The organism is Amycolatopsis sp. NPDC021455 (genome assembly GCF_040640995.1).
Classification (GTDB): Bacteria; Actinomycetota; Actinomycetes; order Mycobacteriales; family Pseudonocardiaceae; genus Amycolatopsis.
The window spans coordinates 57,672-115,342 of record NZ_JBFACT010000019.1 but is presented as its reverse complement, the minus strand read 5'-3'; the positions used below and the strand labels follow the sequence as shown (position 1 = coordinate 115,342).

Below are 57,671 nucleotides of genomic sequence, written 5' to 3'. Positions count from 1 at the left end.
GCAGCCAGCTGAACAGGTCCTCCTCGTCGGCCGTCGTCCCGATGAGCAGCGGGACGTCGCGGACGCCGTCCAGCGGGCGCGAGGGCAGCAGCTCGTCGCCGACGACCACCCGGTAGGTCACCTTGGTGCCCGAGGTCGCCGAAACGCGTTGCTGCGCTTCGAGAATCCGCGTCACCGGCAGGGTCGCCAGGTCGTCCGGCGAGGTGTCCAGTTCCGCGAGGACCGCTTCCGCGACAGCCGCGCCTTCGGCCGGGGTGTGGACGACCGAGCCGACGCCGGTGCCGCTCTGCACGATCGCCTGGTGGACGAGCCCGCGTGTGGCGGGCACGGCCAGCAGCGTCCCGACCGTGCGGCCGCCGTTGGACTGCCCGGCCAGCGTCACCCGGCCCGGGTCGCCGCCGAACGCGCCGACGTTGTCCCGCACCCATTCCAAGGCGGCGACCTGGTCGCGCAGCGACAGGTTCGAGTCGGCGACGCCGGGCAGGTGCAGCATCCCGAGCACGCCGAGCCGGTAGGCGACGGTCACGACGACCACACCCCGCCGGGCGTACGCGGACGCGTCGAACTGGTGCGGCGCGCCGATCACGCCGCCTCCGCCGTGGATCCACACCAGCACGGGATACGAGCTGGGTTGCGCGGGCGCGTAGACGTTCAGGTACAGGCAGTCCTCATCGCCGGTGAAGCCGCGCCCGGTCAGCTCGGGCTGCGGGGCCCGCGCCGCCCACCGCGTGGCGTCGCGAACCCCGGACCAGGGCGCGACCGGCCGGGGCGAGCGGAACCGCAGTTCTCCCACCGGCGGCTCGGCGTAGGGCACGCCGAGGAAGGTCCTGACCCCGTCCCGTTCGGACCCGCGCAGGGCGCCGGCCGCGATCTCCACCGTCGTCACGCGACCCAGCCTACGAACTTGCCCTGGAGCGCGCTCCAGCGTGTTGACTACGAGCCATGAGCACAGCGGAGAACAAGCAGCTCCTGAAGACCGCGTTCGACGCCTGGGCGACCGGCGACATCCGGCCGCTCATCGCCGCCATGGCCGACGACGTCACGTGGACGGTGAGCGGGCACAACAGCTGGTCCGGCACCTTCCGCGGCAAGGACTCGGTCCGCCGCGACCTGCTCGGGCCGCTCGGCGCGCAGTTCGACGGCACCTACACGAGCACGGCGAGCCGGTTCGTCGCCGAGGACGACGTCGTCGTGGTCGAAACGCGGGGCAGCGTCGCCACGAAGTCCGGGGCGCGGTACGACAACAAGTACTGCTTCGTCTTCCGCGTCGAGGACGGCCGGATCCGCGAGATCACCGAGTACATGGACACCCAGCTGGTCGCGGAGGTGCTCCCCGAGCTGGCCAGGTGACACCCGCCACGGGGGGCGGGTAATGATTACCCCGTGCACATCGCGGCAGAGATAGTGGCGCTGGTCGTGACCGTCCTGGTCGTCAGCGCGGTGGCGCGGCGGCTGGACTGGTCCGCCCCGCTGTGCCTGATCGTCGTCGGCGTCGCCGGCTCGTACGTCCCCGGCGTGCCCGAGGTCCACCTCGACCCCGAGGTCGTGCTGCTCGGCCTGCTGCCCCCGCTGCTGTACTCGGCGGCCATCCAGACGTCGCTGGTCGACTTCCGGAAGAACCGCGGGGCGATCGGGCTGATGTCGGTCGGGCTGGTCGTGTTCACCGCGCTCGGCGTCGGCGTGGTCGCCTGGGCGGTGATCCCCGGGCTGCCGCTGGCCGGCGGCATCGCGCTCGGCGCCGTCGTCGCGCCGCCGGACGCGGTCGCCGCCAGCGTCGTCGCCCGCCGGGTCGGCATGCCCCGCAAGCTCATCCGGCTCCTGGAAGGCGAGAGCCTTTTCAACGACGCGGCCGCGCTGGTCGCCCTCCGCACGGCCATCGCCGCGTTGGCCGGCTCGGTCAGCCTCTGGCAGGTCGGCGCGGACTTCTTCCGCGCGGCCATCGGCGGGGCCGTCGTCGGCCTGGTCGTCGGGTTCGCGGCCGCGTTCGTCCGGGCCCGGCTGAACGAACCGGTGCTCGACACCGCGCTGTCGTTCGCCGTGCCGTTCATCGCCTACATCCCGGCCGAGGCGATCCACGGCTCCGGCGTGCTCGCGGTCGTGATCGCCGGGCTCATCCTCGGGCACAAGGCGCCGAAGATCCTCTCGGGTTCGACGCGGCTGGCGTCCCGGCTGAACTGGCAGACCATCCAGTTCCTGCTGGAGAACATGGTCTTCCTGCTGATCGGCCTGCAGCTGCGGCGGATCCTCGCCGAGGTCGGCGAGAGCGGGCTGTCGCTGGCCATGCTCACGTGGATCTGCGTCGCCGTGCTCGGCGCGACGATCCTCACCCGGGTGCTGTGGATGGCCGGGATCGGCAGCGTGAAGCGCGTGAAACGGCGCCTGCTGCCGAAGAAGGGGCTGCCGAAGATCTGGCCGTGGCGCTACTCGGCCGTCATCGCGTGGGCGGGCATGCGCGGGGTGGTGACGCTCGCGGCCGCGTTCGTGCTGCCCGCGGACACCCCGCAACGGGCCGTGCTGGTGCTCGCGGCGTTCGTCGTCGTGGCCGGCACCCTGGCCGTGCAGGGCATGACGCTGCCGCCGCTGATCCGGAAGCTGCGCCTGCCGCGGCCGGACCCCGCGGAGGACGCGCTGCAGGAGGCGGCCGTCCTGCACGACATGACCCGGGCGGCCCTGGCCAAGCTCGAGGAGATCCGGCAGCCCGACGACCCGCCGGAGATCATCCAGCGCCTCCGGGACCGGCTGCAGCACCGCGCCGACTCGGCGTGGGAGCAGCTCGGCCGGCAGAGCGCGCTGGCCGAGACGCCGAGCGACGCCTACCGCCGGCTGCGGCTGGAGCTCCTCGAAGTGGAGCGCGACCAGTTCCTCAAGGCGCGCGACAGCGGCAGCGCCGACGACGACGTCCTGCGCCGGGTCCTGGAACGCCTCGACATCGAGGAGTCCATGCTCGACCGCGACGAGGCGGAGCCCGACGTGGAGGGCCGCGAACTGCGCACCCCGGCCGCGACGGCGGGGTCGTGCAAGCACCTGGCCCACGAGTGGGTGGACAAGGACCCCAGCTCGCCCGACAGCTGCGCCGAGTGCGTCGCCGAGGGGATGACGTGGGTGCACCTGCGGATGTGCCTGAAGTGCGGAAACGTCGCCTGCTGCGACTCCTCGCCTGCCCGCCACGCGACCCGGCACTTCCACGAATCCCGCCATCCGGTCATGCGCAGCTTCGAGCCGGGCGAGACGTGGCGATGGTGCTTCGTGGACAAGCAACTCGGCTAGGGTCGGGTCATGAGCACGCCCGAGCAGGAGATCGAGTACCGCCAATTCCGCTTCAGCCCGCCCCCGGGCTCGACGGAGATCTTCCTGGTCCGGCACGGCGAGTCGGCTCCGGCCCGCGGCGACGCCCCGTTCGACCTCGTCGACGGCCAGGCCGACCCGGACCTCGCACCGGAGGGCCGTGACCACGCCCAGCGCGTCGGCGCCCGGCTCGCCGGGGAACGGATCGACGCGATCTACGTGACGACGCTGCGCCGCACGGTGCAGACCGCCGCGCCGCTGGCGGAGAAGCTCGGCCTGACCCCGGTCGTCGAGCCCGACCTGCGCGAGATCCACCTCGGCGACTGGGAGAACGGCCTGTTCCGGAAGTACACGACCGACGGCCACCCGATCGTCGACCGGCTGTGGACCGAGCAGCGCTGGGACGTCATCCCGGGCGCGGAGTCCGACGAGCGGTTCGGCGCCCGGCTGCGCGGCGCGCTGACCCGCATCGCGGCCGCGCACCCCGACCAGCGCGTCGCCGTGTTCACCCACGGCGGCGTGATCGGCGAGGTGTTCGCGCAGGCCACCCGCGCGGTGGAGCGGTTCGCGTTCCTCGGTGCCGACAACGGCTCGATCTCGCACCTGGTGCTGCACGGCGACCGCTGGATCGTGCGGCGCTTCAACGACACCGCGCACCTGGCTACGCCGCTCGGCTGAGCTTCCCGGCCGCGACGAACTGCACGGCCACCAGGATCGAGACGGCTTCCGCGGCCAGCAGCCCGATCAGCACGAGCACCTGCGTCATCCCGGCCTGCACCGGGCCGGCGCCGCCCAGCAGCACGCCGACGTACGCGCCCGGGAGCGTCACCAGGCCGACCGTGCGGGTCTGGTCCAGCGCCGGGATCAGCGCGTGCCCGGCCGACGGGCGGCAGATCTCCAGCGCGGCGGGGCGCGGCAGGAACCCCAGCGCCAGCGCGGCTTCGTACTCGCCGTGGCGGGACTTGAGCTCGTCGAGGGCGCGGCGGGCGGCCTGCGACGTCGCGGTCATGGCGCCGCCGATCACGATGCCGGCGATCGGCACGACGGCGATCGGCCGCGGCGGGACCACGCCGGCGCCGAGGACCAGCGCGAGCACGGGCACCACGCCGGCGGCGATGGCCAGCGCCGTCCACGGCAGGTTCCTGCGGGTGCCGACGCGCCGCGCCGACGTCACCGCGGCGATGCCGAACATCACCAGCACGAACAGGCCGGTCAGGGGTGCCGAGCGCAGGACGGCGACGATCACGAGCGACACGACGGCCAGCTGGGCGACCGCGCGGACGGCGGCGATCAGCACGGCTCGTCCCGGCCCGAGCCCGCCCACCTGGACGACGGCGGCACCCAAGACGGCGAGCAGGATGAGCACCGCCACCAAGGCGGGCCCGAAGGTGATCGCGGCGTCGTTCACGCCGCCGATCCTGCCGCAGACTCAGACGGCGCAGCTCACGAAGGACTCGTCTGCCACGGCCTTCTCGGCGACCACGACGTCGTCGACGACGATCCGGCAGCGCAGCTCGCCGGGGCCGGGGTTCCGGGCGGCGATGCTGCGGAACGGCGTGCGGCCGGCCGGGACGGACTCGCTGAACGACGCCGACCACGGCGTCGTCACCTCGGAGCGCTGGCTCAGGGCCGAACCCGCGCCGGCGTAGGTGACGTTGCGGGCGCCGTTCTCGCCCAGCAGTTCGTAGACGACGGTGTGGCTGACCTCGCGGGCCGCGGCCGGGACCACCGGCGCGGCCACGGGCTGTTCCTTGGCCGGCCCGCGGGTGGACTTGGGCACGATGGACGACGTGACCGCGAAGGCCGCGGCGAGCACCCCGAGGACGACGACGACGCTTCCGGCCGACCGGGCCCGGGCGGCGCGGTCGCGCTGGTCCTTCGCAGCGGGCCTGATCACGGTGGGAACACCCATGGAGAGGTCTTCTCTCGTCGCGCGCACTTCCGCCGAGTGCGTCGACCTATATCTCGCCGTGACCTAACTCCGCGTTAGCCGGTCTTCGCAAGAAGTCGCACATTCACCCAAACGGGGGGCTCGGCCGGTTTTGTCGGTCCCCCGGGGCATGATCGGGGTGTGTACGAGGAGGCGGCGCCGCCAGGGCCGTTGCGGGGCGTGGCGCGGTGCGTGTGGCGATCGGCTTCGGCGGAACCGAAGCGGATCGTCCCCGACGGCTGCGTGGACCTGGTCGCCGGGGACGGCGAGGTGTTCGTGGCGGGCCCGGACACGGCGGCGTGGTCATCGGTGACGCGGCCGGGAGCGGTGCTGACGGGAGTGCGGTTCATCCCGGGCCGCGCGGCGGCGGTGCTCGGGGTCGCCGCCGACGAGCTGCGCGACCGCCGGGTGCCGGTGGGCGAGCTGTGGGGAGAGGTGTTCGCCGAGCGGCTGCTGACGGGTGAGCTGTCGCCGGCGCAAGCGGTTGCGGCGAGGCTACGGGAGGCACCGCCACCCGACCCGGCGGTGGCGGCACTGATCGACCGGCTGGACGCGGGGGCGGCTCGGGTCGGCGAAGCGGTGGCGGGGTTGGCTGGGGCTCGGGCCGATGGGGAGGCTGCCGCCGCACTCGGCGGGTCCGGTGCAAGCGCGGCAGATATCGCCGCTGCACTGATCCAAGCCACCCAGCTCGACCCGGCCGCCATGGCCGCCGCACTCGGCCGGCCCGGCGCGAGCGCGGCGGAGATCGCCGCCGCACTGATCCAAGCCACTCAGCTCGACCCGAACGCCGCGCTCAGCCCCGCCAATCCGGAAACAGCACGAGCTACCGCCGCACTGATCCAAGCCGCCCAGCTCGACCCGGCCGCCATGGCCGTCGCACTCGGCGGGTCCGGTGCAAGCGCGGCGGATATCACCGCCGCACTCGCTCAGTCCGCCGCGCGCCGGGCGGCGGCCGCGGCCACTCGCGTCGAGGATCCCCTCGCGGTCGGTGAACGGCGGCTGCGGCGGCGGTTCGTCCAGGCCGTCGGCTATGGCCCCGCCACCTACCTCCGGGTCAGCCGGTTCCAGCGCGCCGTCGCGCTGGCGCCGCACCTTCCCACCCTGGCCGGGCTGGCCGCCGCCGCGGGGTATGCCGACCAGGCTCACCTCAGCCGGGACTGCCGGGCCCTCACCGGCCTGACGCCCCGCGCCTACTTCCGCCGACCCTCCACTGTGGACGCAACAGCACGTGACCGGCTCCGTTCGGCGTAACCCGCACGGACAACCGGAAGTGGCTCTTCGCCCGTTAAGGTAAGCGGACAGTAAACGACTACCAAGAGCGCTATTCTCCCCTCGACGAGTGATCAGGGAGGGCGTGTGGCCACCATCAGCGACGTCGCGGCGCGAGCCGGTGTCTCCACGGCGACCGTGTCGCGCGCGCTCAACGGCAAGTCCACTGTGGACCCCGCGCTGGCCGCGCGGGTCCAGGAGGCGGCCACCGAGCTCGGGTATCACCCGAACGGGTTGGCCCGGAACCTGCGCCGGCAGGAGACGGCCGTGCTCGCGCTCATCATCTCCGACGTCGAGAACCCCTTCTTCACCGCGATCGCGCGCGGCGTCGAAGACCTCGCGCAGCGGTCCGGGTACTCGGTGGTGCTCTGCAACTCCGACGAGAACGAGGACAAGGAGCGGCGCTACATCGAGGTCGCGCTGCAGGAACGGGTCGCCGGGGTGGTGCTGTCGCCCACCGGCCGGTCGACGAACGTCGAAGGCCTGCGCCGCCAGGGCACTCCCCTGGTCGCGGTCGACCGGCCGCTGCCCGCCGCGGCGGGCGACCAGGTGCTGGTCGACACGCGGCACGCCGCCGCGGAGGCCACGCGGCACCTGCTCGCCGGCGGCTACCGGCGCGTCGGCTGCCTGACCGGCCCCGCCGGCGTCCGCACCGCCGACGACCGCCTGGCCGGTTACGCCGACGTCGTCGGCGAAGCGAACGTCCTGTCGCGGCGGGCGGAGTACCGCGCCGAAGGAGCCCGGCTGGCCGCGCTGGAACTGCTCGACGAGCCGTCGCCGCCGGACGCCCTGCTCGTCGCGAACAGCACGATGGCGATCGGCGTGCTGGAGGCGCTGTCGTCGCGTGGCCTGCGTCCGGGACGGGACGTCGGCATCGTCTCGTTCGACGACGCGCCCTGGACGACGTTGATCGATCCGCCGCTCACCGTGGTCGCGCAGCCGGCCTACGAGGTCGGCCGCGTGGCGGCGCAGCTCCTGCTGGCCCGCATCACCGACAGCAGCCGCGACGCGACCACCACGACCCTCGAAGCCCGGCTGATCGAGCGGAAAAGCTCCCGCCGCTGACGCCGGAGGGTCGGCTCGCGCACTCAGAGGGTCGGCTCGCGCACTCAGAGGGTCGGAGCGACGTGCCCGGGGGGGCCGGCTCGTGCCGGGCCCCCCAGGCACGCCCCACCCCCTGTGTCCCCCATGACCGGCGCGTCGGCCGGATCCTGTGAGCACGGAGCGGAAATCGTTTTCTCCCCGGAACGTAGGTGTGCCGCGCCGTGGTGTCAAGCCGCGGAGGGTCTGGACAACCGCCGCCGATCCGGGGAAACTGACCGGAAGTTGCCTACTCAACGTGTTGATTGATGTGCCCAAAGTGTCGATCTGTGGTGAATTCACGCACAGACAGGGCAAGAAACCGCACGAACCCGCACAGGCGCGTTGTTTCGGGTTAACCTGAGCCACATGTCTGTAGCGCTGGAGAACATCCTCGCCAAGGCGGGCCTGAAGGTCGACGCGCACGAGTTCCTCACGCTCGTCGAAGACGCGGCGCGCAGACTGTCCCCACCGAATCCGGATCCCTCGCACTACTTCTCCGCCGACCAGCGGGCCGCGCTCACCGACGTCGGCCTGGACCTGTCGCCGCGCCGCGAGGACGAACCCGACTTCCGGGCCCGCACCGTGGCCGCCCACGCGGTGCTCGCCGAAGGCGCGCTCAGCGTCAACGAGGCGGCCAAGACCCTCGGCGTCGACGACAGCCGGATCCGGCACCGCCTCAAGGAAGGCAGGCTGACCGGCTGGAAGGACGGCGGCTGGCGGCTCCCGGCGTGGCAGTTCGCCGGCTCGGGCGTGCTGCCCGGCCTCGAGGTCGTGCTCAGGGCGCTGCCCGAAGACCAGCCCGCGCTCGTCGTCGCCGCCTTCATGAGCACCCCGCAACCGGACCTGCTGATCAACGACCACCCGGCGACGCCTCGCCAATGGCTGCTTTCCGGGGGTGACCCGGACCACGTCGCCCGCCTTATCGCCACGCTCGGCACACCGCTCTAGGCTGGACCACCCCGAGCAAGATCTCCGACAAGGACGGACTACCCCCGACGCATGGCCCGGCTCCCGTTGCCGCCCGCCCGATCCGTCCTGGTCCGGCAGCTGAACCGTGCCCATGACGTGGTGACGGTCCAGCCCACGACCAGGCTGGTGCGGATCTTCACCGCGCACGGCAACCACCCCCAGCAGTGGAACTCGTTCCGCTACACCGGCCCGCTCCCCCACGGCCGGTTCGACCAGCAGTCGCCCGGCCGCGGCGGCGTGCCGGTCACCGACCCCGCGAACGGGGTGCTCTACTTCGGCCTCACGGTGCGCACCTCGGTCGCCGAGGTCTTCCAGACCAGCTCGACGGTCGACCGCCGCACGCGCGGTCCCCGGCTGGTCGTCGTCCGCCCGACGCGCACGCTGCGCCTGCTCGACCTGACGGGCCTCTGGCCGACGCGGGTGGGCGCGTCCCAGGAGATTTCCAGTGGGCCCAAGAAGCTCACGCAGGCGTGGGCGCGCGCGATCCGCGGCGCGTTCAGCGACCTCGACGGCCTCTGGTACCGCTCCTCGATGGACTCCGGCGACCCGGCCCTCTGCCTGTGGGACCCGCCGGCGGGCGCCGCGCTGCCGATCGCGCCGGACGTGCTGCTGCCGCTCGACCACCCGGGCCTGGACGTCCCGCTCGGCCGCGTCTGTGAAGAGCTGAACTACACGCTGCTCAACTGAGCTTCGAGGATGGGGACGATCGCCCGCAGGTCGTCGCCGTCGACGACGTGGGTGGCGACGGCGCGGGCCGCCGGGGCGGCGTTGAACCCGATGCTCGTCCCCACCGCGGCGAAGAGCGGCAGGTCCGACCGGCTGTCGCCGACCGCGGCACACCGCTCCGGCGGGAAGCCTTGCGAAAGCGCGAAGTCGCGCTTGCCGTACTCGTCCAGGTGCTCGGCGACGCGGCCGGTGTAGCGCCCGCCCTCGGCCTCCGGCACCGGCCCGCAGTACGCCGCGAATCCGAACCGGCGAGCGAGCACGCGCCCCACCGGCGTCCACGCCAGCGTGGTGAGCACCGGGCGGAGACCGTGGTCGTGGCACCACGCCACCGTCTCGGCGATCCCGCCGACCAGCGGCAACGTCTCCAGCCGGGCCGCGATCTCCGCCTCGGTGTGGCCCGCCCAGCCGCGGGCGTCGATGACCGACGCTTCCTGGTTGGTCATCGAGCCCGCGGCGTAGGCCGCTTCGGCCGCGACGAGTTCGGCTTCGTGCCCCAGCGCGGCGGCCACCCACGCGCACGAACTCGTGCCGGGCACGAGCGTGCCGTCGACGTCGAAGCAGACCAAGCCGCGCGTCACAGGTGCCGCGCCCACCAGTCCAGGACCGCTTCGAAGCGCTGGACGCGGTGCCGCGGACGTCCCGAGCGGGTCAGCTCGTGGCCTTCGCCCGGGAACAGCAGGAACTCCGCGTCCGCTCCCGCTCGGCGCAGGGCCACGAACATCCGCTGCGCCTGCTCAAGCGGGCAGCGCCAGTCCTGCTCCGAATGCACCACGGCGAACGGGATGCGGATCTGCGCGGCGTACGTGAGCGGGCTGCGGTCGCGCAGCACCTCGGGTTCGGTGCCGATGTAGGCGTCGACGAACATGTAGCCGATGTCGGAGCTGCCGAGCATCGAGTCCCACGCGTTGACCGCGCGCTCGCTCCACGCCGCCTTGAAGCGGTCGCCGTGGTGGGCCGCCAGCCAGCTCGTCATGAAGCCGCCGTACGAGCCGCCCATGACGCCGACGCGGGAGGCGTCCAGGTCCGGGCGTTCGAGGGCCTTGTCCAGCAGCGCCAGGACGTCGTCGACGTCGACCGTGCCGAAGCCGTGGGTGATCGCGTGGCCGTGCTCGCGCCCGTAGCCCGCCGCGCCGCGCGGGTTGCCGAGCACCACCGCGTACCCCGCCGACGCGTAGACCTGCGCCTCGTCGAACAGGCCCCAGTCCTGCTGGAGGAACGGGCCGCCGTGCACCACGCGCAGCACCGGGTGCGGGCCGTCGCCCTCGGGCAGCACCAGCCAGCCGTGCACCGGGTAGCCGTCCGGGGCGGTGGTCTCCAGCTCGATCATCGGGCGGATGCCCTTGTCCCGCAACGGCTTCGAGTAATCCGTGAGCACCCGCGGGTCGCCGTCGCCGAGCAGCACGACGTCCCCCGCGGACTCGGGGGAAGCGACCACCGCCGCGATCACCGAGCCGTCGAGGGCGAACGACCGCACCGCGGTCCGGTCCGCGTACACCACCGGCAGGTCGCCCAGCGGGGCGTCGGCGGCGTCGACGGGGACCGCGCGCAGCTCCACCGCGCCGCGGTGGCGGACGGCCACGAGCACGTCGTCCCCGCGCGGCGCCGGCGGGCCCGCCACGGGCTCGCAGTCCACCGTCTCGGCGTCGGTGAGCCGCCGCGGCTTCACCGGGCCGGCGCCGAACTCGGGCACCGCCGCGTACAGCCCGGTCGGCGCGGCTTCGTGGTGGTCCTCGAAGGACTGCCCGTAGTAGAACAACGTGCCGTCGGGGCCGAACACCGGCTGCTCCGCGTAGCCCTCGCACCGCACGACGACTTCGGGGTCGCCGCCGTCGGCGGAGACCGCGCAGAGGTCGCGGTAGTCGCTTTCGGCGGCGTCCCAGTCCGGCGGCGCGGTGAAGACCACGCGGCGGCCGTCCGGCGTCCACACCGGGTCGGCCGCGTCGAACCCGTCCCCGGTCAGCGGCTCCGGGGACTCGGCCGGCTCGAGCGTGTCGAGGACGAACAGCCGCTGCGGCCGGTCCCGCAGGAACCCGACGTCGTCGATCCGGTAGTCCAGCCGCGTGATCCGGCGCGGGGCCTCGGCGGCCGGCTCACGGGTCTCGCCGTCGGCGCCTTCGGTGCCGTAGCGGCCGGCCTCGGGCACGCGGGCGGTGAAGGCGACCCGCCGCGAGTCCGGCGCCCACACCGGCTCCCCGATCCCGAGGTGCAGTGAGGTCAACCGGCGCGCTTCGCCGCCTCCGGACGGCATGACGTGCAGCTGCGGGCTGCCGTCCGCGCCCTTGCCCTCCCCGGCACGGAGGAACGCCACCCAGCGCCCGTCCGGGGAGATCGACGGCGAGGAATCGCGCGGACCGTGCGTCCACGCGGTCTCGCCGCCGTCGGGCGACACGCGCCGCAGCGCGCTGTGCGCGGCGTCGGTCTTCAGGTCGGGCCGCTTCAGCGCGGTGAGCAGCAGGTTCCCGCGCAGGGCGGGACGGCCGGGGACGACGAGGGCTTCGATGTCGGCAGGACGCACGTCCCCGACCGTACCGGAATTCCTTAGCGCTGCGAACGACTTACGCGGGGACTTGCTTCCGTTCGTCGCGCCGGGCCTTGGCCAGGCTGGCCACCGTCGTCACCGCGAGGACGACGACGATCACGCCGAGGGAGATCCAGTTGTTGATGTCCAGCCAGTCCGGCACGACGTGGTACTCGTGCAGCGCGTGCAGGAACAGCTTCGCCCCGATGAAGGCGAGGATCACCGCGAGGCCGTAGGTGAGGTAGACCAGCTTCGTCACCAGCCCGCCGAGCAGGAAGTACAGCTGCCGCAGGCCCATCAGGGCGAACGCGTTGGCGGTGAAGACGAGGAACGCCTCCTGCGTGATGCCGAAGATGGCCGGGATCGAGTCGACGGCGAAGAGCAGGTCCGCCGAGCCGATGGCCACGATGACCAGCAGCATCGGCGTGATCATCCGCTTGCCGTTGACCTTCACCGTGTACGCGTGGCCGTGGTAGTCGTCGGCCACCGGGGCGATCCTGCGGACCTGCCGGGTGACGGCGTTCTCGTGGTATTCCTCTTCCTCGCCCTTGCCGCGCAGCATGCTGACCGCCGTCCAGACGAGCACCGCGCCGAAGAGGAAGAAGACCCAGACGAACTGCTCGATCAGCGCGGCGCCGATGGCGATGAAGACGCTGCGCATGGCCAGCGCGAGCAGGATGCCGACCAGCAGCACGCGGTGCTGGTGGATGGCGGGCACCTTGAACGACGCCATGATGATCATGAAGATGAACAGGTTGTCGACGCTCAGCGAGTACTCGGTGATGTACCCGGTGAAGAACTCGACGCCCGGGTCGTGCCCGGCGAAGATCCACACGCCGATGCCGAAGACGATCGCGCAGGAGATGTAGAAGATCACCCAGCGGGCGGCTTCCCCCGTGGTCACTTCGTGCGGCTTGCGATCGACGATGACCAGGTCCAGCGCGATCAGCGCGAGCAGGCCACCGATCGTGGCGATCCACAGCCACAGGGGGACAGTCATGGAACTCGAACCTCCGGATAGTGCGCATGAGCAACTAACCGGAGGTCTCTTCCGCCGGTGGAAACCACCGGCCGACGGTGCCGGGGGCGCAGGGCCACCGTGCTGACGACACCGCCGCGAAGGAATACTCCCCTCACAGCGGGTCCAGTTTGCCGGTTCCCCCCACCCGAGCGCCAGCCGGGATCGCGCACGTCACCGGGTTGGTCCTGTAATTCTGGTCACTTCGGTCCACCAGGTGGTCCCCAGGTGTGTGATCACCGTGAGCCGGTGAGGACACTCTCAGGAAAGTTCACATACGGTCACTTCGTGCCCCGACTCCCGCTCCCGCGCACCCGCGGAGCCCGCCTCACCGCGCTCGCCGCCGTCGTCGTGGTCCTGGCCGCCGGCGCGGTCTTCTGGATCACGCATCCGGCGGCGGCCCCGCCGGTGCCCGCGCAGGACGCGCTGATCGACATGCCCGCCGGCCCCGGCTCGGCGGGCCAGGTCAAGATCGACACGACGACCTACCTCCCCGCGACCGTGCCCGCGCCCGCGGTGCTGCTCGCGCACGGCTTCGGCGGGGACAAGAACAGCGTCGCCGACGACGCCCGCGAGCTCGCGCGGAAGGGCTTCGTCGTCATGACGTGGTCCGCGCGCGGGTTCGGCAGGAGCACCGGCAAGATCGGTCTCAACGACCCCGGCGGCGAGGTCGCCGACGCGAGCCGCCTGATCGACCGGCTCGTCGCACAGCACCAGGTCACGCTCGACGCCAAGGGCGACCCCGAGGTCGCCGTCACCGGTGCCTCCTACGGCGGCGCGCTGTCGCTGCTCCTGGCCGGCACGGACAAGCGCGTCGACGCGGTCGCCCCGGTGATCACCTACAACGACCTCGCGCAGGGCCTGATCCCGAACGCGGCGACCCCGGCGTCCACGGCCCCGGGTACCCCGTCCGCCGGCGCGTTCGCCCCCGGCGGGGTGTTCAAGAAGAGCTGGGCGGGCATCTTCTTCTCGGCCGGTTCGGGCGCCGCGGCGAGCGGCTCGCCGTCCGCCGAAGCGCCGGAGGCCGGGCAGGCGACCGACACGGGTTCCACCGGCGCCACCGGGGCGGGTGCGGCGGCCGCCGTCCCGGCGGTACCGCCCGGCGCGGGTGGGCCGCGCAGCGGTCCGGCCGACCCGTGCGGCCGGTTCACCGCCGCGGTCTGCCGCGCCTACACCGAGCTGGGCACCACCGGCCAGGCGAGCCAGGCGAGCGTCGACCTGCTGCGCCGCGTCTCCCCCGCGTCCGTGACGAGCCGGATCACCGTGCCGACGCTGCTGGTGCAGGGCGAGAGCGACACGCTGTTCGGCCTTGACCAGTCCGACGCCACCGCCCGCCAGATCACCGCGGCGGGCGGCAAGGTGAAGACGATCTGGTACACCGGTGGCCACGACGGCGGCAAGCCCGGACCGCAGCTGCGGGCGAAGATCGCCGACTTCCTGTGGACCGCGGTGCGCGGCGGCGATCCCGGCACCGGCTTCAGCTACGACGTCCAGGGCACCTTGCGCGCCAACGGAACCCCGTCGGTCCGCACGGTCAACGCCCCGGCCTACCCCGGGCTGACCGGCCCGGCCACGCAGCGGCGGCTGCTGGCGCTGAACGGTCCCGCGCAACCCGTCGTGCGCCCGGCCGGGGCGAACCCGGCGGCGGTGAGCGGGATCCCCGGGCTCAACGGCGTCGCGAGCAGTTCGTCGCGCCTCGGCGCGCTGTTCAGCAACGACCCGCCGGGCCAGGCCGCGCAGTTCACCACGGCGCCGGTGGACAGCCAGATCGTCGTCAGCGGCGCGTCGACCGTGCGGCTGCAAGTCGCCGCCGATCCGGCGCATCCGCAGCCGGAGGCTGTCCTCTTCGCGAAGCTCTACGACGTCGGCCAGGACGGCTCGCGGGTGCTGCCGGCCAATGCGATCGCCCCGTTCCGGGTGAGCGGGCTGCCCGCCGACGGCACGCCGGTCGAGGTCACCGTGACGCTGCCCGGCATCGTCCGGCCGATCGAGGGCGGGCACTCGCTGCGGCTGGTCGTCGGCACCACCGACCAGGCGTTCGCCGCCCCGGCCGCGCCCGCGGTGTTCCGCATCGGGCTGGCCGGCGGCACCGCGCTGGCCGTGCCGATCGTGCCCGGCGCGTCCGTCGGCTCCCCGGCCCCGGTCGGGCAGCTGGCCGGCATCGGCGTGACGCTGGCGATCGGCGTGGCCGTGGTGCTCTTCGCGGCGCTGCGCCGCCGCCGGGCCACCGACGTCGACCCGGAGCTCGCCGGCACACCACTGGTCATCGAAGGGCTGCGCAAGCAGTACGCGGGCGGCTTCGTCGCGGTGAAGGACCTCTCCTTCCGCGTCGAGCCGGGCCAGGTGCTCGGCCTGCTCGGGCCGAACGGCGCGGGCAAGACGACCACGCTGCGGATGCTGATGGGCCTGATCACGCCGACCGCGGGCAGCATCCGCGTGTTCGGGCACAAGATCACCCCGGGCGCGCCGGTGCTGTCGCGGATCGGCTCGTTCGTCGAAGGGTCCGGCTTCCTGCCGCACCTGTCCGGCCGGGCGAACCTCGAGCTGTACTGGGCCGCGACCGGGCGTCCGGCGGAGAAGGCGCACTTCGCGGAGGCGCTGGAGATCGCCGGGCTCGGCACGGCCGTCGAACGCCGCGTCCGGACCTACAGCCAGGGCATGCGGCAGCGGCTGGCGATCGCCCAGGCGATGCTCGGCCTGCCGGAGCTCATGGTGCTCGACGAACCGACCAACGGGCTCGACCCGCCCCAGATCCACCAGATGCGCGAGGTGCTGAAGCGGTACGCCGCGACCGGCCGCACCGTGGTGGTGTCCAGCCACCTGCTGGCCGAGGTCGAGCAGACCTGCACGCACGTCGTGGTCATGCACCGCGGCTCGCTGGTGGCCGCGGGCGAGGTCGGCGAGCTGGCCGCGGCCGGCGGCGAGGCGACGTTCAAGGTCGACGACGCGGCGGCGGCCGCCGCGGCGCTGAAGGCGGTCGGCGGCGTCACGAACGTCGACGTCGAGGGCGACGTCGTGCACGCCAACCTCGACGGGCTGCCGCGCGCGGAGGCGGTGGCGGCACTGGTCCGCGCCGGCGTCGCGGTGGAGCAGGCCGGGCCCCGGCGCCGGCTGGAAGACGCGTTCCTGCAACTGGTCGGAGATGAGTCGTGAGCGAGGGTGTGCACACCGATCCGCACGCGCTGGACGAGCTGAGCGACGTCGCTTCGGCCGAACACGCCGGGGTCGGGCCGGACGGCGCGGTCGAGGGCTACAGCGCCCGCCGGACGCTGCGGCTCGGCGTCGAGCTGCGCCGTCAGCTGCGGCGGCGGCGGACGCAGTTCCTGCTCGGGTTCGTCGCGATCCTGCCGTTCATCCTGGTGATCGCGTTCCAGCTCGGGCAGTCGAACCCGAACCGGCGCAGCGGCGGGTTCGTCGACCTGGCGACGGCGTCCGCGCCGAACTTCGTCGTGCTGGCGCTGTTCGTGTCCGGGACGTTCCTGCTGCCGATGATCGTCGCGCTGTTCTTCGGCGACACGATCGCGAGCGAGGCGTCGTGGTCGAGCCTGAAGTACCTGCTCGCCGTGCCGGTGCCGCGGCAGCGGGTGCTGCGGCAGAAAGCGATCGTGTCCGGGCTGCTGTCGGCGTTCGCGCTCGTCCTGCTGCCCTTGGTGTCGCTCGGCGTCGGGGTGCTCTGGTACGGCGCGGGCGACGCGATCAGCCCGACCGGCGACGCGGTGTCCTTCGGCGACAGCCTCCTGGCCATCGCGCTGTCCACTGTGTACATCATCCTGCAGCTGGCCTGGGTGGCCGGGCTGGCGCTGGCGCTCAGCGTGTCGACCGACGCCCCGCTCGGCGCGGTCGGCGGCGCGGTGCTGGTGGCGATCCTGTCCCAGATCCTCGACCAGATCACGGCCCTGGAAGGCCTGCGCAACTACCTGCCGACGCACTACGCGTTCGCCTGGATGGACCTCATCTCCACCGACGTCGACTGGACCAACCTGGCGAGCGGCATGCTCTCGGCGGTGATCTACGGGACGGTGTTCTTCCTCTACGCGGGACGGCGGTTCGCTCAAAAAGACATCACCAGCTGACCCCCGCACCCGGCGTAAGCTGCGGAAATGACCACCGTGGTGGAATGGCACCAGCCGCCCGCGCCGCTGGTGAAGACGCTCAACGTGGTGCTGCGCAGGGTCCTGCCCAGCCCGCTCGGCCGCCGGGTCGGCGAGTTCATGCTCCTCGCCTTCACCGGCCGCCGCACCGGACAGCGCTACCGCTTCCCGGTGACCGCTCACCGCGACGCCGAGGGCCTGTACGCGCTGACGCCCGCGGGGTGGAAGGCGAACTTCCGGGGCGGCGCGGACGTCGACGTGACGCTCGCCGGCCGGACGACGCCGATGCGCGGCGTCCTGATCGAAGACGAGACGGTGGTGGCGCGGACCTATCTGGACCGCATCACCGAGCTGGGCATGCGGCGGGCCGGGCGCGAGATCGGCCTGAAGTTCCCGGCCGGCCGGCTGCCGACCCTGGCGGAGATCACCGAGCTGGCGCGCCGTGAGCACTTCGGCGTCGTCCGGTTGAGCGGTAAGACCTGACCGGCCCGCGGCGTCGAGGTACGGTCGGCGGCGTGCCGATCATCCTGGAGAGCCACCACGACGTCGCCGTGCTGCGGATCGACCACGGCAAGGGCAACACCCTCGACACGGATTCCTGCCGTGAGCTGGTGCTCCGGATGGAAGACGCCGAGCAGGCCCGCGCGGTGGTGCTCACCGGCACCGGCGGCATCTTCTCCGCGGGCGTCGACCTCAAGCGGATCGACGAGGGCGGCGCGCCGTACGTCTCGGAGTTCCTGCCGCTGCTGTCGGACGCGTTGCTGGCCGTGTTCGGCTGCCCGCGTCCGGTGGTCGCGGCGCTGAACGGGCACGCCATCGCCGGGGGCGCGGTGCTCGCCGCGGCGTGCGACCACCGGGTGCTCGGCCCGGGCACCATCGGCGTCACCGAGCTGCTCGTCGGCGTGCCGTTCCCGCTGGCCGCGCTGGAGATCCTGCGCTGCGCGTACGGGACGGCGCCGCTGCCGTCCCTCACCTACTCGGGCGCGGTCTTCGGCGGCGAGGACGCGCTCGCCCGCGGGCTGGCCGACGAGCCGGCGGCCCCGGAGGAGGTCCTCGAGCGCGCCCTCGCCGTCGCGAAGCGGCTCGGCGACCTGCCCGCCGAGCCGTTCGCCCACACCAAGGCCCAGATCCGGCAGCCGTTCCACGAGCGGATCGCCGAGTACCGGCACTCCGACGACCCGGAGGTCGAGCGCCTGTGGCGGTCGCCGGCGGCGCTCGCCGCCGTCAAGTCCTATGTGGACAGAGTGCTTCGCTAGACGCGCACGCCGCTTTCGGCCAGCGCCTTGATGCCTTCGACCGTCCGCCGCATGTTGGCCTGCAGCTCGCCGAGCCGCATCGCGACGATCTCGTCCTCGTGCTCGGGCATCGAGCCGATGATCGCCGTCAGGTTGGAGGGGCCCGGGCCGATCTGGGCCCACTGGCGCAGGATCGTGGCGTCGCCGTCCGGGACGAGCTCGAACTTCCACGACGCCGCCGGGTTCGTCACGTCCATCACGGCCCACGCGAACAGCCGCCCGGGCTCGTACCCGGTCACGGTCGAGACGGTCTCCCACTCCCCGGCGACCGGGTGGGAGTTGCGGCCGCGGAACCGCGCGCCGAGGCCGGGTTCGCCGCCCTCGACCCAGCCGCCGCCCTGGAACTCGGTGGAGAACCGGGCCGGCAGGTCGACGTCCAGCAGCCAGGACCAGACCTCGGCCGGCCGGGCGTCGACGCGGACCTCGACCTCCGTCGCCGGACAGTCGGAAACCTTCATGGCGGACCCCCTCGCTCGATGCCGGTGCCTTCGGATTCGGACGGTAATCCCGCGCCGATCACGCGGACAACTCGCACCGTGCCGTCGGCCGCCCGGGCACCGCGCCACCCGCCGAAAGTCGGTCCCTGACCGATTCTGCGCCCGGACAGCCGATTGCCGACCGCGTCCGGTTCTGTGAAGGTCCCACCGAAGGTTCAGGAGCCGGGGAGGGTGCTCGATGCGCAGACTGTTCACCGCAGGCATGGTCCTGCTCGCGATGGCCGGGGTGGCGCCGGCGGCCGCGGCGGCCCCCGACATCAAGGCGGAGCTGCAGAAGATCCCCGGGCTGACGGTCGTTTCGGAGGACGCGGCGCCGGCCGGGTACCGGTTCTTCAAGCTGACCTACACCCAGCCCGCCGACCACCGGCACCCCGGCGCGGGCACGTTCCAGCAGCGGTTCACCCTGCTGCACCGCGACTTCGCCGCCCCGACGGTCGCCTACACCAGCGGCTACAACGTCAGCGGCTCGCCGAACCGGTCCGAGCCGACGCAGATCGTCGACGGCAACCAGCTGTCGATGGAGTACCGCTACTTCACGCCTTCGCGGCCGGAGCCGGAGAACTGGGCGAAGCAGCTGACGATCTGGCAGGCCGCCGCGGACGAGCACCGCGCGGTGCAGGCGTTCAAGGCGATCTACCCGGGCAAGTGGCTGGCCACGGGCGGCAGCAAGGGCGGCATGACCGCGACGTACTTCCGGCGCTTCTTCCCCGACGACGTCGACGCGACCATCCCGTACGTCGCGCCCAACGACGTCATCGACCCGGTCGACGTCTACAACCGGTTCCTGTCCCGGGTCGGCGACGACCCGGCGTGCCGGGCCGCGCTGAAGGCCATCCAGCGCGACGCGCTGAAGCGGCGTGACGAGCTGGGCGCGATCGCGGCGGCGGACGCGGCGCAGCGCGGGCTGACGTTCTCGATCGTGGGCTCGGCGGACAAGTCGCTCGAAATCTCGGTGATCGACTCGTATTTCGCCTTCTGGCAGTACCAGAAGCAGGCGGACTGCGCGACGGTGCCCGCGCCCGGCGCGCCGGCGGCGGACGTCTACGCCTGGTACGAGAAGGTGGAAAGCCTCAACACCTACTCCGACCAGGACCTCGCGCCCTTCATCCCGTACTACTACCAGGCCGCGGCCCAGCTCGGCTCGCCCGAGGCGTACGACGGCTACCTCCGCGACCTGCTGCGCTACCCGGGCGCCGACCAGCCGAAGACGTTCGTGCCGAGCTCGATCCGGATCCCGCCCTTCGACTACCTGGCGATGCCGGACATCGACTTCTGGGTGAAGTCCCGCGGCACGCGGCTGCTGTTCGTGTACGGCTCGAACGACCCGTGGGGCGCCGAGCCGTTCGAACTCGGCCGGGGCAGCCGTGACTCGTACCGCTACTACGTGCCGGGCGGCAACCACGGGTCGAAGATCGCCCAGCTGCCTCCGGCCGACGCGGCGGCGGCCACGGCGACGGTCCGGCGCTGGGCCGGCCTGCCACCGGCCTCGTCGTTGGCTGCCCGCAGCGCCCCGGGCGGGTTCCCGGACTTCGACGCTGACCTCACCCTTTCGGCGCGCCCGCCGCTGTGACACTCCACTGTGACACGCGGCTGTGACACGCGGCTGTGACACTCCGCTTTGAACACTTCCGTGATCTCCCGGAGCCGGGCTGTCAGGCGTAGTCTCGCCACACCTGACGGCCCGGCCCGAGGAGGCCTGCATGCCTCGTCCCGTCCACTTCGAGATCCACGCGGGTGACCCCGAACGAGCGGTGGCGTTCTACACGAAAGTGTTCGGCTGGAAGTTCGAACGCTGGGGCGGCAACGTCCCCTACTGGGTGATCACGACCGGCGAAGGCGACGGCATCGACGGCGGGCTCGTCCCCCGCCAGGGCCCCGCCCCGGAGGCGTCCGCCCCGGTCCACGGCTTCGTCAACACGATCGGCGTCGCCGACCTCGACCACACCCTCGGCGAGGTCAACCGCGCCGGCGGGACGCTGGCCCTGCCGAAGAGCCCGGTGCCGGGCGTCGGGTGGCTGGCCTACTGCAAGGACACCGAAGGCAACATCTTCGGCATGCTGCAACCGGACGAGAACGCGCCGGCCCCGGCGTAGTTCAGTCGATGCAGTAGTCCAGTCACTTGATGCCGGCGGCGTCCATCCCCCTCAGCTCCTTCTTCAGGTCCGAGATCTCGTCGCGCAGCCGGGCCGCCAGTTCGAACTGCAGGTCGCGCGCCGCCTGCATCATCTGGTCCGTCATCTGCTGGATCAGGTCCGCGAGCTGGGCCCGCGGCATGGCCGAGACGTTCTTGTCGACGAGCATCCCGGAGCTGCGCACCCGGTCGCCCTGCTCGGGCTTCTTGCCCCGGGAGGCGTTGCGGCCCGAGCCGCCCACCGAGACCTGCTCGGTGTCTTCGGCCTCGCTGTACACGCGGTCGAGGATGTCGGCGATCTTCTTCCGCAGCGGCTGCGGGTCGACGCCGCGTTCCTTGTTGTAGGCGACCTGCTTCTCGCGGCGCCGGTCCGTTTCGTCGATCGCGTGCTGCATCGACTCGGTGATCTTGTCCGCGTACATGTGCACTTCGCCGGACACGTTGCGCGCCGCGCGGCCGATCGTCTGGATCAGCGACGTCCCGCTCCGGAGGAAGCCCTCCTTGTCCGCGTCGAGGATCGCCACGAGCGACACCTCCGGCAGGTCGAGGCCCTCGCGCAGCAGGTTGATGCCGACCAGGACGTCGAAGTCGCCCGCCCGCAGCTGCCTCAGCAGCTCGACCCGGCGCAGCGTGTCGACCTCCGAGTGCAGGTACCGCACCCGGATGCCCAGCTCCAGCAGGTAGTCGGTCAGGTCCTCGGCCATCTTCTTCGTCAGCGTGGTGACCAGGACGCGCTCGTCCTTGTCCGCGCGCTCGCGGATCTCGTGCACCAGGTCGTCGATCTGGCCCTCGGTCGGCTTCACGACCACCTTCGGGTCGACCAGGCCGGTCGGCCGGATCACCTGCTCGACGAACTCGCCGCCGGCCTGGCCCATCTCGTACGGCCCCGGTGTGGCCGAGAGGTAGACGGTCTGCCCGATCCGGTCGGAGAACTCCTCCCAGGTCAGCGGCCGGTTGTCGACCGCGCTCGGCAGGCGGAAGCCGTACTCGACCAGGTTCCGCTTCCGCGACATGTCGCCTTCGTACATGCCGCCGATCTGCGGGACCGTCTGGTGCGACTCGTCGATCACCAGCAGGAAGTCGTCCGGGAAGTAGTCGATCAGCGTCGCCGGCGCCGAACCGGGGCCGCGGCCGTCGATGTGCCGCGAGTAGTTCTCGATGCCGGAGCAGAAGCCGACCTGGCGCATCATCTCGATGTCGTAGGCCGTGCGCATCCGCAGCCGCTGCGCTTCCAGCAGCTTGCCCTGCTTCTCCAGCTCGGCCAGCCGTTCTTCGAGCTCCTTCTCGATGCCCTGGATCGCCTTTTCCATCCGCTCCGGGCCGGCGACGTAGTGCGTCGCCGGGAAGATCCGGACCTCGTCGACCTCCTTGACGATGTCCCCGGTGAGCGGGTGCAGGTAGTAGAGCTTCTCGACCTCGTCGCCGAAGAACTCGACGCGGATGGCCAGCTCCTCGTACGCCGGGATGATCTCGACCGTGTCGCCCCGGGCGCGGAACGTGCCGCGCGCGAACGCGATGTCGTTGCGCGTGTACTGGACGTCGACGAGCGCCCGCAGGAACACGTCCCGGTCCAGCTGCATGCCGACCTCGAGCTTCGACGACCGGTCGAGGTAGGACTGCGGCGTGCCCAGGCCGTAGATGCACGAGACACTGGCGACCACGATGACGTCCCGCCGCGAGAGCAGGTTCATCGTCGCGGAGTGCCGCAGTCGCTCGACGTCGTCGTTGATCGACGAGTCCTTCTCGATGTAGGTGTCGGTCTGCGCGATGTACGCCTCGGGCTGGTAGTAGTCGTAGTAGCTGACGAAGTATTCGACCGCGTTGTGCGGGAACAGCTCGCGCAGCTCGTTGGCCAGCTGCGCGGCCAGCGTCTTGTTCGGCGCCATCACCAGCGTCGGCCGCTGGACGCGCTCGATCAGCCACGCCGTCGTCGCCGACTTGCCTGTCCCGGTGGCGCCCAGCAGCACGACGTCCTTCTCGCCCGCCTTGATCCGGCGTTCGAGCTCGTCGATGGCCGCCGGCTGGTCACCGGCGGGCTGGTAGTCACTGACCACCTCGAAGCGGCCGCCGGTCCGGGGGATCTCCGAGACCGGGCGGAAGTCGGACTGGGCGAGCACGGGGTGTTCGGTTGCGAAAGCCACGTCGACCAGAGTAGGCCGACCCACCGACAATTTCCGTCGGCCCTGGTCAGCGGGGGCGGAACACCGTGACGGAGGCGACGTCGCCGCCGTCGACCGAGCAGTGCAGGACCGCCCCGGGCGCGGGGCCGTCCCCGAAGCACGAGACCAGCACCCGGTCGGGTCCGGTCGCCTGCACGTCGGTGCGCGGGAACTCGGCGAGGACCGCGGCGACCTCGCCTTCCGGCGCCGCGAGGTGCGCGAGGACGACTTCGCGCGGGGACGGCGGGGGCGGGATCGGCAGGCCGTGGCCTTCGAAGAGGCGGTTCAGCTGGTCGGCCGCCGAAACCGCGCGCGGGAAGCCGGCGAAGGCCGCCGTCTGGACGACGACTTCGCAGACTTCGGCGGGCGACAGCCCCGCGGCCAGCCCGGTCCGCAGGTGGACGCTCAGCGGCGGCCCGACCATGCCGGCGGCGACGATCGCGGCGAGCGTGGCGGCTTCGCGGGTGCGGGCGTCGAGGGCCGGGCGTTCGTGCAGGTGGCCGTAAACGGTGCCGACCGCCAGCTCGCCCAGTGCGGGGACGGTGGCGAACAGCGCGTCGAGCCGCTTCGCGCCGTCCTCGACCAGGCCGGCGAAGTTCTCGCGGCCTCGGTGGTGCAGTTCGGCCATCGGGTCCGTCATGCGCGCTCCCCCTTTTTGTCTCAGCAGCTGCAGTCGCAGCAGGAGCAACAGTCGCAGTCGCAGCCGTCACAGCCACTGCAGCAGTCACAGCCGTCACAGGCGCCGACGGGCTTCCCGCTCCACGGGCCAGGATAGGGATCGCGGCAGCAGAACTGGCAGGTGCAGCACATGTAGGGCGTGAGGGCGCAGCCGAGGAAGAAGTTGCGCTTCTTCGGCGGGACGGCGAACTTCGGGTACCAGAGGCCGCCGCCTTTGCCGTGGAGCGGCTCGGGGCCGGTGGGGCCGTCTGGGCCGTCTGGGCCTCCGGGACCGCCTGGGCCTCCAGGACCATCCGGACCTCCGGGACCGCCTGGGCCTCCGGGACCGCCCGGGCCACTTGGGCCTCCGGGACCGCCCGGCCCACCGGGACCACCCGGACCACCCGGGCCACCGGGACCGCCGGGCCCACTCGGGCCGCCTGGGCCTCCAGGACCACCGGGGGCGCCCGGCGGCGGGACCGGGCCGGGCGGGGGAAATCCGCGTGGCTGCGGTGCCCCTCCCGAGCCCGGCGGAACCTGATGTGGATGCTGCTGAGGCGCCGGGCCTGGCCCGATCCATCCCGGCGGCGGCTGCTGCGCAAACGGCGTGCCGTGGCCGGGGGTCGAGCCGTGGCCGAAGGCGCGGTGCACCGCCTGCCGCAGCTCGTGGACCAGCAGCGCGTGCACCAGGGCCGGGTTGGCGAAGTCGGCTTCGCGCAACGCCAGCTCGACGCCCAGCACCGCGTCGTCGCACAGGCGTCTCGCCTCCGCCCAGCCCGTTCCGGTGGCCAGGAGTGGGTTCCAGGCGCCGGTGGCGGCGTCGGTGGCGTGGTCCTCGACCGCGTCCAGCAGGTGCGCCACCCGCCCGAACAGGCGGCCGGCCTCGGCGAGGGGTGCCGCGTTGCCTGGCCGTCCGGCCAGCTCGGCCGTCCGGGCGAAGGCCGCCGCCGTGGCCAGTTCGGCCGGCTCGGTCGCCAGCAGGGCCGAGTCCCCGGGACGGATCGCGCGTTCCAGCTCGCCCTGCCGGTCGACGGCCTCGGTTAGCACCGCCGTGTCGAACCCGACCCGCGAGCCGGTGCGGCTGCCCTGCACCGCCCAGCGGGCCGCGACCCGGCGCGCGGCCGCGGCGACCGGGCGCTTGCCGAAGGCGCCGTCGCGGTCTTCGACGTGGTCGCCGACCTTCGCGGCGGCCAGCACGAGCGACACCGCGGCGGCGAGCTGGGCGCCTTCGCCGCGTGCGACCGACGCCGTCCGCATGCCCCGCAGCGGGCATGGGCCCGCGTCCCGCCGCCGGTCCGCGCGTGGTGCCTGCGCCTCGACCAGCACGGAGATGATCAGCCCGTCGTAGTTGGTGACGACGCGGGCGAACTGGCCGTGTTCGTCGCGCAGCGTGAGGCAGAGCCCGCACAGGTGCGCCAGCCAGTCGGCGTGCAGGCCGGCGGACAGCCGGTGCCGGCACGGCCTGATGATCCCGAACATCCCCAGTTCCCCCTCGGCTCCCGGACGGTCGGCGCACCTTAGCCCGAACGTGTGGCGCGCGCGGCGGGTGTGTGCGATTCGTGACCGGTTCCGCCGCGGATCCCGGCAGGATGGGCGGCATGGCCCCACTGCACCCGCCGAAGGTCGAGATCTTCGACCCCGCCGCGCGCGTGAACATCGATCCGAAGGGCATCCGGCGGGAGGTCGAGGAGTACCGCGAGGAACCGTTCGGCTTGTACGTCGCCCGCCCGACACCGGGCCGCGCGCAGTTCCACTACCTGGAGTCATGGCTGGTGCCCGGGCTGGGTCTCCGCTTCACCGACTTCTGGTTCTCCCCCGGCCACGAGCGCGACCAGGACTTCTACCTCGACGTGGTCCGCGTCCGCCGCGACGGGCCGCGCTGGGTCGCCACCGACCTGTATGTCGACCTGGTGCTCAAGGACAAGCTGTCCGTACGGGTCATCGACACCGACGAGCTGCTGGAAGCCCTCGCCGCGGGCCTGGTCACGGCCGAAGAAGCGGAGTACGCGCTGGAAACGACCTACGCCGCGGTCGAGGGCTTGGCCGCGCACGGTTACGACCTCGCGGCCTGGCTGTCCACGCGGGACATCACGCTGACCTGGCGGCGGCATCCCTAGCCAGGTTCGCCGGCAGCGACCAGCACCGGTCCCGGGCCACGCACGGGTAGGACCTCGCGGACCGGCTGTCCACAACGGACACCACGCTGACCCGGCGGCGACATGCCTCGTCAGCCGCCGCAGATTTGATGCGTCCCCTGTTCGCGGGTTCGTGAGGTGGTTGCACACCGTGTAGGTGGACAATTGCGGCTGTCGTTGCCGCCGACGGTGTGGTCTTTCCATTCGGCAGCAACTGCGATCAGCCTGAACACCCCACGAGAGAGACTCGGTGCGTGGGGAATCGGCGCCGGCGACCGAACGAGAAAGCACCACAGAGAGCGCCGATTTCCCACGCCACGGCGAAGCCGTATCTTGAAACTCAACCAGAGGAAGCACGACGCCGCCGATAGCTGGCGGACTTCGCTTTGGTACCACAAGCACTCATCCCACACCACCGCCTCCGCCCAGCGTGAGAAGCGTCCAAAAACAACCGGCTGCAGTCAGGGTGCGCACATTCACGGATCCGCGAAACATGAGGCCCCGCGAGCAGATCGATGGCATCACGAGCCAACGTGGACAGTGCTTGCCCGAGATCGCCACGGTACGAAACGGCGGCACCCGTCCACTGCAACACCAACGGCGGCTCAACAGCGAAGGCGTTCAAGTCGGCTCGCCCCGCCTCCGAAGGGCCCCGACGACACAAGGAGTCGACCGTCTCGCGAAGAGCGACAGTCCGCCGCAGACCGACGTCGTCGACCGTGATCTCGGCGCCGTATCCCGCTTCCGAGAGCCATCGCGTTACGTCAGATGGCGTGTTCAGGAGCTCGCGCGGGTGCTCGTGGTGACGGACCCTTCTGCCAAGCTCGCGTCACCAGAGCATGTCACCAGACAATGTGGTGACGACGAGAGGCGGGCATGTCCGGACTGGTGCGCTACCTGACCGCCGCGGTGCTGGTCCGCGGCGCCGACAGCGGCACCACGGTCGGGCTTCTCCTGCTCGCCGCCGACCGGCACCTGTCCGCCGCGGTCGGCGGACTGCTCGTCGCCGCGCTCAACGCGCCCCATCTCGTCGGTCCCTGGCTGGCCGCTCGGCTCGATCGCGCTCGTGATCGGCGGTGGCTGCTCGCCGCCGCCTACCTGCTCTACGGGCTGGCGCTCGCCGCCGGGGCCCTGACGATCGGCAGCCTGGCCGCCGTCGGCGCGGTGGCCGTCGCCGGGTGCTGTGGGCCGCTGCTGACCGGTGGGCTCAGCAGCGTCCTCGGCGACCTCGGCGCCGGACGGCGGCGGCGGGGCTGGGACGCGCTCACCTACGGCGTCGGCGGCACCGCCGGGCCGGCCGCGGCCGCCGGGCTCACCGCGCTCGGCGGGCCGCTCGACGCCGTGCTCGGGCCGGCCGTCGCCGCCGGGGTCGGCGGGGCGCTCGTCCTCACCTTGCCGCTCGCCGCGCGGGAACCGGCTCGCGAAGTCGCCGGCCTGCGGGCCGGGCTGGCGGTCCTCGTCCGGAAACCCGCGCTGCGGCGGGTGACCGTGCTGACGCTGCTCGCCGCGGTCGAGCTCGGCGCGCTGCCCGTCGTGGCGGTGCGGTTCGGCAGTGAGCTGCACGGCTCCGCCGCGGCGGGCGCCACCCTGACGGTCGCTTACGGCGCCGGCAGCCTCCTCGGCTCCGCGCTGGTCACGGCGTGGCCGTTGCGTGGCGAACCCGCACTGCTCGCCGCGCGGTTGTTCGGCGCCATGGCGGTGGCCACGGCCTTGTGCGCACTCGCGCCGGGTTACGTCTCGGCCGTCGCGGGGTTCGGGGTGCTCGGGCTGCTGAACGCGACGTCGTTCACCGCGACGCTCACCGCCCGCGGCGGCTACGCCCCGGCCGGTGCCCAGGCCCAGGTGTTCGTCACCAGCGCCGGGCTGAAGGTGGCGATGGCGGCCGCGGGTGCGGCACTCGCGGGTGCGGCGAGCGGCCTGGGTGGCCGGGGCCTGCTGCTCGGCGCGGCCTCGACCACCGGGCTCGCCGTCGTGCTGGCCTGGGTGGACCGGAAGCAGGCCGCGCGCCCGCCTCGGAAGACGGCTGCCCAGGCCGAGAACCGGCCGGCCCCCTGGCGTGACGACGAAGCCGCGTGATCAGGCCGGTGCCGGGTTCCGGCGTGGTCATCGCCTGGTCTCCTCGGTCGTCGGTGCGGTTTCGGCGGTGAGGGTGTCGCTGCGGGGGAACCGGCGGAGCGTGGGGCTGAAGGTGACGAAGAGGGTCACCAGCGCGATGCCCGCGGCGCACAGCAGGACGGCGTCCGTGCCGGGGAAGGCCTGCACCACCAGGCCGCCGAAAGCCGGCCCGGTCGCCGCGGACACCCCGCCGATCACGGCCATCACGCTGGTCAGCCGTCCACGCAGCCGGTCCGGGGTGAGCAGCAGCTGGTAGGTCCCGATCGTCGTGTTGGCGGTCGGCGGGGACAGGGCCATCGCGACGAACAGCGCCCCCAGCAGGTAGCCGTCGTGGATGACGGCCGCCAGCGGGGTCAGCAGGGTCAGCACCCAGAACACGCTCATGATCGACACGTAGGGGCTGAGCCGCCGCTGCAGGGAGGGCGCGATCAGGGAGCCCACCACCCCGCCGACCCCGAGCATCGCGGCCATCACGCCGATCTCGCCCGAGGTGATGCCCCGCTCCTGGGCCAGCACGATGACGACGATGTAGTAGGCGCTGAAGAAGAAGTTCAGGCTCACCGCGCACGCCATGGTGGCGCGCACGTGCCGCACCGACCACACCCAGCGCAGCCCCTCGGCGATCTCCCGGCCGAAGTGCCGGCCGGCGGACGGCACCTCGGCGCGGCGCGGCGCGCGGACGAAGCAGAGGGCCACCAGCGAAACCAGGTGGGCCAGCAGGTCGAAGGCGAACGGGACGACCCGACCCAGTGCGTAGAGGAACCCGCCGCCCGCGGTGCCCGACAGCTGGCCGAGCGCGCCGCGCGCGGAGTTCATCGCCACCGCGGTGGGCAGCTGGTCCGCGGACACGACCCCGGCCAGCATCGCATCTTCGGCCGGTCCGAACAGCGACCGGCAGCAGCCCATGACCGCCGCGACCACGACGAGCTGCGCGACGCTCACCACGCCCCACCAGATCGCCGCCGCCAGGCTCGCCACCGCCAGCGCGTAACCGGCTTCGCAGCCGAGCAGGATCTTCTTGCGGTCCCAGCGATCCGCCAGCGCTCCCGCGGGCAGCCCCGCGACGAGCTGGGCCATCGCGTCCACGCCGAGCACCAGCCCGGACAGGGCCGGCGAGCCGGTCACCGCCAGCACCAGCAGCGGCAACGCGATCATCGACGCGCTGAACCCGGCTTCCGACAGCGCCTGGCTGCACCACAGCAGCTGGTAGTTCCGGTTCCGGGAAAGCCGCGTGGTCACCGTCGCCCCTTCCGGCCGGCGGGAACCCGGCTGTCGGCCGCGATCCGCCGCAGGGCGGCGGCGAAGTCGCCGGCCACCGCTTCGACGGTCCGCCGGTCGTGCCGGCCGGGCTGGTAGATCAGGGAGAACACCAGCTCGCCGTCCTCGACGGCGCCGACCAGGTCGAGCAGGTGCGGGCGGTGCTCGGCCGGGTCGTGGTCGAGGCCGAGCGAGCCGCGGACCGCGGCGAACAGGCCTTCGGCCCCCGCCTTCCCGGTGCCGTCCCACTGACCGAGGTAGTTGAAGGTGATCTGCGGCTGCGGCCCGGTGCCGGCGAGCCGTTCCCGGACGTCCGGGTCGCCGAGGTGGCGGAGCGCGCCGTAGCCGAACCCGTTGCCCGGTACGGCCCGCAGTTGCTTGCGGACCGACTTGACCAGCGTCCGCCAGTCCGGGTCGTCCGCGCCGTCGACGGACAGCCCGACCGGGAACAGCGTGGTGAACCAGCCGACGGTCCGGGTGAGGTCGACGCCGTCGAGGACGTCCTCCCGGCCGTGGCCTTCCAGGGCGATCGACACGTCCGGGCGCCCGGTCCACCGGGCCAGTGCCCACGCCAGCGCGGTGAGCAGGACGTCGTTGACGCGGGTGCGGTACGCCGACGGCGCCGAGCGCAGCAGGGCGTTGGTGTCGTCGGCGTCGAGCACCACGGTGACCTCCGCCGTGCCGACGGTCCCGCCGTCGTGGTCCACCGGCAGCTCGCCCGAGGCGGGCAGGCCGGTCCAGTAGGCCAGCTCGTCGTCGAACCCGCCGTCGCGGACGTGGTCGCGGAGGCGGTGCGCCCAGTCCCGGAACGACGTCGTCCGCGGGCCGAGGTCGATCGGGACGCCCCGCGCGGCCTGCCGGTAGGCGTTGTCGAGGTCGTCGAGCAGGATGCGCCAGGAGACGGCGTCGACCACGACGTGGTGCACGGCCAGGAACAGCCTCGCCCGCCACCCCGCGTCCGCGGTGACGAGGACGGCGGCCAGCAGCGGGCCGCGCGTGAGGTCGAACCCGGCGTGGGCGTCGTCGGCGATCCGCGCCAGCGCGGCCTCCCGTTCGGCCTCGGGCACGGCGGTCAGGTCCTCGTGGCGCAGCGCGGGCACCGGTTCGACGTCGGCGTTGTGCTGGCGCCAGCCCTCCTCGGTGCGGGTGAAGCGCATCCGGAGGGCGTCGTGGTGGGTCCACACCGCGGCCAGGGCCCGCTCCAGCGCGCCGGCGTCGCAGCCGTCGGCGAGCTCGACCAGCATGGACTGGTTGAAGTGGTGCGGGTTGACGGTGTGGGTGGCGAAGAACCAGTCCTGGATCGGGGTCAGCGGCACCGGCCCGGTGACCGGCCGGTCCGGCTCCGCCGTCTCGGCCACCGCGCCGGCCACGGGGGCCAGTGCGGCGACGGTCTGGCGCAGGAAGATGTCCTTGGTGGACAACCGCAGCCCGGCCCGGCGGGCCAGGGACACGACCTGCATGCTGAGGATGGAGTCGCCGCCCAGCTCGAAGAAGTTGTCCGCGGTCCCGACCCGGTCCACCCCGAGGACCTGGGCCCAGATCTCGCAGAGCACCCGTTCGGCCGGGGTCGCCGGCTCGACGTAGCCGGTGCCCGGTTCGGCCGTGTCGGCGACCGCGGGAAGGGCGCGGCGGTCGACTTTGCCTTGCGGGGTCAGCGGAATCGCCTCGATGGGGACGAACACCGACGGCACCAGGTAGTCGGGCAACGTCTCCTTCAGCGCCATCCGCAGCCGCGCGGGGTCCGCCGTCGAGACGACGTAGGCGACCAGCCGGGCGTGCCCTTCCTCCGGCCGGGTCGCCACCACGACCGCGGCCGTGACCTCGGGCAGGCTCGTCAGGGCCGCCTCGACCTCGCCCGGCTCGACCCGGAAGCCCCGGATCTTCACCTGGTCGTCCAGCCGGCCCAGGTACTCCAGTTGCCCGTCCGTCGTCCAGCGAACGCGGTCGCCGGTGCGGTACATGCGTTCGCCCGGCTCGCCGAATGGATTGGCGACAAAGCTCCCGGCCGTCCGGCCCGGCCGGCCGAGGTAACCACGGGCCAGCTGCGCCCCGGCGAGGAACAGCTCGCCCGGCACACCGGCGGGCACCGGCCGCAACTTCTCGTCGAGAACGTAGGCACGCGTGTTGGCCAACGGACGGCCCAGCACCGGTCGGCCGGTGTCCCCGACCCGGCACGAGACGGCGTCCACTGTGTACTCAGTGGGTCCGTAGAAGTTATGAGCCACCGTAACTTCCGCCGCCGCCAGCTCACGCCAAAGACCCTCGTCGAGAGCTTCGCCACCGAGCATGAGGATCTTCGGCCGATGCCGCCGGTCGGTCAGCAGTCCCGCGGGAATCAGACGACGCAGATAGGTCGGAGTCAGATCCAGGAAGTCGATCCGGCGCTCGGCGACGTAGTCGACCAACGCGTCCGGGTCGAGCCGGACATCGTCGCCCACCAGGTGCAACTCGTGGCCATCGGCCATCAACACCGGGCCTTCCAGCGACGTGTCGAACGACAACGTCGCCGTCAACGCCACCCGCAGTCGTTGTCCCGGTGGGGCGAAATCGTTGCGGTGATTGAAGAGCAGGTTGGTGAGGTTGCGATACGGAACCGCCACCCCCTTCGGACGGCCGGTCGAGCCGGACGTATAGATGACATAGGCCGTGTTGTCCGGCCGCAGCGGCGCGATCCGGTCCGCGTCGGTGAGATCCGCGGCGGAGTACTCCCCCAGCTCCACTTCGGAGGGCTCCAAGACCAGGCTCGTCCCGGCGTCCTGCAGCAACAGCTCCTTGCGGTCGGCAGGCAACGCCGGATCGATCGGCAGGTAGACCGCACCCGCCTTCAACACCGCCAAGAAAGCGATGATCGCTTCAGCAGTGCGGGGCAACGCGACCGCCACGACTCGCTCCGGGCCCGCACCCAGCGAAACCAGATGCCGGGCCAGCCGGTTGGCGCGAGCGTTCAGTTCCGAGAAGGTCAGCTCGACGTCCCCGGCGACCAGCGCGGTCTCCTCCGGGCGCTGCCGGGCCTGGGCCTCGAACAACTCGGTGACAGTGACCGCGGGGACGTCCAGGCCGGTGTCGTTCCACGTCTCGACCACCAGGTCGCGCTCGGCCGCGGGCAGCAGCGGCAGCGCCTCGACCGGCCGGTCCGGGTCGTCGGCGATCCCGGCGAGCAGGACGCCCAGGTGCCCGGCCAGCCGGTCGATCGTGCGGGCGTCGAACAGGTCGGTGTTGTAGGTCAGGACGGCCCGCAGCACGTCCCCGTCCGGCTGGAACTCGACGCTCAGGTCGAACTCGGCGGTGGTCATCGGCAGCTCCAGCTCGCTCGCGGCGAGGCCGGCGAAGGCGGGCAGGCGGTTGCCGGTGTTCTGCAGCGCCACCAGCACCTCGAACAACGGGGTGCGGCTGGGGTCCCGGTCCGGCTGGACGGCGTCGACGACCCGGTCGAACGGCAGGTCCTGGTGGTCGAACGCCTCGCGGACGCCCGCGGCGACCTCGTCGAGGAACGCCGTGAAGGGCAGGTCCGGGCGGACCCGCGAGCGCAGCACCAGGGTGTTGACGAAGAACCCGACGAGTCCGTCCAGCTCGGGCCGCTCGCGGCCGGAGGCGACCGTGCCGACGGCGACGTCGTCCTGGCCGGCCCAGCGGCCGAGCAGCACCTGGCACGCGGCGACGAGGGTGGTGAACAGGGTCGTCTCCCGCTGCCGGCTCACCTGCTCCAGCCGGGCGGTCACCGCCGCCGGGACGGCGATCTCCCGGATCGCGCCGCGGGTGGTGCGCACCGGCGGCCGGGGCCGGTCGGTGGGCAGCTGCAGCGGCGTCAGGTCACGCAGGCGCTCGGTCCAGTACTCGACCTGCCCGGCGAGCACCCGCTCGGCGAGGCGGCCGCGTTGCCAGGCCGCGAAGTCCGCGTACTGCACGGGCAGGGGCGGCAGATCGGCCTGCTCGCCGCGCAGCGCGGCCTCGTAGAACAGGCCGACCTCTTCGGCGATGAGCCCGTTCGACCAGCCGTCGGTGACGATGTGGTGCACGGTGACGACGAGCACGTGCTCCCGGGGCGCGAGCCGGATCAGGTTGACCCGCAGCAGCGGCCCTTCGCGGAGGTCGAAGGGCTGTTCCGCGTCGGCGCGCAGGATCTCCGCGAGCGCCTCCTCCCGGGCGTCCGCGGGCAGCCCGGTCAGATCGGTGACCGGCACCGGGACCGGCGCGGGCGGGTGGACGACCTGGACGCCGTGGCCCTCGGCCGAGCCGAAGGTGGTCCGCAGCGGCTCGTGCCGGGCGACCAAGGCGGTGAACGCCGCCGCGAGCGCGTCGACGTCCAGTTCGCCGCGTAGCCGCACCGCGGAGCCGGTGACGTACTCGGTGCCGCCGGGTTCGAACTCGTCGAGGAACCACAGCCGCTGCTGGGCGAAGGACTGCGGCAGCTCGCGGTCGCGGGGCACGACCGGGATCGGGTCCTCGTCGGTGGCCCCGACGGTTTCGATCGCGGCGGCGAGCCGGGAGACCGTCGGGTGGGCGAACACCGCCCGCGGCGACAGCGAAACGCCGCATTCCGCCAGCAGCCGGGAAACGAGCCGGATGCTGAGGATCGAGTCGCCGCCGAGCTCGAAGAAGTTGTCCTTCGCCCCGACCCGCTCGAGCCCGAGCAGCCGTTGCCAGATCCCGGCGACGGCGCGCTGGGTCGCGGTGGCCGGCTCGACGTAGGGCTGTCGCGAAGTCAGCGGGCCGTCCGGGGCGGGCAGGGCCCGGCGGTCGACCTTCCCGTTGCGGTTCAGCGGAAGCGCCGCCAGCACCAGGACGACGGCGGGGACCATGTACTCGGGCAGGGCCGCGGCGGCGTGCGCCCGCAGCTCCGCGAGGTCAGCGGTGCGCCCGGGAGCCGGGACGACGTACGCGACCAGTCGCCGGGTGCCCGCCTCGTCGGCGTGGACGCTCGCGACCGCCTGGGCGATCGCCGGGTGCGCGGCCAGCACGGCTTCGACCTCGGCGAGCTCGATCCGGAACCCGCGCAGCTTGACCTGGTCGTCGGAGCGGCCGAGGAACACCAGTTCCCCGTCGGGACCGCGCCGGACGACGTCGCCGGTGCGGTACATCCGCTCCCCCGGCGCGCCGAACGGGTCGGCGACGAACCGCTCGGCCGTCAGGCCGGGGCGGCCGAGGTAACCGCGCGCGCACCCGGCGCCGGCCAGGCACAGTTCGCCGGGCGCCCCGGCCGGGACCGGCCGCAGTTCCGCGTCGAGCACGTACGCGCGCATGCCGTCGAGCGGACGGCCGATGGGGACCGGCTCGGGCACCGCCGCGTCGCCGGCCATCCGGAACGAGGTGGCGAAGGTGGTGGTTTCGGTGGGCCCGTAGCCGTCGACCACGACGAGGCCCGGGCACGCGGCCCGGACCGCCCGCACCACGGCGGGCGGGACGACGTCACCGCCGGTCCACACCTCGCGCAGGCCGCGCAGGCAGTCCGGGGCGTCCTGGGCGAGCAGCCGGAAGAGCCCCGCCGTCAGCCACGCCGACGTCACGTCGTGCTCGGAAACCGCGCGCCGCAACGACTCGGGAGTCAGGTCGGGCCCGCCGGGCAGGACCGTCGCGCCTCCGGTGAGCAGCGGGACCCACAGCTCGTAGGTGGAGGCGTCGAAGGCCAGCGGCGAGTGCGCGAGCACCCGCGTGTGGGCACCGCCGGTGAACCGGCCGTCCTGGGCCAGCGCGGTGATGTCACGGTGGCGCACGGCGACGCCCTTGGGCACGCCGGTGGAGCCGGAGGTGTACATCACGTAGGCGAGGTTTTCGGGCCCCACCGGGCGGTCCGGCGCGGTGCGCGACCGCTGCTCGCCGACGGTCAGCACCGGTCCACTGTGGACGGCTTCGGCGGCCGTCAGCCAGGTGTCGCCGGCCACCACGACCGACACCCCCGCCTCGGCGAGCACCGCGCGCAGCCGCTCGTGCGGCGCACGGGTGTCCAGCGGCACGTAGGCCGCGCCGGCCTTGAGCACGGCGAGCTCGGCGACGACGTGCTCGACCGACGGTTCGAGCAGCAGCCCGATCCGGTGCTCGGCGGCGACGCCCCGTTCGGCCAGCCGCCCGGCCAGGTGGTTGGCGCGCTCGTCGAGCTCGGTGTAGGTGAGGGTCCGGTCGCCGGCGAACACCGCGGGGTCGTCCGGATGCCGCTGCACCTGGTCCGCGAAGAGCGCGAGCACCGTCGCAGGTGTCCCGGCGGCGCCGGGACCGTGGGCGTCGGCGAGGACCCGGGCGCGTTCGGCGGCGCCGACCCACGGCACCCGGGCCAGCGGCCGGTCCGGGTCCGCGGTGACGGCGTCGAGCAGGAAGACCAGCCGCTCGGTCAGCGCCGTGACGGTGCCGAGGTCGAACAGCGCCGGGTCGTAGGCGAGGTCGAGGGTGAGGCCGTCGTCCAGGTACGCCCGCAGGCACAGCGCGAAGTTCGTGGCGTCGGTCGCGGTGACCTCGGCGACCCGGGGCGCACCCGCGGTGGCGGGCTCGCTGATCGGGTAGTTCTCGAACACCACCATGCTGTCGAACAGGTTCTGCCCGGCGGGCACGTCACTGAGCGGGCGCAGCCGGGTCAGCGACACGAAGTCGTGGTCGCGGGCTTCGCTCTGAGCTGCCTGCAACTGCCCCAGCCACCGCGCGACCGGCTGGGCGCCGTCCACGCGGACGCGGGTCGGGATGGTGTTGATGAACAGCCCGATCATCGTCTCGACGCCGGGCAGGTCGGCCGGACGGCCGGACACGGTGGTGCCGAACAGCACGTCGCGGTCGCCGGAGACCAGCGCCAGCAGCAGCGCCCAGCCGCCCTGGACGAGGGTGTTGACGGTGAGGCCGTGGGTCCCGGCGAACTCGCGCAGCCGCAGGGTCGCGGCCGGGGGCAGCGCGGTCCGGACCGAATCGGTGGAGCGGGACTCGTGGGCCTGGGCGGGCGGCCGGTCGTAGGGCAACGCGGTCGGGGCGTCGAAGCCGGCCAGGGTGGTCCGCCAGAACTCTTCGGCGGCGGCCTGGTCGCGGCCGGCCAGCCAGCCGAGGTAGTCCCGGTAGGGCCGGCGGGCGACCAGGGCGGGCCGGACACCGGCGGTCGCGGCGGCGTACTGCTCGCAGGCCTCGGCGAAGACCTGGGCGGTGCTCCAGCCGTCGAGGACGACGTGGTGGCAGGTCCAGACCAGCTCGACCTCGTCGCCGGGCAGGGCGGCGATCGCCAGCCGGGTCAGCGGGGCCCGGGTCAGGTCCAGCGGGGCGGCCCGGTCGGCTTCCAGGAGGTCCCGCAGGGCGGTTTCCCGCGCCGCCGGGCCGAGGTCGCGCCAGTCGTGGTGGGTGACCGGCAGGGTCGCGGTGCGCTCCACGACCTGCACCGGCTCCTCCACCCCCGTCCAGACGAGCCGGGTGCGCAGGACCGGGGTGCGGTCGACCACCCGCTGCCAGGCCGCGGCGAGACCCGCGGGGTCGGCGACGCCGGCGAGCCGCACGCGGACCTGTTCGAAGTAGGCCGGGGAGCCGCCGTCGAGCAGGGTGTGGAACACCATGCCGGCCTGCAGCGGGGTGAGCGGGTAGATGTCCTCGACCGCGCGCCCGTCCCCGGCCACGGCGTCCACTTCGGACTGACTCAGCCGGGCGAGCGGGAAGTCGGACGGCGTGCGGCCGCCGGCGCCCGGGGCGGCGCAGTGCGCGACGATCTCCCGCAGTGCCGCCGCGACCCGCTCCGCGAGTCCACGCACGGTGTCTTCCCGGTGCACCTCGGGGGTGTAGGTCCAGGCCAGTTCGAGCCGGCCGTCGTCGACGATGCCGACGACGTCGAGCAGGGCGCCGCGCGGCCGCTCGGGGTCGGCGTCGGCACCGAGGTCGCCACCCCAGCCGCGGTACAGCCCGTCGGCGTCGCCGCCGGCGCTCCACTGTCCGTGGTAGTTCAGGGAAATCTGCGGGACGGGCCCGTCCCGCAGGGGCGAGTCCGGCGTCAGCCAGCGCAGCGCGCCGTAACCAATGCCCTTGCCGGGCACGGCCCGCAGCTGCTCCTTGACCGCCTTCAGCGTCGGTCCCCAGTCCTCGGCGGCCGGGAGGGTCAGTGCGACCGGGAACTCGGCGGTGAACCAGCCGACCGTGCGGGACAGGTCGAGGTCGTCGAAGATCTCTTCGCGGCCGTGTCCCTCCAGCGAGACCAGGACGCGCTCGCGGCCGGTCCAGCGGGCCAGGACCCGGCCGAGCGCGCTGAGCAGGACGTCGTTGATCTGCGTGCGGTAGACCTCGGGCACCTGGTGCAGCAGGGCGTCGGTGGTGTCGGCGTCCAGGGCGACGGTGAGCGTGCGGGTGGTTCCGGCGGTGTTCTCCCCCGCCGCGTCCACGGGCAGGTCCGGGTCGACGCCGTCGAGCGCTTCCGTCCAGTACGGCAGTTCGGCCTCGAAGGCGCGGGCGTGCCCGGCGAGCCGGTCCGCCCAGCGGAGGTAGCTCGTCGGCGCCGGGCCGAGGTCGACCGGGTGGCCCGCGACCACCTGGCGGTAGGCGGTTTCGAGTTCTGCGAACAGGATCCGCCAGGACACGCCGTCGACCACCAGGTGGTGCACGACCAGCAGCAGCCGCGGCGGCCGCGCCTCGGAGGCGACCAGCACGGCCGCGACGAGCGGGCCGTCCCCGACCCGCAGCGTGGCGCGAGCTTCGGCCGTGACCGCGCTGATGTCGGACGATTCGGCGTGCCTCAGCGCCGGGATCTCCGCGTCCGGCCGGAACTCCTGCCGCCACCCGTCGCCGGTGCGGGTGAACCGGGTGCGCAGGGCGTCGTGGCGGGCCAGCACGGCGGCCAGCGCGGTTTCGAGCGCCGGGAGCTCCACCTCGGGGTCGAGTTCGGCGAGCGTGGACATCGTGAAGTGGTCGCCGGCGCCGGTTTCGAAGAACCACCGCTGGATCGGCGTGAGCGGCGCCGCGCCGGCGAACCCGGATTCGGCTTCGGCCGGTGCTTCGACGCCGGTGACGAGCGCGAGCTCGGCGATGTTCTGGTGGCGGAAGACGTCCCGGGAGGTCAGTCGCAGGCCGTGGCGCCGGGCCAGCGAAACGACCTGGATGGACAGGATCGAGTCCCCGCCGAGTGCGAAGAAGTTGTCGTCCACCCCCGGTTCCGCGACCCCGAGGACCTCGGCCCAGATCTCCGCCAGCAGCCGTTCGGTGTCCGTGCGCGGAGCCGTCCGGCCCTCGGCCGGACCGGGGTGCACGGTGGGTTCGGGCAGCGCGCGGCGATCGACTTTGCCTTGCGGGGTCAGCGGAATCGCCTCGATGGGGACGAACACCGACGGCACCAGGTAGTCGGGCAGCGTCTCCTTCAGCGCCGTCCGCAACCAGGTCGGGTCCGCGGCCGAAACGACGTAGGCGACGAGCCGGGCATGCCCTTCGGCGGACCTGCCGGCCACCACGACGGCCCCGGCGACCTCGGGCAGGCGGGTCAAAGCGGCTTCGACCTCGCCCGGCTCGACCCGGAACCCCCGGATCTTCACCTGGTCGTCCAGCCGCCCCAGGTACTCCAGCCGGCCATCGCCGGTCCAGCGGACCCGGTCGCCGGTGCGGTACATGCGCTCACCGGGTTCGCCGAACGGATCGGCGACAAAGCTCCCCGCCGTCCGCCCCGGGCGGCCCAGGTAGCCGCGGGCCAGCTGCGCTCCGGCCAGGAACAGCTCACCCGGCACACCGGCGGGCACCAGCCGCAGGTTCTCGTCGAGAACATAAGCACGCGTGTTGGCCAGCGGACGCCCCAGAACCGGCCGGTCGTGGTCGCCCACCCGGCACGAGACAGCGTCCACTGTGTACTCGGTCGGGCCGTAGAAGTTGTGCGCCACGGTGACTTCCGCCGAACCCAGCTCGCGCCAGAGCGTTTCGTCCAGGGCCTCGCCACCCAGCATGAGGATCTTCGGCCGGTGCCGCGGGTCCGTCAGCAGCCCGGCGGGAAGCAACCGGCGCAGGTAGGTCGGCGTGAGGTCGAGGAAGTCGATCCGGTGCTCGGCGATGTAGTCGACCAGCGCGTCCGGGTCGAGCCGGACGTCCTCGCCGATGAGGTGCAGTTCGTGGCCGTCGGCCATCAGCACCGGGCCTTCCAGCGACGTGTCGAACGACAACGTCGCCGTCAACGCCACCCGCAGCCGCTCCCCGGACACGGCGAAGTCGGTGCGGTGGTTGAAGAGCAGGTTGGTGAGGTTGCGGTACGGGACGGCCACGCCCTTCGGGCGGCCAGTCGAGCCGGAGGTGTAAATGACATACGCGGTGTTGTCCGGTCGCAGCGGCGCGATCCGGTCCGCGTCGGTGAGATCCGCGGTGGAGTAGTCCCCCAGCTCCACTTCGGAGGGTCCCAAGACCAGACTGGCCCCGGCGTCCTGCACCAGCAGCTCCTTGCGGTCGGCAGGCAACGCCGGATCGATCGGCAGGTAGACCGCCCCCGCCTTCAACACCGCCAAGAAAGCGATGATCGCCTCGGCGGTCCGCGGCAACACCAGAGCCACCACCCGCTCCGGGCCCGCACCCAGCGAAACCAGATGCCGGGCCAGCCGGTTGGCGCGAGCGTTCAGCTCCGCGAAGGTCAGCTCGACGTCCCCGGCCACCAACGCGGTCTCCTCCGGACGCTGCCGAGCCTGGGCCTCGAACAACTCCGTGACAGTGACCTCAGGCACGTCCAGCGCGGTGTCGTTCCACCCCTCCACCACAAGATCGCGCTCGGCCGCGGGAAGCAGCGGCAGCGCCTCGACCGGCCGGTCCGGGTCGGCCGCGACGGCGGTGAGCACCACCGTGAGGTGCTCGGCGAAGCGCCGCATCGTCGCCGCGTCGAACAGGTCGGTGTTGTAGTTGAGCTGGCCCCGCAGGCCACCGGGGTGTTCCTCGAACTCGATGCCCAGGTCGAACTCGGCGGTGGTCAGCGGCAGCTCCAGCTCGCTCGCGGCGAGCCCGGCGAGGGCGGGCAGCCGGCTGCCGGTGTTCTGCAGGGTCACCAGCACCTCGAACAACGGGGTGCGGCTGGGGTCCCGTTCGGGGCTCAGCTCGTCGACGATCCGCTCGAACGGCACCTCCTGGTGGGCGAACGCGTCCAGGACCGTCCGGCGGACAGTGCCGAGCAGCTCGCCGAACCCCTGGCGCCCGTCCACGCGCGTCCGCAGCACGACGGTGTTGACGAAGAGGCCGACGAGGTCCTGCACCTCCGGGTGGTCCCGGCCGGAGGTCACCGTGCCGACGACGACGTCGTCCTGGCCGGACCAGCGCCGCAGCACCAGCTGACAGGCCGCGAGCAGCGCGGTGAACAGGGTGGTGTCCCGATCCCGGCTCAGCCGGTGCAGCCCGGCGAGGGCTTCGGCGCCGAGGGCGAACTCGTGCTCGGCGCCGTTCGCCGTCCGGGTCGCCGGCCGGGGGCGGTCGGTCGGCAGGTCCAGCGGGCGCAAGCCGTCGAGCTCGCGCCGCCAGAAGCCGAGCTGGTCGTCGAGGAAAGCACCGGTGAGCCGGGTGCGCTGCCAGGCCGCGAAGTCCGCGTACTGGATGGGCAGCGCGGGCAGTTCGGCGGTCTCGTCGCCGTAGAGGGTGGCCAGCTCACCGGCGAGCACGCCCATCGACCAGCCGTCGGTGATGATGTGGTGCAGGGACAGCACGAGCGCGTGGTCGTCCGCCGCCAGGCGGACGAGCCGGGCCCGCAGCAACGGGCCGCGCGCCAGGTCGAACGGCCGGGCGAGGTCCTCGGCCAGCAACCGCCGCAGGTCCTCCTCCGCCGTGGGGCCGGCGAGGTCGGTGACCGGCAGCGCGAGCTGCCAGGGCGGCCCGACGACCTGGCGGGGCCGGCCGTCGACGGCCGGGAAGGTGGTGCGCAGCGACTCGTGCCGGGCGATCAGCGCGGTGAGCGCCCGGGCGAGCGCGCCGGGCCGCAGGTCCCCGCGCAGCCGCACGCCGAAGACCGTGACGTGCTCGGGGTTGTCCGGGACGAAGTCGTCGAGGAACCACAACCGCTGCTGGGCGAAGGACAGCGGCAGCTCGCCGTCGCGGTCCACCGGCGTGATCGCCGCGGTGAGCGGGGTGGCGGACGCGGCGGGCAGCGCGGCCGCCAGGCCCGCCACCGTCGGGTGGTCGAACACCGTCCGCGGGGACACTTCGACGCCGAAGGTCTCGCGCAGCGCGGAGGCGAACCGGATGCTGAGGATGGAATCCCCGCCCAGCTCGAAGAAGTTGCCGTCGGCTCCGACGCGCTCCAGGCCGAGCGTGGTGGCCAGGACTTCCGCGACCGTGCGTTCGGCGTCGGTGCGGGGTTCGACGAACCCGGCGTCGGCGGACGCCACCGGCGCGGGCAGCGCCCGGTGGTCGAGCTTCCCGTTGCGGGTCAAGGGGAGTTCGCCGAGCGTGACGAACGCCGACGGGACCATGTAGTCCGGCAGCGACCGGGCCAGGTGTTCGCGCAGCCGCGCGGTGCTCGGCGGGGCGTCCGGCGTCGCCGGGACGACGTAGGCGACCAGCCGCTTGCGGCCGGGTTCGTCCTCGCGGGCCAGCACCGCCGCCGAGCCGACGTCGGTCAGGGCGAGCAGGGTGGCCTCGATCTCGCCCGGCTCGATGCGGAAGCCGCGGATCTTCACTTGGTGGTCGGCGCGGCCGTGGTAGCGCAGGGCGCCGTCGTGGGTGCGGGACACCCGGTCGCCGGAGCGGTACATGCGGGACCCGGGGGCGCCGAAGGGGTCGGCGATGAACCGGGCGGCGGTCAGCCCGGGACGGCCGAGGTAGCCGCGGGCCAGTCCGCCGCCGGCGACGTAGAGCTCGCCCGGCACCCCGGCCGGGACCGGGTTGAGGTCGGCGTCGAGGACGTGGCCGCGCAGGTCGGGCAGGACCGTGCCGACGAGTCCCGGAGCGTCCATTTCGGACACCAGGTCGTGGTGGGTGACGTGCACGGTGGTTTCGGTGATGCCGTACATGTTCACCAGCCGGGGCGCGCGGTCGCCGTGGCGGGCGAACCAGCCGGCCAGCCGACGCGTGTCCAGGGCCTCGCCGCCGAAGACGACGTACCGCAAGGCGAGCCGGGCGCCGGTTCCGGGATCGTCCTCGTCGGCCCGGACGAGCTGGTAGAAGGCCGACGGCGTCTGGTTGAGCACGGTGACGCCTTCGTCGGCCAGCAGGCGCAGGAACTCCCGCGGCGAGCGGGACACGGCGTGCGGCACGACGACGAGCCGGCCGCCGTGCAGCAGCGGGCCCCAGATCTCCCAGACGGAGAAGTCGAACGCGTAGGAGTGGAACAGCGTCCAGACGTCGTCGGCCCCGAAGCCGAACCGGGCGTCGGTCGCGGCGAACAGGCGGGTGACGTTGCGGTGCGGGATCACCACGCCCTTGGGCTGCCCGGTCGAGCCGGAGGTGTAGATGACGTAGGCGGGGTGGTCCGGGGTGCAGCGCGGCGGCGGGTCGGTGTCCGGGCCGGAGTCCACCTCGACGTCGTCGGGGCCGAGGACGGCGACGGGGTCGGTGTCGGCGAGCATCCGCTCGACGCGCGCGGCCGGCGTGGCCGGGTCGATCGGCAGGTACGCGGCCCCGGCCTTGAGCACGGCGAGGATCGCGACGACCTGCTCGGCCGAGCGCGGCAGGCGCAGGGCGACGAACCGTTCGGGCCCGGCGCCGAGCGCGATCAGCCGGTGCGCCAGGCGGTTCGCCCGGGTGTTGAGCTCGGCGTAGGTCAGGTGGGTGCCGCCGTCGGTGAGCGCGACGGCGTCGGGACGCGCCGCGACCTGGGCGGCGAACAGCTCGGTGATGACCGGCGCGGGCAGCGGTACCGCATCGCCGGTCACCAGCCGCGCGCGGTCTTCGGCCGACAGCCACGGCAGCCGGGCGATCGGACGGTCCGGGTCCTCGGCGAGACCCAGCAGCAGGGTCTCCAGGCGGGCCGCCAGCGCGGCCGCGGTTTCCTCGTCGAACAGCGCCGGGTCGGTGCAGAGCTCGAAGCCCAGGCGACGGTCGACGAAGGCGCGCAGGGTGACCGGGAAGTTGGTGGCGTCCAGCGCGGTGACCTCGCGCAGGGTGACCCCGGCGCGCGCGGCGGCGTTCTCGTCGAACGGGTAGTTCTCGAACGCGACCATGCTGTCGAACAGGTTCTCCCCCGGCGGGACGTCGCTGAGGGCGCGCAGCTTCCCGAGCGCGAGGAAGTCGTACCGCCGGGCCTGGTTCTGCTCGTCCTGCAGCCGCCGCAGCCACGCGAGCACCGGCTCGCCGCTGTCGATCCGCGTCCGCGTCGGGACGGTGTTGATGAACATCCCGATCATGGTTTCCACGCCCGGCAGGTCGTCGGGACGGCCGGACACGGTGGTGCCGAACACGACGTCGGACTCGCCGCTGTGGTGGGCCAGCAGCAGCGCCCACGCGCCCTGCACGAGGGTGTTGACGGTCAGGCCGTGGCGTCCGGCCACCTCCCGCAGCCGCGCGGTGTCCTCTGTGGACAAGCTCGTCCGGGTCGTCCGCGACGAGCGCGCCCGGTGCGCGCTCGCCGGGGGCCGGTCCCAGGGCAGCGGAGTCGGGGCGGCGAACCCGGACAGCACGCCCCGCCAGTGGTCTTCGGCCGCGGTGACGTCCTGGGCGGCCAGCCAGCCGAGGTAGTCGCGGAACGGCCGGTGGGCCGGTACCCGCGGCACGCGGTGCTCGGTGAGGGCGGCGTACTGCTCGCACACCTCGGTGAAGACCTGCGCCAGGCTCCAGCCGTCGAGCACGATGTGGTGGAAGGTCCAGATCAGCAGCACCCGGTCGTGGGGCAGCGCCGCGATGGCCAGCCGCGTCAGCGGGGCGGTGGTCAGGTCGATCCCGGCGGCGGCTTCCTCGTCCGAAAGCCGCTCCCGCTGCGCGCTCTGGTCGGCCTCCGGCAGCTCGCGCCAGTCATGCCGGGTGATCGGCACGACCGCCCGGCGCTGCACCACCTGCAGGGGCTCTTCGACGCCGTCCCAGACCAGCCGGGTGCGCAGGATCGGGGTCCGGTCGGCGACCTGCTGCCAGGCGAGCGCGAACGCGTCGGGGTCGCGAACACCATCCAGGAGCATCCGGGCCTGGTCGACGTAGGCGCCGGCGGTGGGCTCGAGCAGGGTGTGGAACAGCATCCCCGCCTGCAGCGGGGTCAGCGGGTAGACGTCGTCGACCTCCCGGCCGTCACCCACCAGCAGGTCCACAGTGGACTGGTCGAGCCGGGCGAGCGGGAAGTCCGACGGGGTGCGCCCGCCGCTGCCGGGCAGCGCGCAGTGCGCGACGATTTCGCGCAGTCCCGCCAGCATCGCCTCGGCCAGCTCCCGGACCGTCCCGGAGTCGTTGACCTGGTCGGAGTAGGACCAGGTCAGCGACAGCTCGCCGGCTTCGACGACGCCGACGACGTCCAGCTGGTGGGTGCTCGCCTCCTCGGGGGCGATCTCCGGGCCCGGGCTGTCGTGCCGGCCGCGGAACAGGCCGTCGCCGCCGGAGCCGGAGTCCCAGCGGCCGTGGTAGTTGAAGCAGATCTGCGGGAGCGGGAACGCCTGCAGCGCGTGTCCCGGCGCGCCGGGCTCGCCGAGGTGGCGCAGGGCCTCGTAGCTCAGGCCCCGGCGCGGGACGGCCCGCAGCTGCTCCTTGACCGCCTTGAGGGTCGCCCCCCAGTCCCTCGACGGCGGCAGGTCGAGCGCCACCGGGAACTGCGTGGTGAACCAGCCGACCGTGCGGGAGAGGTCGACGCCGTCGAGGACGTCCTCGCGGCCGTGCCCCTCCAGCGCGATCAGGACGCCGTCCCGGCCCGTCCGGTCCGCCAGGGCGCGCCCGAGCGCGCTCAGCAGCACGTCGTTGACCTGGGTCCGGTAGGTGGCGGGGACGCGGTGCAGCAGCGCGTCGGTGTCTTCGGCGCCGAGGGTGACGGTCAGCGTGCGGGTGGAGCCGGTGGTGCCGGCGCCCGCGTGGTCGGCGGGCAGCGCCGCCGGGACCCGGCGGGCCACCTGCGTCCAGTGCTCGAGGTCGTCGTCGAACCCGCCGGAACGGACATGCTGCTCCAGCAGGTGCGCCCACTGGGTGAACGCCGTGGCCGTGGCCGGGAGCCGGATCTCCGCCCCGGCGGCGGCCTCGCGATAGGCGGTTTCGAGGTCGCCGAGCAGCAGCCGCAGCGACACCCCGTCGGCCACGAGGTGGTGCACGGCCAGGAACAGCAGTGGCGGAAGGGTGCCGCGGACGAGCAGTACCGCGCCGGCGAGGGTGCCGGTGGCCAGGTCCAGCCCGGCGCGCACCTGCGCGGCCGCGGCCTCGATGCCGGCGCGCTGCCCGGCCTCGCCGAGCGAGGACAGGTCCCGGATCCGCAGGACCCCGGCCGGGGCGGTGGGCGTGACCTCCTGCCGCCACTGCCCGTCGACGGTGAAGAACCGGGTCCGCAGGGCTTCGTGGTGGGCGACGACCGCGTCGACGGCGGTCCGCAGCGCCTGCCGGTCGACGTCGGCGGGCAGTTCCAGCAGCTGCGACATGGTGAAGTGGTTCAGCGGCCCGTGGGTGGCGAAGAACCAGTGCTGGATCGGGGTCAGCGGCGCGGGCCCGGCGACCGGCACCGCGACCGGGGTGTGCGCCGAGGTGGTCTGCACGGCGGTCGCGAGGCCGGCGACGGTCTGGTGCAGGAAGATGTCGCGCGAGGTGAGCCGCAGGCCGGCCTGGCGGGCCCGGGCGACCACCTGGATGGACAGGATCGAGTCGCCGCCGAGGCCGAAGAAGTTGTCCTCCACGCCGACGCGGTCGACGCCGAGCACCGCGGACCAGATGGCCACGAGCTGGTGCTCGACGGCGGTGCGCGCGGGCACGTAGGCCTGGCCGTCGTCCGCCGGGGCGTGGGGCGCCGGGAGCGCGCGACGGTCGACTTTTCCGTTGGTGCTCAAGGGAAGCGCGTCGAGCGTCACGAACGCCGACGGCACCATGTAGTCGGGCAGGTCACGCTGCAGCCACGCCCGCAGATCCGGCTTTCCGGCCGTGACGACGTAGGCGACCAGTCGCCGGTCGCGGGCGACGACCACGGCTTCGGTGACGTCCGGGTGGGCGGCCAAGGCCGTCTCGATCTCGCCCAGCTCGATGCGGAAGCCACGGATCTTCACCTGGTCGTCCGCGCGGCCGACGAACTCCAGGACACCGTCCGCGGACCAGCGCACGATGTCACCGGTGCGGTACATCCGCTCCCCCGGTTCACCGAAGGGGTTGGCCACGAACCGTTCCGCCGTGAGCCCCGCTCGGCCGAGGTACCCGCGGGATACACCGCTCCCTGCGATGAACAGCTCGCCCGCCACCCCCGGCGGAACCGGCCGCAACCCCTCGTCCAGGATGTAGGCGGCCATGTTGTCCAACGGCCGTCCGATCGGCATCGCGTCCGGCACCACGTCCTCGTGGGCCAGGACGAACCTGCTGGCGAAAGTCGTCGTCTCCGTCGGACCGTAACCGTCGACGACGGTCAGACCAGGACACGCCTCCCGCACCTGCCGGACCGCGGCGGCGGGCACGACGTCACCGCCGGTCCACACCTCGCCGAGACCCCGCAGGCAGCCGGGATCCTCCTGCGCCAGCAACCGGAACAACCCGGCCGTCAGCCACAGCGCACGCACGCCCCGAATGACGGCATCACGCACCACCTCGGCGTCCACATCGCCCGGCGGCGCGACGACCACCCGGCCGCCGTTCAACAGCGGCACCCACACCTCATACGTCGACGCGTCGAACGCCTGCGGCGAGTGCACCAGCACCGCCCGGTGCGCCTCGCCCGCGAACGAGCGGTCCGAGGCCAGCGCCACGATGTCGCGGTGGGTCACCGCGACGCCCTTCGGCGTCCCGGTCGAACCCGAGGTGTACATCACGTACGCCAGGTTCCCGGGCCGCACCACGACAGGTGCCCCCTCCGGGCCGGTCTCGTCCACTCGTACCATCGGTCCACTGTGGATGTCCACACAGGATCGATCGGCGACCACCACGGAGACACCCGCTTCGGCCAGCACCAGCCGCATCCGGCTCGCCGGCGCCCGCAGGTCGATCGGGACGTACGCGGCGCCGGCCTTGAGCACCGCCAGCTCGGCGACGACGACATCGGCCGACCGCTCCAGCAGCACCCCGACCCGGTCCTCCACCCCGACACCCAGCTCGGCCAGCCGCCGCGCGAGCCCGTCGGCACGAGCGTCCAGCTCCGCGTACGTCAGGTCGTCGACCGCCAACGCGTCCGGCGTGCGGCGGACCTGGTCGGCGAACCGGCTCACCACCGTCGCCTCGGCCACCGGGTGCGCGGTGTCGTTGAACGTCCGCAGCACGCGCTCGCGGTCGCCGTCGGTCAGCAGGTCCAGCTCGCCGACCGGGCGGTGCGCGCCGGCGGCGATCGCGGTGAGCAGCACGGTGAGGTGCTCGGCCAGCGCGACGACGGTCCGCTCGTCGAACAGGTCGGTGTTGTACTCCAGCGATCCCTCGAGCGCGGCCGCGGCCGGCTGGAACTCGACGGTGAGGTCGAAGGTGGCCGCCCGGCGGGCCACCTCGACCGGTTCGGCCGTCAGCCCGGCGAAGTCCGGCTGCCCGCCCTGGCTCCCCTGCAGCAGGACCATCACGTCGAACAGCGGGTTGCGGCTGGGATCGCGGTCGACCCGCAGGGCTTCGACCAGTTTCTCGAACGGGGTTTCGGCGTGCTCGAACGCCTCCAGCACCGTCGTGCGGACCGCGTCCAGGAACGTCCCGAACGGCTCCGCACGATCCACAGTGGACCGGATGACGACCGTGTCGACGAAGAAGCCGACCGTCCGCTGCAGTTCGGGCCGGTTCCGGCCGGAGACCACGCTGCCCACGGCGACATCGGTGCGGCCGGCGTAGCGGGCGAAGAGCACCTGGCAGGCGGCGACCAGCACGGTGTACAGCGTGGTGTCGTGGACCCTGGCCAGCTCGGCCAGCCCGGACGCGACCTCCGCCGGGACGCTGAAGCGGTGCACGGCACCCGCGGTCGTGCGCACGGCCGGCCGGGACCGGTCGGTCGGCAAGTCGAGCGGTTCGACCCCGGCCAGCTGGGTGGTCCAGTAGGCGAGGTGCCGGTCGAGGGCGGGTCCGGCGAGCCGGTTCCGCTGCCACACGGCGAAATCGGCGTACTGCACCGCCGGCTCGGGGAGGTTCGCGGGCTCGCCGCGGACGGCGGCCGCGTAGAGTGCGCCGAGCTCGCCGACCAGGATGCCCATCGAGGCGCCGTCGGTGACGATGTGGTGGGCGGTGAGCAGCAGGACGTGCTCCTCTTCGGCGACCCGCACCAGCAGGAACCGCACCAGCGGCCCGCGGCGGAGGTCGAACGACCGGCCGTACTCCGCTCCCAGCACCTCGTCCAGATCGGCGTCGGTGGTCAGGTCCAGCGTCCGCACCGGGATCTCCGAAGCCGGGTGGACGACCTGCACCGGGATGCCACCGGTGTCGTCGATGGTCGTGCGCAGGGACTCGTGGCGGGCCACCAGCTGCGCCAGGGCGCCGGTGAGCGCGCCGGTGTCGAGCGGGCCGGTCAGCCGCAGCCCCACGGCGCTGTTGTACTCCGCGTCCCCGGGCCGGAACTCGTCGAGGAACCACAGGCGCTGCTGGGCGAACGACAGCGGCGGGGCCTGCTCGCGCGGCGCCCGGCCGATGACGTCGGACCGCTCCGCCCGCCCGGCCAGCCGGCGCTTGAGCGTCTCCCGCAGTTCCGCGGGCAACGCGTCGATGCGGCTCTTCCTCGAGGTGGTCATCGCTTTTCGTTCCTCACAACACGAGTCGGGTGGGTTGGGGTGGCCGGGTGCCGCGAATGACTCATTCGGGACGTCGGAGGTCCCGAATGAGTCATTCGCGACGTTCCGACGCGCGGCCGGGACGCTCGGCGCTCTCGGCGGGCGAGGGTCAGGAGGCCCGGCGCCGCCGGGCGACGCGGCCGCCGGCCTGCATGGCGCTGACGGTCCCGGTGGCCGGGTCGGTCAGGAAGCGGCCGCCGATGATCCGGCGACCGGTGGCGGGTTCGCGCACCGAGAACGACCCGTCGCGCAGCAGCGCCAGCTCCGGGTAGACCTCGCCGTCGACGACGAGGACGGCGCCGTCCGCGCGGACGTCGACCTGGTACTCGAGATCGCCGTTGGTGTAGTGGCCCGACAGGTCGGTGGCCGGGCGGGCGGCGCGGTCGAGGCCGTGGGGCAGCTCGTAGTCGCCGACCGGCAGGCCTTCGGCGCGCAGGGCGGCGACCAGGTCGACCCACAGCGCCGAGCCGGTGCTCCCGTTGGTGGTGAGCGCGACGACCCGGTCGTGCCCGGGGTCCACCCGCAGGTGGCAGGAGGTGCCGTCCGCGGTGCCGTCATGACCGGCCCAGTGACATCCGAGGCTCCGGCTCGCGCCGGGGGCTCCGCCACCCGGAGCCCCCGGCAAACAGCAGTCCGCGTCGGCGCCCCGGTAGCCGGCCAGGCCGAGCCCCCAGGCGTCGGCCAGCCCGAACGGCTCCGCACCCGGGACCGGACGGCACATCAGCTCGGCCAGGTCGGCCGGCAGGGGCCCGTCGCCGCCGCAGAACATGCGGCCGAAGGCGGCCAGGTCCTCGGCGCTCAGCGCGAGCGCCCCGGCCGCGGCCTCGACGGGGGTCAGGGTCTGCGCGACGGGCCGGGCGCGGCCGGTGGCGGCGTGCACGGCGTGGCCGCTGACGTGGGCGTCCGCCCGGCGCCGCGTGCCCGGCTCGACGACGAACGCGCTGTCGATGCCGAGTTCGCCGAGCAGCAGCGTGTCCATCGCCTCCCACCAGCTCATCCCGGTGACGGCCTCGACCACGTACCCGGCGAGCACGTACCCGACGTTGGAGTAGGAGAAGCCTTGCCCGGGCGGCTGGACGAGCCCGGCGTCGCGGCACACCCGCAGGTACCGGCGAGCCGAGCCGGCCTCCTCGGCGGCGGGGCCGAGCCCGGCGGGCAACCCCCCGGTGTGACTCAGGACCTGCCCGACGGTGGGCCGCCCGACCTGCGGCCCGAGGCCGTCCAGGTGGTCGGCGAGGGGGTCGTCCGGGTCCAGGTCGCCGTCGGCGACGAGCAGCATCGCCAGCGCCGCGGTGAACGCCTTGGTGATGGAGCCGACCGGGAACTTCGCCGTGGCGGTGATCCCCCCGGCCACGGCGGAGTCCGTCCGGCCGCCGTCGTGGACGACCAGCTGGGCGGCGGGCACGCCGTGCTTGTGGCAGAGGCCGGCGAGCAGCCCCTGCAGCCGGCCGCCGGCCGCGGGCCGCGCGTCCCCGGCCGGAACCCGGAGACTCTGGGAAAACGTCGAAGGAGAGGGCATGAACGGGGACCTTCCGCGTCGGTTCGGTGGGGGCGGCGGTACGGACGGCTCAGCCGTCGGCCGCCATCTGCCGCTGGAGGCTGAGCGGCCGCATGTCGGTCCAGACCTCGTCGACGTGGTCCATGCACTCCTGGCGGCCGCCCCGGAACCCGTCGGCACGCCAGCCCGCGGGGATCTCGTTCGCCACCGGCCACAGCGAGTACTGGCCTTCGTCGTTGACCAGTACCTGGAACTCGGCGTCTTCCTGCATGGGATTTTCCTTTCCGTTCAACGGTTTCAGTTGTCCTGTCCGGCGGCGAGCCGCTCGAGGTCCCGCAGGACCCGTTCTTCGACGAGCTCCGCCAGCGCCAGCACGGTGCCGGCGGTGAGCACGTCCTTGGGGGTGAGCTCGACGTCGAAGGCGGACTTCGTCATCGAGGTGATCCGCAGGCTGCGCAGCGAATCGCCACCCAGGGCGTAGAAGTTGTCCTCGACGCCGACCCGGTCGATGCCGAGTGCCTCGGCCCAGATCGCGGCGAGGACCTCTTCGGTCTCGGTTTCCGGGGCCGCGTACCCGGCGCTTTCCGCCGGCGCGGCCGGCGCGGGCAGCGCCCGCCGGTCCAGCTTTCCGCTGGCGGTCAACGGAAGTGCGTCGAGCGTGACGAACGCGGCGGGGACGAAGTGCGCCGGCAGGGTCGCGGCGACGTGCTCCCGCAGCCCGCTGCCCGGATCGCCCACGACGTAGGCGATCAGCCGCTGGTCGGCCGCGACGACGGCGGCGTCGCGGACGCCCGGGTGCGCGCGCAGGACGGCCTCGATCTCGCCGGGCTCGATCCGGAACCCGCGGATCTTGACCTGGTCGTCGGCGCGGCCGAGGAATTCCAGCGTGCCGTTCTCGCGCCACCGCACCAGGTCGCCGGTGCGGTACATCCGCGTGCCCGGCGCTCCGAACGGGTCGGCGAGGAACCGCGACGCGGTGAGCCCCGACCGGCCGAGGTAGCCGCGCGCGAGCCCGGCCCCGGAGACGTACAGTTCCCCCGCGACGCCGATCGGCACCGGGCGCAGGGCGGCGTCGAGGACGCGGACGCGCGTGTTGCGGATCGGGCGGCCGATCGGCGGGGTGGCCCCGGGTTCGAGGGGGTCGCTCCAGGTCGCCACCACGGTGGTTTCGGTGGGCCCGTAGGCGTTGATCATCCGGCGGCCGGGCGCCCAGCGGGCCACCAGGTCGGCCGGGCACGCCTCGCCGCCGACCACCAGGGTGCGGAATGCGGGCAGGTCGGCGTCGGGCACGCTCGCCATGGCCACCGGCGGGATCAGCGCGTGGGTGACGCCTTCGTCGCGCAGCACCGCGGCCAGGTGGTCGCCGAGCAGCGGCCCGGGCGGCGGCACGACCAGCGCGGCTCCCGCCGGGAGGGCCAGGCACAGTTCCAGCACCGAGGCGTCGAAACTCGGCGAGGAGAACTGCAGCACGCGGTCGCCGGGCCGGACGTCGAAGTGGGCGATTTCGGCGCCGGAGAAGCTCGCCAGGCCGGCGTGGGTGACGACGACGCCCTTCGGAGTCCCGGTCGAGCCGGAGGTGTAGATGACGTACGCCGGTGCGGCCGGCGGTACCGACCGGGTCAGCGGGGTGGCCGGGCCGGCGTCCTCCGAGCCGTCGAGGACGAGCACGTTCTCCGCCGGCAACGGCGTTCCCGGCCTGGTCACCACGACGACCGGGTTCGCGTCGGCGAGCATGAACGCGATCCGCTCGGCGGGGTAGTCCGGGTCGACCGGCAGGTAGGCGGCGCCCGTCTTCAGCACGGCCAGCTGCGCGACGACGATCTCCACCGAGCGCGGCAGGGCCAGCGCGACGATCCGCTCCGGGCCCGCGCCGCGCGCGGCCAGCAACCGGGCCAGCCGGTCGGCGCGGGCGCCGAGTTCGGCGTAAGTGAGCCGTTCCCCGCGCGAAACCACCGCGACGGCGTCCGGCGTCCGGGCCACCTGGGCCTCGATCAGGTCGGTCAGGGTGACCGGCGGTACCTCGTGGCCGGTGTCGTTGAACGCCACGAGAACCTGGTCGCGTTCGGCGGCGGTGAGGACGTCGAACTCTCGCAGCGGTCGCGCCGGGTCTTCGGCCAGCGTTGCGAGGAGGTGCTCGAGCTGCCCGGCGAGCCGTTGGGCGGTGGCCTCGTCGAACAGCGCCGGGTCGTAGCCGATGCCGAGCGACAGGCGCGGGCCCGGCGCGGCGACGACGCTGAGCGGGTAGTTGGTCGTCTCCAGCGCCTGCAGTTCCCGCAGCCGCACGCCGTGCGCGGCGACGTCGTCCGCGGTGACCGGGTAGTTCTCGAACACCACCAGGCTGTCGAACAGGTTCCGGCCGCCCTCGACGCCGCTCCAGCCCTGCACGGCGGTCAGCGGGACGTGCTCGAACCGGCGCGACTCGGCCTGGGTGGTCTGCAGGGTGCGCAGCCACTCCGCGACCGGGGCCGCCGGGTCGGCGGTCACCCGCACGGGCAGGGTGTTGATGAAGATGCCGGTGATGTCGTCGACCCCGGCGAGCCCGGCCGGGCGGCCGGACACGGTGGCGCCGAAGCAGACGTCGTCCTCGCCGCTGTGCCGCGACAGCAGCAGCGCCCAGGCGCCCTGCACGACGGCGTTGACGGTGAGCCGCTCGCGGCGCGCGAACGCCGCCAGCCTCCGAGTCGCCTCCTCGCCGAGGTCACGGCTGACCCACGTCGACGAGCTCGATTCGTGCGCGGCCGCCGGGACGCGGTCGTAGGGCAACGGCGTCGGCTCGGTGACGTCGCCGAGTTCGCGGCGCCAGTACTCTTCGGCGCCCTCGGCGTCCTGGCCGCTCAGCCACGTGACGTAGTCCCCGAACGGACGGCGGTGCGGCAGCGCGGGCGGAGTTCCGTCGCGCAGGGCCGCATATGCCGTGCAGACGTCGGAGAGCACCTGGAAGACGCTCCAGCCGTCCAGCAGGACGTGGTGGAACGTCCAGACGAGCTGGACGGCGTCGTCCGGCAACCGCGCCAAGGTGACCCGCAGCAGCGGCGCCGTCGCCAGGTCGAACGGCCGGGCACGGTCAAGCGCGAGCAGCTCGCGCAAAGCTTCTTCGCGGTCGCGGTCCCGCCAGTCGAGTTCGGTGACCGGGACGCGCGCTTCGCGGTGGACGACGAGCAGTGGCTCGGGGACGTCCTCCCAGACGACGCTGCCGCGCAGGACCGGCGTCCGGTCGACCACGTGCCGCCACGCGTCGGCCAGCACCCGCGGCTCGGCCACGCCGTCGAGGACCGCGGTGACCTGTTCGAAGTAGACGCCTTGGGCCTCCTGGGAAAGCCCGTGGAAGACCATGCCGGCCTGCATCGGCGTCAGCGGGTGGATGTCGGCCACGCCGCGGCCGTCGCCGGCGATCCGGTCGACCTGCCGCTGGTCCAGCCGGGCGAGGGGGAAGTCCGACGGCGTGCGGCCGCCCGCGCCCGGCTCGGCGCAGTGCGCGACGATTTCGCCCAGCGCGGCCACCAGTTCGGCGGCCAGCTTCGCCACCGTGGCGGGGGTGTGCGTGTCCCGCCAGTAGGACCAGGTCAGCTCCAGCGTTTCCCGGTCCACGCGGCCGACGACGTCGAGCAGGTGCCCGCGGCCCGCGCCTTCGCCGACCGACGAGTCCAGGCTGCCGGCCGCTCCATCGAGGCGGCCCAGGTAGTTGAAGCTGATCTCGGGTTCGACGTCCGGCGCGGTTGCGGTCAGATACCGCAACGCGCCGAAGCCCACGCCGCGGCGGGGCACCGCCCGCAGCTGTTCCTTGACGGACTTGAGCAGGCCGGCCCAGTCGTCCTCGATCCGCAGCGCGACCGGGTACAGCGAGGTGAACCAGCCGACCGTCCGGGACAGGTCGACGTCGTCGAAGAGGTCCTCGCGGCCGTGGCCCTCCAGGTCGACCAGCACGCGGTCGCGTCCGGTCCAGCGGGCCAGGACGCGGCCCAGCGCGGCCAGCAGCACGTCGTTGACCTGCGTCCGGTAGACGCCCGGGACGTCCTGCAGCAGCGCGCGGGTCAGCTCGGCGTCCAGGCGCGTGGTGACCGTGCCGGTCCCCGCGGCCGTGGCGTCGGCGTCGCCCGGCAGGGCGGGGTCGACGGCGAGAGTGTCGCGCCAGTACGGCAGTTCGTCGTCGAAGCCGCCGGCCTCGGCGTGGGCCGCGAGCCGGTTGGCCCAGTCGCGGAACGACGTCGTCTTCGGCGGCAGCGGACCACCGCGGTACGCGGTTTCCAGGTCCTCCAGGAGGATCCGCCACGAGACGCCGTCGACGACGAGGTGGTTGACCGTCAGCCGCAGGACCGCGGGCGTGACGAGTTCGGCGGTGAGCAGCGGCCCGCGCGTCACGTCGATCTCGGCGCCGAGGATCTCGGCCGGTTCGGCCGGGGCGTTCTCCTGGCGGCCGTCGGTGAACCGCATCCGCAAGGCGTCGTGGTGCCCGACCAGGGTGGCCAGGGCCGCGCGCAGGGTGTCGACGTCGAACGGCTCGGCGCGCTCGACGCGGACGGACTGGGTGAACTCGCCGGGGTTTCCGAAGTCCCCGGCGAAGAACCAGTGCTGGATCGGGGTCAACGCAGCAGGGCCGGTGACCGGCCCCTGCTCGGCCACGGTGACCGCGGCCGAGCCCGCCGCGACGGCCAGCGCGGCGACCGTCTGGTGCGCGAACAGGTCCCGCGGGGTGAGCGCGAGGCCGTGGCGCCGGGCGCGGGAGACGACCTGGATGCTGAGGATCGAGTCGCCGCCGAGTTCGAAGAAGTTGTCCTCGACGCCGACGCCGGGCAGGCCGAGCACGTCGGCCCAGACTTCGGCGAGCACGCGCTCGGTGTCCGTGCGCGGCGGCACGTACCCGGTCGCCGGTTCCCCGGCCGGTTCGGGCAGGGCATTCCGGTCGACTTTTCCGTTGGCGCTCAAGGGAAGCGCGTCGAGCGTCACGAACGCCGACGGCACCATGTAGTCGGGCAGGTCACGCTGCAGCCACGCCCGCAAATCCGGCTTCCCCGTCGTCACGACGTACGCGACCAGCCGCCGGTCCCGCGCGACGACCACAGCCTCGACGACGTCCGGATGGGCGGCCAACGCCGTCTCGATCTCGCCCAGCTCGATACGGAAGCCACGGATCTTCACCTGATCATCGGCCCGGCCGACGAACTCCAGGACACCGTCCGCGAACCAGCGGACCACGTCCCCGGTGCGGTACATCCGCTCCCCCGGCGCCCCGAACGGATTGGCCACGAACCTTTCCGCGGTCAAGCCGGACCGGCCGAGATACCCGCGCGACACGCCGGCACCCGCGATGAACAGCTCGCCCGTCACGCCTGGCGGGACCGGCCGCAACCCCTCGTCGAGGACGTAGGCGGCCATGTTGTCCAACGGCCGCCCGATCGGCATCGCGTCCGGGACCGCGTCTTCCGGCGTTACGAAGAACCGGCTGGCGAAGGTGGTCGTCTCGGTGGGCCCGTAACCGTCGACGACGGTCAGGCCCGGACACGCCTCCCGCACCTGCCGGACCGCCGCAGCGGGAACTACGTCACCACCGGTCCACACCTCGCGGACTCCGCGCAGGCACGCCGGGTCTTCCTGAGCCAGCAGGCGGAACAACCCCGCGGTCAGCCACAGCGCACTCACACCCTGCCGGGTGACGACCTCACGCACCACCTCGGCATCCACGTCCCCCGGTGGGGCGACCACCACGCGGCCACCGTTGAGCAACGGCACCCATGCCTCGTACGTGGACGCGTCGAACGCCTGCGGCGAGTGCAGCAGCACGGTCCGGTGCGCCTCGCTCGCGAACGAGCGGTCCGAGGCGAGCGCCACGATGTCGCGGTGGGTCACCGCCACGCCCTTCGGCGTCCCGGTCGACCCGGACGTGTACATCACGTACGCCAGGTTCCGTGGCCGCACCACGACAGGTGCCGCCTCCGGGCCGGTCTCGTCCACTCGGACCACCGGTCCACTGTGGATGTCCGAACAGGACTTGTCGGCGATGACCACGGATACGCCCGCTTCGGCCAGGACCAGCCGCAGCCGGGCGGCCGGGGCCCGCAGGTCGGCCGGGACGTACGCGGCTCCGGCCTTGAGCACCGCCAGCTCGGCCACGACGAGGTCGGCCGAGCGCTCCAGCAGCAACCCCACCCGATCCTCGACCCGCACGCCGAGGGCGATCAGCCGCCGCGCGAGCCCGTCGGCACGGGCATCCAGCTCCGCGTAGGTCAGGTCGTCGACCGCCAGGGCGTCCGGCGTCCGGCGGACCTGGTCGGCGAACCGGCTCACCACCGTAGCCTCGGCCACCGGGCGTGCTGTGTCGTTGAACGTCCGCAGCACGCGCTCGCGATCGTCGTCGGTGAGCAGGTCCAGCTCACCCACCCGCTGTTCCGGACCGGCGGTGAGGCGCTCCAGGACCAGGAGCAGCTGCGCGGCCAGCCGGTCGATCGTGGCGCGGTCGAACAGGTCCGGGTCGTGGTCGAACGACACTTCCAGCCGCTCGCCCGGCGTGACGACCACGCTGAGCGGGTAGTTGGTCGGCTGCAGCTCGCCTTCCTCGTGCAGGCCGATCCCGTGCTCGGCCACGGCCTCGGTGTCGAAGGGATAGTTTTCGAAGACCAGGATGCTGTCGAACAACGTGGTCCCCGCCCAGCTCTGCAGCTGGGCCAGGGACACGAAGTCGAACCGGCGCGCCCGCGCCTGGGCCGCCTGCAGGCCTCGCAACCAGTCCGTAATGGACAGTCCATCCTGGACGGACACCGTGGCGGGCAGGGTGTTGATGAACAGCCCGACCATCGACTCGACACCCGGCAGGTCGGCGGCCCGCCCGGACACAGTGGTGCCGAAGACGACATCGGGTTCCCCGCTGTAGCGGGAAAGCACCAGCCCCCACGCGCCCTGCAGGATCGTGTTGAGCGTCAGGCCGGCACGCCGTGCCAGTTCCCGCAGGCCCTCCACCGGCGCCGACACCCGGACCGACGCGGCGGACCGCGTGCGGTGGGCCTCCACCGGGCGGCGGTCGTAGGGCAGCGGCGTCGGCGTCCGCAACCCGGCGAGCTGCTCGCGCCAGTGCCGTTCGGCGGCTGCGGTGTCCTGTTCGCCGAGCCAGCGCAGGTACTCGCGGAACGGCGGGCGGCGGCCCGGGCCGGCGGTGCCCGCGTACCGGGCGCACACCTCGCCGAACACCTGCGCGGCGCTCCAGCCGTCGAGCAGCACGTGGTGGAACGTCCACACCAGCAGCACGTCACCGCCGGGCAGCCGGGCGAACGCCAAGCGCATCAGCGGCGCGGCCGTCAGGTCGAACCCCTGCGCGCGGTCGGCTTCGAGGAACCGCTCCTGCTC

31 protein-coding genes and 1 pseudogene (2 of these 32 cut by a window edge) are annotated in these 57,671 nt (G+C 73.1%); 15 read left to right on the top strand and 17 right to left on the bottom strand.

Going from position 1 to position 57,671, the window contains the following annotated elements; translation table 11 throughout:
- A protein-coding gene (locus tag AB0G28_RS22565; RefSeq protein WP_361092017.1) for a carboxylesterase family protein crosses the window boundary here: on the bottom strand, positions 1-886 show its 5' portion. Its footprint begins 515 nt before the window's first position; the window shows 886 of its 1,401 coding nt (coding positions 1-886); the start codon lies at positions 884-886; its stop codon lies beyond the left edge, outside the window.
- A gap of 56 nt (positions 887-942) precedes the next feature.
- Between AB0G28_RS22565 and AB0G28_RS22560 the strand changes: the two genes are divergently transcribed.
- Genes AB0G28_RS22560 through AB0G28_RS22550 form a run of 3 tightly spaced genes read left to right on the top strand, consistent with a single transcriptional unit; the run spans position 943 to position 3,963 of the window.
- Positions 943-1,350 carry a nuclear transport factor 2 family protein gene (locus tag AB0G28_RS22560; protein WP_361092014.1) on the top strand — a complete coding sequence of 136 codons (408 nt, stop codon included), beginning with the start codon at positions 943-945 and terminating at the stop codon, positions 1,348-1,350.
- 33 nt (positions 1,351-1,383) lie between these two features.
- Positions 1,384-3,267 carry a Na+/H+ antiporter gene (locus tag AB0G28_RS22555; protein ID WP_361092011.1) on the top strand — a complete coding sequence of 628 codons (1,884 nt, stop codon included), beginning with the start codon at positions 1,384-1,386 and terminating at the stop codon, positions 3,265-3,267.
- A gap of 9 nt (positions 3,268-3,276) precedes the next feature.
- Complete coding sequence (locus tag AB0G28_RS22550) at positions 3,277-3,963, top strand: histidine phosphatase family protein (protein WP_361092008.1); 687 nt, start codon at positions 3,277-3,279, stop codon at positions 3,961-3,963.
- On the opposite strand, the gene AB0G28_RS22545 is transcribed toward AB0G28_RS22550, so the two are convergent.
- The gene (locus AB0G28_RS22545; RefSeq protein WP_361092005.1) at positions 3,947-4,693 is read right to left on the bottom strand and encodes an ABC transporter permease; all 747 of its coding nucleotides are present in this window, start codon (positions 4,691-4,693) and stop codon (positions 3,947-3,949) included. The two genes, AB0G28_RS22550 and AB0G28_RS22545, sit on opposite strands and share 17 nt — an antisense overlap.
- A gap of 21 nt (positions 4,694-4,714) precedes the next feature.
- Positions 4,715-5,182 carry an MmpS family transport accessory protein gene (locus AB0G28_RS22540; protein WP_361092002.1) on the bottom strand — a complete coding sequence of 156 codons (468 nt, stop codon included), beginning with the start codon at positions 5,180-5,182 and terminating at the stop codon, positions 4,715-4,717.
- A gap of 174 nt (positions 5,183-5,356) precedes the next feature.
- Here AB0G28_RS22540 and AB0G28_RS22535 point away from each other — a divergent pair, with 174 nt between their 5' ends.
- The 4 genes from AB0G28_RS22535 (at position 5,357) to AB0G28_RS22520 (ending at position 9,223) form a co-directional block, all read left to right on the top strand.
- Positions 5,357-6,466: a helix-turn-helix domain-containing protein gene (locus AB0G28_RS22535; protein WP_361091999.1), complete on the top strand. Its 1,110-nt coding sequence runs from the start codon at positions 5,357-5,359 to the stop codon at positions 6,464-6,466.
- Positions 6,467-6,571: 105 nt separating this feature from the next.
- Positions 6,572-7,549, top strand: a complete 978-nt coding sequence (locus AB0G28_RS22530; protein ID WP_361091996.1) for a LacI family DNA-binding transcriptional regulator — start codon at positions 6,572-6,574, stop codon at positions 7,547-7,549.
- A gap of 384 nt (positions 7,550-7,933) precedes the next feature.
- Positions 7,934-8,515, top strand: coding sequence for a DNA-binding protein (locus AB0G28_RS22525; protein WP_361091993.1), 582 nt, complete (start codon positions 7,934-7,936; stop codon positions 8,513-8,515).
- 51 nt (positions 8,516-8,566) lie between these two features.
- Positions 8,567-9,223 (top strand): RES family NAD+ phosphorylase, encoded by a 657-nt coding sequence (locus AB0G28_RS22520; protein WP_361091990.1) that lies wholly within the window; start codon positions 8,567-8,569, stop codon positions 9,221-9,223.
- Here AB0G28_RS22520 and AB0G28_RS22515 read toward each other — a convergent pair.
- From AB0G28_RS22515 to AB0G28_RS22505, 3 genes are read right to left on the bottom strand one after another with little or no spacing between them, the layout of a single operon-like run.
- Positions 9,205-9,855: an HAD-IB family phosphatase gene (locus AB0G28_RS22515; RefSeq protein WP_361091987.1), complete on the bottom strand. Its 651-nt coding sequence runs from the start codon at positions 9,853-9,855 to the stop codon at positions 9,205-9,207. The genes AB0G28_RS22520 and AB0G28_RS22515 overlap by 19 nt on opposite strands.
- Positions 9,837-11,777: a S9 family peptidase gene (locus AB0G28_RS22510; protein ID WP_361091984.1), complete on the bottom strand. Its 1,941-nt coding sequence runs from the start codon at positions 11,775-11,777 to the stop codon at positions 9,837-9,839. The genes AB0G28_RS22515 and AB0G28_RS22510 overlap by 19 nt, the downstream gene beginning before the upstream one ends.
- A 40-nt stretch (positions 11,778-11,817) precedes the next feature.
- Entirely contained in the window at positions 11,818-12,780 is a 963-nt protein-coding gene (locus AB0G28_RS22505) for a TerC family protein (protein WP_361091982.1), read from the bottom strand.
- A 306-nt stretch (positions 12,781-13,086) separates the two neighbouring features.
- Here AB0G28_RS22505 and AB0G28_RS22500 point away from each other — a divergent pair, with 306 nt between their 5' ends.
- Genes AB0G28_RS22500 through AB0G28_RS22485 form a run of 4 tightly spaced genes read left to right on the top strand, consistent with a single transcriptional unit; the run spans position 13,087 to position 18,145 of the window.
- Positions 13,087-15,951: an alpha/beta fold hydrolase gene (locus AB0G28_RS22500; protein WP_361091979.1), complete on the top strand. Its 2,865-nt coding sequence runs from the start codon at positions 13,087-13,089 to the stop codon at positions 15,949-15,951.
- Positions 15,948-16,871: an ABC transporter permease subunit gene (locus AB0G28_RS22495; RefSeq protein ID WP_361091976.1), complete on the top strand. Its 924-nt coding sequence runs from the start codon at positions 15,948-15,950 to the stop codon at positions 16,869-16,871. The genes AB0G28_RS22500 and AB0G28_RS22495 overlap by 4 nt, the downstream gene beginning before the upstream one ends.
- Positions 16,872-16,898: 27 nt before the next feature.
- A complete protein-coding gene (locus AB0G28_RS22490; RefSeq protein ID WP_361091973.1) occupies positions 16,899-17,372 on the top strand; it encodes a hypothetical protein in 474 nt (157 codons plus the stop codon).
- Positions 17,373-17,404: 32 nt separating this feature from the next.
- Positions 17,405-18,145, top strand: a complete 741-nt coding sequence (locus tag AB0G28_RS22485; RefSeq protein WP_361091970.1) for an enoyl-CoA hydratase/isomerase family protein — start codon at positions 17,405-17,407, stop codon at positions 18,143-18,145.
- Here AB0G28_RS22485 and AB0G28_RS22480 read toward each other — a convergent pair.
- Positions 18,142-18,642: an SRPBCC family protein gene (locus AB0G28_RS22480; RefSeq protein WP_361091967.1), complete on the bottom strand. Its 501-nt coding sequence runs from the start codon at positions 18,640-18,642 to the stop codon at positions 18,142-18,144. The genes AB0G28_RS22485 and AB0G28_RS22480 overlap by 4 nt on opposite strands.
- Before the next feature lie 217 nt (positions 18,643-18,859).
- Here AB0G28_RS22480 and AB0G28_RS22475 point away from each other — a divergent pair, with 217 nt between their 5' ends.
- Both AB0G28_RS22475 and AB0G28_RS22470 read left to right on the top strand, forming a co-directional pair.
- Entirely contained in the window at positions 18,860-20,251 is a 1,392-nt protein-coding gene (locus AB0G28_RS22475; protein WP_361091964.1) for a S28 family serine protease, read from the top strand.
- Between the two features lie 130 nt (positions 20,252-20,381).
- Positions 20,382-20,774, top strand: a complete 393-nt coding sequence (locus AB0G28_RS22470; RefSeq protein WP_361091961.1) for a VOC family protein — start codon at positions 20,382-20,384, stop codon at positions 20,772-20,774.
- Between the two features lie 22 nt (positions 20,775-20,796).
- On the opposite strand, the gene uvrB is transcribed toward AB0G28_RS22470, so the two are convergent.
- The 3 genes from uvrB to AB0G28_RS22455 are packed head-to-tail and all read right to left on the bottom strand — an operon-like array spanning position 20,797 to position 25,107.
- Complete coding sequence (gene uvrB / locus AB0G28_RS22465; RefSeq protein ID WP_361091958.1) at positions 20,797-22,953, bottom strand: excinuclease ABC subunit UvrB; 2,157 nt, start codon at positions 22,951-22,953, stop codon at positions 20,797-20,799.
- A 46-nt stretch (positions 22,954-22,999) separates the two neighbouring features.
- Positions 23,000-23,611, bottom strand: coding sequence for a carboxymuconolactone decarboxylase family protein (locus tag AB0G28_RS22460; protein WP_361091955.1), 612 nt, complete (start codon positions 23,609-23,611; stop codon positions 23,000-23,002).
- Between the two features lie 20 nt (positions 23,612-23,631).
- Complete coding sequence (locus AB0G28_RS22455; protein WP_361091952.1) at positions 23,632-25,107, bottom strand: DUF5685 family protein; 1,476 nt, start codon at positions 25,105-25,107, stop codon at positions 23,632-23,634.
- 119 nt (positions 25,108-25,226) lie between these two features.
- On the opposite strand from AB0G28_RS22455, the gene AB0G28_RS22450 reads away from it, so the two are divergent.
- Positions 25,227-25,745, top strand: coding sequence for a DUF402 domain-containing protein (locus AB0G28_RS22450; RefSeq protein WP_361091949.1), 519 nt, complete (start codon positions 25,227-25,229; stop codon positions 25,743-25,745).
- 358 nt (positions 25,746-26,103) lie between these two features.
- Here the strand turns inward: AB0G28_RS22450 and AB0G28_RS22445 are convergent, their stop codons facing one another.
- Positions 26,104-26,295, bottom strand: coding sequence for a CGNR zinc finger domain-containing protein (locus AB0G28_RS22445; RefSeq protein ID WP_361092083.1), 192 nt, complete (start codon positions 26,293-26,295; stop codon positions 26,104-26,106).
- Positions 26,272-26,559: pseudogene (locus tag AB0G28_RS22440) on the bottom strand (ABATE domain-containing protein); the annotation flags it as partial. The gene AB0G28_RS22445 and the pseudogene AB0G28_RS22440, both read right to left, overlap by 24 nt.
- 80 nt (positions 26,560-26,639) lie before the next feature.
- On the opposite strand from AB0G28_RS22440, the gene AB0G28_RS22435 reads away from it, so the two are divergent.
- Entirely contained in the window at positions 26,640-27,839 is a 1,200-nt protein-coding gene (locus tag AB0G28_RS22435; RefSeq protein ID WP_361091946.1) for an MFS transporter, read from the top strand.
- Between the two features lie 27 nt (positions 27,840-27,866).
- Here the strand turns inward: AB0G28_RS22435 and AB0G28_RS22430 are convergent, their stop codons facing one another.
- The 5 genes from AB0G28_RS22430 to AB0G28_RS22410 form a co-directional block, all read right to left on the bottom strand.
- Positions 27,867-29,117 (bottom strand): MFS transporter, encoded by a 1,251-nt coding sequence (locus AB0G28_RS22430; protein ID WP_361091943.1) that lies wholly within the window; start codon positions 29,115-29,117, stop codon positions 27,867-27,869.
- Complete coding sequence (locus tag AB0G28_RS22425) at positions 29,114-48,799, bottom strand: non-ribosomal peptide synthase/polyketide synthase (protein ID WP_361091940.1); 19,686 nt, start codon at positions 48,797-48,799, stop codon at positions 29,114-29,116. Before AB0G28_RS22425 ends, AB0G28_RS22430 begins: the two co-directional genes overlap by 4 nt.
- 148 nt (positions 48,800-48,947) lie before the next feature.
- Positions 48,948-50,357, bottom strand: a complete 1,410-nt coding sequence (locus AB0G28_RS22420) for a serine hydrolase domain-containing protein (protein WP_361091937.1) — start codon at positions 50,355-50,357, stop codon at positions 48,948-48,950.
- 49 nt (positions 50,358-50,406) lie between these two features.
- Positions 50,407-50,607, bottom strand: coding sequence for an MbtH family NRPS accessory protein (locus tag AB0G28_RS22415; protein ID WP_361091934.1), 201 nt, complete (start codon positions 50,605-50,607; stop codon positions 50,407-50,409).
- Between the two features lie 26 nt (positions 50,608-50,633).
- Positions 50,634-57,671 carry the end of a non-ribosomal peptide synthase/polyketide synthase gene (locus AB0G28_RS22410; RefSeq protein WP_361091931.1) on the bottom strand. The gene runs 10,608 nt beyond the window's last position, so the window shows 7,038 of its 17,646 coding nt (coding positions 10,609-17,646); its start codon lies off the right edge, out of view — the gene reads right to left on this strand; the stop codon is at positions 50,634-50,636.

Excerpts from the sequence above, each read along its gene's own strand:
- AB0G28_RS22560 (WP_361092014.1), top strand. The coding sequence starts at position 943 with ATGAGCACAGCGGAGAACAAGCAGCTCCTGAAGACCGCGTTCGACGCC.
- AB0G28_RS22550 (WP_361092008.1), top strand. The coding sequence starts at position 3,277 with ATGAGCACGCCCGAGCAGGAGATCGAGTACCGCCAATTCCGCTTCAGC.
- AB0G28_RS22525 (WP_361091993.1), top strand. The coding sequence starts at position 7,934 with ATGTCTGTAGCGCTGGAGAACATCCTCGCCAAGGCGGGCCTGAAGGTC.
- AB0G28_RS22520 (WP_361091990.1), top strand. The coding sequence starts at position 8,567 with ATGGCCCGGCTCCCGTTGCCGCCCGCCCGATCCGTCCTGGTCCGGCAG.
- AB0G28_RS22505 (WP_361091982.1), bottom strand. The coding sequence starts at position 12,780 with ATGACTGTCCCCCTGTGGCTGTGGATCGCCACGATCGGTGGCCTGCTC.
- AB0G28_RS22490 (WP_361091973.1), top strand. The coding sequence starts at position 16,899 with ATGACCACCGTGGTGGAATGGCACCAGCCGCCCGCGCCGCTGGTGAAG.
- AB0G28_RS22480 (WP_361091967.1), bottom strand. The coding sequence starts at position 18,642 with ATGAAGGTTTCCGACTGTCCGGCGACGGAGGTCGAGGTCCGCGTCGAC.
- AB0G28_RS22475 (WP_361091964.1), top strand. The coding sequence starts at position 18,860 with ATGCGCAGACTGTTCACCGCAGGCATGGTCCTGCTCGCGATGGCCGGG.
- AB0G28_RS22470 (WP_361091961.1), top strand. The coding sequence starts at position 20,382 with ATGCCTCGTCCCGTCCACTTCGAGATCCACGCGGGTGACCCCGAACGA.
- AB0G28_RS22460 (WP_361091955.1), bottom strand. The coding sequence starts at position 23,611 with ATGACGGACCCGATGGCCGAACTGCACCACCGAGGCCGCGAGAACTTC.
- AB0G28_RS22455 (WP_361091952.1), bottom strand. The coding sequence starts at position 25,107 with ATGTTCGGGATCATCAGGCCGTGCCGGCACCGGCTGTCCGCCGGCCTG.
- AB0G28_RS22450 (WP_361091949.1), top strand. The coding sequence starts at position 25,227 with ATGGCCCCACTGCACCCGCCGAAGGTCGAGATCTTCGACCCCGCCGCG.
- AB0G28_RS22435 (WP_361091946.1), top strand. The coding sequence starts at position 26,640 with ATGTCCGGACTGGTGCGCTACCTGACCGCCGCGGTGCTGGTCCGCGGC.
- AB0G28_RS22425 (WP_361091940.1), bottom strand. The coding sequence starts at position 48,799 with ATGACCACCTCGAGGAAGAGCCGCATCGACGCGTTGCCCGCGGAACTG.
- AB0G28_RS22420 (WP_361091937.1), bottom strand. The coding sequence starts at position 50,357 with ATGCCCTCTCCTTCGACGTTTTCCCAGAGTCTCCGGGTTCCGGCCGGG.
- AB0G28_RS22415 (WP_361091934.1), bottom strand. The coding sequence starts at position 50,607 with ATGCAGGAAGACGCCGAGTTCCAGGTACTGGTCAACGACGAAGGCCAG.